Source organism: Scardovia wiggsiae (genome assembly GCF_051045985.1).
In the GTDB taxonomy this organism is placed as follows: domain Bacteria; phylum Actinomycetota; class Actinomycetes; order Actinomycetales; family Bifidobacteriaceae; genus Scardovia; species Scardovia wiggsiae.
The window spans coordinates 1,440,682-1,498,352 of sequence record NZ_CP157350.1 but is presented as its reverse complement, the minus strand read 5'-3'; the positions used below and the strand labels follow the sequence as shown (position 1 = coordinate 1,498,352).

49 protein-coding genes and 2 pseudogenes (2 of these 51 only partly in view) are annotated in these 57,671 nt (G+C 50.5%); 29 read left to right on the top strand and 22 right to left on the bottom strand.

Annotated features, from left to right (window positions below):
* Positions 1-66 carry the final stretch of a CCA tRNA nucleotidyltransferase gene (locus tag ABKA16_RS06380; protein ID WP_381000180.1) on the top strand. Its footprint begins 1,344 nt before the window's first position, so 66 of the gene's 1,410 nt are visible here — the last part of the coding sequence; the start codon falls outside the window, past its left edge; it ends in the stop codon at positions 64-66.
* Between the two features lie 88 nt (positions 67-154).
* On the opposite strand, the gene ABKA16_RS06375 is transcribed toward ABKA16_RS06380, so the two are convergent.
* The 3 genes from ABKA16_RS06375 to ABKA16_RS06365 all read right to left on the bottom strand — a co-directional run bounded on the left by ABKA16_RS06375 (position 155) and on the right by ABKA16_RS06365 (position 3,375).
* Positions 155-808 carry a LytR C-terminal domain-containing protein gene (locus ABKA16_RS06375; RefSeq protein WP_380999887.1) on the bottom strand — a complete coding sequence of 218 codons (654 nt, stop codon included), beginning with the start codon at positions 806-808 and terminating at the stop codon, positions 155-157.
* 130 nt (positions 809-938) lie between these two features.
* Positions 939-1,853: a 16S rRNA (adenine(1518)-N(6)/adenine(1519)-N(6))-dimethyltransferase RsmA gene (gene rsmA / locus ABKA16_RS06370; RefSeq protein ID WP_380999889.1), complete on the bottom strand. Its 915-nt coding sequence runs from the start codon at positions 1,851-1,853 to the stop codon at positions 939-941.
* A 1-nt stretch (position 1,854) separates the two neighbouring features.
* Positions 1,855-3,375 (bottom strand): G5 domain-containing protein, encoded by a 1,521-nt coding sequence (locus ABKA16_RS06365; protein ID WP_380999891.1) that lies wholly within the window; start codon positions 3,373-3,375, stop codon positions 1,855-1,857.
* A gap of 216 nt (positions 3,376-3,591) precedes the next feature.
* Here ABKA16_RS06365 and ABKA16_RS06360 point away from each other — a divergent pair, with 216 nt between their 5' ends.
* Positions 3,592-3,669 (top strand): LacI family DNA-binding transcriptional regulator, encoded by a 78-nt coding sequence (locus ABKA16_RS06360; RefSeq protein WP_394953115.1) that lies wholly within the window; start codon positions 3,592-3,594, stop codon positions 3,667-3,669.
* Entirely contained in the window at positions 3,662-3,931 is a 270-nt protein-coding gene (locus ABKA16_RS06355) for a GH32 C-terminal domain-containing protein (protein ID WP_380999893.1), read from the top strand. Before ABKA16_RS06360 ends, ABKA16_RS06355 begins: the two co-directional genes overlap by 8 nt.
* Here the strand turns inward: ABKA16_RS06355 and ABKA16_RS06350 are convergent.
* The 4 genes from ABKA16_RS06350 to ABKA16_RS06335 form a co-directional block, all read right to left on the bottom strand.
* Positions 3,924-4,256, bottom strand: coding sequence for a hypothetical protein (locus ABKA16_RS06350; RefSeq protein ID WP_380999895.1), 333 nt, complete (start codon positions 4,254-4,256; stop codon positions 3,924-3,926). The genes ABKA16_RS06355 and ABKA16_RS06350 overlap by 8 nt on opposite strands.
* Positions 4,257-4,317: 61 nt before the next feature.
* Positions 4,318-4,698 (bottom strand): hypothetical protein, encoded by a 381-nt coding sequence (locus ABKA16_RS06345; RefSeq protein ID WP_380999896.1) that lies wholly within the window; start codon positions 4,696-4,698, stop codon positions 4,318-4,320.
* Positions 4,698-5,963, bottom strand: coding sequence for a DUF2974 domain-containing protein (locus ABKA16_RS06340; protein ID WP_380999898.1), 1,266 nt, complete (start codon positions 5,961-5,963; stop codon positions 4,698-4,700). Before ABKA16_RS06340 ends, ABKA16_RS06345 begins: the two co-directional genes overlap by 1 nt.
* A 46-nt stretch (positions 5,964-6,009) precedes the next feature.
* Entirely contained in the window at positions 6,010-6,579 is a 570-nt protein-coding gene (locus ABKA16_RS06335) for a DUF1310 family protein (RefSeq protein ID WP_380999900.1), read from the bottom strand.
* A 351-nt stretch (positions 6,580-6,930) separates the two neighbouring features.
* On the opposite strand from ABKA16_RS06335, the gene mvk reads away from it, so the two are divergent.
* From mvk to ABKA16_RS06320, 3 genes are read left to right on the top strand one after another with little or no spacing between them, the layout of a single operon-like run.
* Positions 6,931-7,974 carry a mevalonate kinase gene (mvk, locus tag ABKA16_RS06330; protein ID WP_380999902.1) on the top strand — a complete coding sequence of 348 codons (1,044 nt, stop codon included), beginning with the start codon at positions 6,931-6,933 and terminating at the stop codon, positions 7,972-7,974.
* Positions 7,975-8,007: 33 nt separating this feature from the next.
* The gene (gene mvaD / locus ABKA16_RS06325; protein WP_380999904.1) at positions 8,008-9,075 is read left to right on the top strand and encodes a diphosphomevalonate decarboxylase; all 1,068 of its coding nucleotides are present in this window, start codon (positions 8,008-8,010) and stop codon (positions 9,073-9,075) included.
* Entirely contained in the window at positions 9,065-10,492 is a 1,428-nt protein-coding gene (locus tag ABKA16_RS06320) for a GHMP family kinase ATP-binding protein (RefSeq protein ID WP_434156674.1), read from the top strand. Before mvaD ends, ABKA16_RS06320 begins: the two co-directional genes overlap by 11 nt.
* Before the next feature lie 1,186 nt (positions 10,493-11,678).
* Here the strand turns inward: ABKA16_RS06320 and ABKA16_RS06315 are convergent.
* Complete coding sequence (locus ABKA16_RS06315; protein ID WP_380999907.1) at positions 11,679-12,278, bottom strand: hypothetical protein; 600 nt, start codon at positions 12,276-12,278, stop codon at positions 11,679-11,681.
* Positions 12,275-12,385: a helix-turn-helix transcriptional regulator gene (locus ABKA16_RS06310; RefSeq protein WP_434156720.1), complete on the bottom strand. Its 111-nt coding sequence runs from the start codon at positions 12,383-12,385 to the stop codon at positions 12,275-12,277. Before ABKA16_RS06310 ends, ABKA16_RS06315 begins: the two co-directional genes overlap by 4 nt.
* A gap of 68 nt (positions 12,386-12,453) precedes the next feature.
* On the opposite strand from ABKA16_RS06310, the gene ABKA16_RS06305 reads away from it, so the two are divergent.
* A complete protein-coding gene (locus ABKA16_RS06305; protein WP_380999911.1) occupies positions 12,454-12,651 on the top strand; it encodes a hypothetical protein in 198 nt (65 codons plus the stop codon).
* A gap of 150 nt (positions 12,652-12,801) precedes the next feature.
* A complete protein-coding gene (locus ABKA16_RS06300) occupies positions 12,802-14,079 on the top strand; it encodes an isopentenyl-diphosphate delta-isomerase (RefSeq protein WP_380999912.1) in 1,278 nt (425 codons plus the stop codon).
* A gap of 178 nt (positions 14,080-14,257) precedes the next feature.
* Here ABKA16_RS06300 and ABKA16_RS06295 read toward each other — a convergent pair whose 3' ends face one another.
* The 3 genes from ABKA16_RS06295 to ABKA16_RS06285 form a co-directional block, all read right to left on the bottom strand.
* On the bottom strand, positions 14,258-15,013 hold the full coding sequence (locus tag ABKA16_RS06295) for a hypothetical protein (RefSeq protein ID WP_380999913.1): 756 nt from the start codon (positions 15,011-15,013) through the stop codon (positions 14,258-14,260).
* A gap of 61 nt (positions 15,014-15,074) precedes the next feature.
* Positions 15,075-15,290, bottom strand: a complete 216-nt coding sequence (locus ABKA16_RS06290; protein ID WP_380999914.1) for an integrase core domain-containing protein — start codon at positions 15,288-15,290, stop codon at positions 15,075-15,077.
* A gap of 143 nt (positions 15,291-15,433) precedes the next feature.
* Positions 15,434-15,547 carry a hypothetical protein gene (locus tag ABKA16_RS06285; protein ID WP_434156672.1) on the bottom strand — a complete coding sequence of 38 codons (114 nt, stop codon included), beginning with the start codon at positions 15,545-15,547 and terminating at the stop codon, positions 15,434-15,436.
* A 642-nt stretch (positions 15,548-16,189) separates the two neighbouring features.
* On the opposite strand from ABKA16_RS06285, the pseudogene ABKA16_RS06280 reads away from it, so the two are divergent.
* The 3 genes and pseudogenes from ABKA16_RS06280 to ABKA16_RS06270 all read left to right on the top strand — a co-directional run.
* A pseudogene (locus ABKA16_RS06280) lies at positions 16,190-16,462 on the top strand (substrate-binding domain-containing protein); the annotation flags it as partial.
* Between the two features lie 110 nt (positions 16,463-16,572).
* Positions 16,573-16,833 carry a type II toxin-antitoxin system Phd/YefM family antitoxin gene (locus tag ABKA16_RS06275; RefSeq protein WP_007147905.1) on the top strand — a complete coding sequence of 87 codons (261 nt, stop codon included), beginning with the start codon at positions 16,573-16,575 and terminating at the stop codon, positions 16,831-16,833.
* Positions 16,834-16,871: 38 nt separating this feature from the next.
* Positions 16,872-17,126 (top strand): Txe/YoeB family addiction module toxin, encoded by a 255-nt coding sequence (locus tag ABKA16_RS06270; RefSeq protein WP_380999917.1) that lies wholly within the window; start codon positions 16,872-16,874, stop codon positions 17,124-17,126.
* A 137-nt stretch (positions 17,127-17,263) separates the two neighbouring features.
* Here the strand turns inward: ABKA16_RS06270 and ABKA16_RS06265 are convergent, their stop codons facing one another.
* Positions 17,264-17,956, bottom strand: a complete 693-nt coding sequence (locus ABKA16_RS06265; RefSeq protein ID WP_380999918.1) for a nitroreductase family protein — start codon at positions 17,954-17,956, stop codon at positions 17,264-17,266.
* Positions 17,957-18,474: 518 nt separating this feature from the next.
* On the opposite strand from ABKA16_RS06265, the gene ABKA16_RS06260 reads away from it, so the two are divergent.
* The 5 genes from ABKA16_RS06260 to ABKA16_RS06240 all read left to right on the top strand — a co-directional run bounded on the left by ABKA16_RS06260 (position 18,475) and on the right by ABKA16_RS06240 (position 26,419).
* Positions 18,475-21,615 (top strand): type I restriction endonuclease subunit R, encoded by a 3,141-nt coding sequence (locus tag ABKA16_RS06260; protein ID WP_380999920.1) that lies wholly within the window; start codon positions 18,475-18,477, stop codon positions 21,613-21,615.
* A gap of 9 nt (positions 21,616-21,624) precedes the next feature.
* Complete coding sequence (locus ABKA16_RS06255) at positions 21,625-22,254, top strand: helix-turn-helix domain-containing protein (protein WP_380999922.1); 630 nt, start codon at positions 21,625-21,627, stop codon at positions 22,252-22,254.
* Positions 22,255-22,599: 345 nt separating this feature from the next.
* Entirely contained in the window at positions 22,600-24,204 is a 1,605-nt protein-coding gene (locus tag ABKA16_RS06250) for a type I restriction-modification system subunit M (RefSeq protein ID WP_434156671.1), read from the top strand.
* Entirely contained in the window at positions 24,197-25,435 is a 1,239-nt protein-coding gene (locus ABKA16_RS06245) for a hypothetical protein (protein WP_380999926.1), read from the top strand. Before ABKA16_RS06250 ends, ABKA16_RS06245 begins: the two co-directional genes overlap by 8 nt.
* Before the next feature lie 66 nt (positions 25,436-25,501).
* A complete protein-coding gene (locus ABKA16_RS06240; protein WP_380999928.1) occupies positions 25,502-26,419 on the top strand; it encodes a site-specific integrase in 918 nt (305 codons plus the stop codon).
* Positions 26,420-26,468: 49 nt separating this feature from the next.
* Here ABKA16_RS06240 and ABKA16_RS06235 read toward each other — a convergent pair whose 3' ends face one another.
* A complete protein-coding gene (locus ABKA16_RS06235; RefSeq protein ID WP_380999930.1) occupies positions 26,469-27,326 on the bottom strand; it encodes a restriction endonuclease subunit S in 858 nt (285 codons plus the stop codon).
* 759 nt (positions 27,327-28,085) lie between these two features.
* Positions 28,086-29,180 (bottom strand): Cys-Gln thioester bond-forming surface protein, encoded by a 1,095-nt coding sequence (locus tag ABKA16_RS06230; protein WP_380999932.1) that lies wholly within the window; start codon positions 29,178-29,180, stop codon positions 28,086-28,088.
* Positions 29,181-29,834: 654 nt separating this feature from the next.
* On the opposite strand from ABKA16_RS06230, the gene ABKA16_RS06225 reads away from it, so the two are divergent.
* The 3 genes from ABKA16_RS06225 (at position 29,835) to rho (ending at position 35,062) form a co-directional block, all read left to right on the top strand.
* Positions 29,835-31,127, top strand: a complete 1,293-nt coding sequence (locus ABKA16_RS06225; protein ID WP_380999934.1) for a mannose-1-phosphate guanylyltransferase — start codon at positions 29,835-29,837, stop codon at positions 31,125-31,127.
* 106 nt (positions 31,128-31,233) lie between these two features.
* Entirely contained in the window at positions 31,234-32,925 is a 1,692-nt protein-coding gene (gene pgi, locus ABKA16_RS06220) for a glucose-6-phosphate isomerase (RefSeq protein ID WP_380999935.1), read from the top strand.
* 343 nt (positions 32,926-33,268) lie between these two features.
* Positions 33,269-35,062, top strand: a complete 1,794-nt coding sequence (rho, locus tag ABKA16_RS06215) for a transcription termination factor Rho (RefSeq protein ID WP_434156719.1) — start codon at positions 33,269-33,271, stop codon at positions 35,060-35,062.
* 158 nt (positions 35,063-35,220) lie between these two features.
* Here rho and ABKA16_RS06210 read toward each other — a convergent pair whose 3' ends face one another.
* The 6 genes from ABKA16_RS06210 to nth form a co-directional block, all read right to left on the bottom strand.
* Positions 35,221-35,985 carry a hypothetical protein gene (locus ABKA16_RS06210; RefSeq protein ID WP_380999938.1) on the bottom strand — a complete coding sequence of 255 codons (765 nt, stop codon included), beginning with the start codon at positions 35,983-35,985 and terminating at the stop codon, positions 35,221-35,223.
* 104 nt (positions 35,986-36,089) lie between these two features.
* Positions 36,090-36,506, bottom strand: coding sequence for a hypothetical protein (locus ABKA16_RS06205; RefSeq protein WP_380999940.1), 417 nt, complete (start codon positions 36,504-36,506; stop codon positions 36,090-36,092).
* 63 nt (positions 36,507-36,569) lie between these two features.
* The gene (locus ABKA16_RS06200; protein WP_380999942.1) at positions 36,570-37,124 is read right to left on the bottom strand and encodes a DUF1310 family protein; all 555 of its coding nucleotides are present in this window, start codon (positions 37,122-37,124) and stop codon (positions 36,570-36,572) included.
* 360 nt (positions 37,125-37,484) lie between these two features.
* Complete coding sequence (gene valS, locus ABKA16_RS06195; protein ID WP_380999944.1) at positions 37,485-40,310, bottom strand: valine--tRNA ligase; 2,826 nt, start codon at positions 40,308-40,310, stop codon at positions 37,485-37,487.
* 248 nt (positions 40,311-40,558) lie between these two features.
* A complete protein-coding gene (locus tag ABKA16_RS06190) occupies positions 40,559-42,298 on the bottom strand; it encodes an ABC transporter substrate-binding protein (RefSeq protein ID WP_380999945.1) in 1,740 nt (579 codons plus the stop codon).
* 369 nt (positions 42,299-42,667) lie between these two features.
* Positions 42,668-43,336 carry an endonuclease III gene (gene nth / locus ABKA16_RS06185; RefSeq protein WP_380999947.1) on the bottom strand — a complete coding sequence of 223 codons (669 nt, stop codon included), beginning with the start codon at positions 43,334-43,336 and terminating at the stop codon, positions 42,668-42,670.
* A 552-nt stretch (positions 43,337-43,888) separates the two neighbouring features.
* Here nth and ABKA16_RS06180 point away from each other — a divergent pair.
* Positions 43,889-44,773, top strand: a complete 885-nt coding sequence (locus tag ABKA16_RS06180) for a hypothetical protein (RefSeq protein WP_380999948.1) — start codon at positions 43,889-43,891, stop codon at positions 44,771-44,773.
* Positions 44,774-44,963: 190 nt separating this feature from the next.
* Positions 44,964-46,319 carry an N-acetylglucosamine-6-phosphate deacetylase gene (gene nagA, locus ABKA16_RS06175; protein ID WP_380999950.1) on the top strand — a complete coding sequence of 452 codons (1,356 nt, stop codon included), beginning with the start codon at positions 44,964-44,966 and terminating at the stop codon, positions 46,317-46,319.
* Here nagA and ABKA16_RS06170 read toward each other — a convergent pair.
* Positions 46,316-47,350: a LacI family DNA-binding transcriptional regulator gene (locus ABKA16_RS06170; protein ID WP_380999952.1), complete on the bottom strand. Its 1,035-nt coding sequence runs from the start codon at positions 47,348-47,350 to the stop codon at positions 46,316-46,318. The two genes, nagA and ABKA16_RS06170, sit on opposite strands and share 4 nt — an antisense overlap.
* Positions 47,351-47,641: 291 nt before the next feature.
* Here ABKA16_RS06170 and ABKA16_RS06165 point away from each other — a divergent pair, with 291 nt between their 5' ends.
* The 8 genes and pseudogenes from ABKA16_RS06165 to ABKA16_RS06130 all read left to right on the top strand — a co-directional run.
* Entirely contained in the window at positions 47,642-49,033 is a 1,392-nt protein-coding gene (locus ABKA16_RS06165) for an extracellular solute-binding protein (protein ID WP_380999953.1), read from the top strand.
* Positions 49,034-49,390: 357 nt separating this feature from the next.
* On the top strand, positions 49,391-50,221 hold the full coding sequence (locus ABKA16_RS06160) for a carbohydrate ABC transporter permease (protein WP_381000185.1): 831 nt from the start codon (positions 49,391-49,393) through the stop codon (positions 50,219-50,221).
* Positions 50,218-51,042, top strand: a complete 825-nt coding sequence (locus tag ABKA16_RS06155; RefSeq protein ID WP_380999954.1) for a carbohydrate ABC transporter permease — start codon at positions 50,218-50,220, stop codon at positions 51,040-51,042. Before ABKA16_RS06160 ends, ABKA16_RS06155 begins: the two co-directional genes overlap by 4 nt.
* A gap of 183 nt (positions 51,043-51,225) precedes the next feature.
* Positions 51,226-53,967 carry a TIM-barrel domain-containing protein gene (locus ABKA16_RS06150; RefSeq protein ID WP_381000186.1) on the top strand — a complete coding sequence of 914 codons (2,742 nt, stop codon included), beginning with the start codon at positions 51,226-51,228 and terminating at the stop codon, positions 53,965-53,967.
* Between the two features lie 215 nt (positions 53,968-54,182).
* Positions 54,183-55,091: pseudogene (locus ABKA16_RS06145) on the top strand (DUF4862 family protein); the annotation flags it as partial.
* 170 nt (positions 55,092-55,261) lie between these two features.
* Positions 55,262-56,293, top strand: coding sequence for an ROK family protein (locus tag ABKA16_RS06140; RefSeq protein ID WP_380999956.1), 1,032 nt, complete (start codon positions 55,262-55,264; stop codon positions 56,291-56,293).
* A gap of 41 nt (positions 56,294-56,334) precedes the next feature.
* Positions 56,335-57,018, top strand: coding sequence for an N-acetylmannosamine-6-phosphate 2-epimerase (locus ABKA16_RS06135; protein WP_380999958.1), 684 nt, complete (start codon positions 56,335-56,337; stop codon positions 57,016-57,018).
* 225 nt (positions 57,019-57,243) lie between these two features.
* Positions 57,244-57,671 carry the beginning of an ABC transporter substrate-binding protein gene (locus ABKA16_RS06130; RefSeq protein ID WP_380999959.1) on the top strand. 1,138 nt of this gene lie beyond the right edge of the window, so 428 of the gene's 1,566 nt are visible here — the first part of the coding sequence; its start codon is at positions 57,244-57,246; its stop codon lies off the right edge, out of view.

The window sequence follows — 57,671 nt, the reverse complement described above, 5'->3', positions numbered from 1 at the left end:
AACGGTCCGGTGGATGAACAGACAGCAGCTGCGGAACTTAAAAATTGGTGGAACAGCCAGCGCTGACTTCACGAGCAGACTCTAAACCCCGTAATCCCCTTAAAAAAGGATGCCTTAAAAGCCGGCAATCCCTAATCAGAACTGCTGGCCAGCTTTATGAAGCCTGATTGTCGCCCGGCCATACTTCAGTATGTTCCTGCGCTTGAGGGACCTTGGTGAGCTTGTCGGGAGCAACACAGCCTTCTGTGGAAGTAAGCCTTTTCTTCGTTTTTTCTGTAACCTTCTGCGTGGTCTCAAGGTTCCGGAAATCATCCCCGATAACTATGTCCAGAAGGTAATCCTTGCGGTCATCCATACGCAGGATAACATTATTGGGGAATTCAGCCCGCAGCGTGTAGGCTTCAGCAACTGTATTCCTGCCAAAGTAGATAATAGATTTTTTAGAGACTGTTTTGGAATTCCAGTTTCCGGTGCCCTGTACAACGAATCCGCGGTTTGTGAATTCCTGGCCGACAGCTGTGGCAAACCCTGCATGCTTTGTGCCGTTCAGGACCCGAAGCGTAATATGGTTCGCCGCGACTGCGGTATCCTTATCGCTGGCCAGGCAGGCAGTCCGTTCCCCATAGTTATTGGCCTGCGAACCCGAATCGTCCTTTTTGGGGGCGCCGATCCAGCCAAGGGCAAGCGGTACAGCAATAAGTGCTGCCACAATAATGCCGATAACCGCTGTAGTGATAACAAGCCGATGCCGGTCACGCAGATACCGTACACGGGCTTCGCGCTCTTCGCGGGTGGTGGAACTTGGCATTATTGGTCCTCCTGGTTTCTTGTAATACCTATCATAATCACCACTAAGCACAGATGTGCAGGCAGGGATGTGGGGAGCCGCAGGGTACAGGTTCTGTCTGCATATCCCTGCCGGGAATGGTTATAGTGTATTATGGCGTGCCTGTAGATATTTCTGCCCGGGCGAGCGCCTCGAATTCTTCAATCGTCAGTGTTTCACCGCGGCGGGAAGCATCAATACCGGCTTGCCTGTAAGCGTTATCCCCGACGATCCCTTTCAGGGCTGAGCGCAGGGTTTTCCGGCGCTGCCCGAATGCTTTGTCAATAAGCAGGAAAGTGCGGTTTTTAAGGGTATGGTTTTTGCTGCGCTTCGCGGCCTGCGGATCTGTGTGCCGATGGAATTCCACCAGGGCAGAATCAATATGCGGGGCCGGCCAGAAAACATTGCGGTCAATAACTCCTGCAAATTGTGCGGTGCCATACCAGGCCAGTTTTACCGACGGGACGCCGTATACCTTTGAGCCCGGCTGCGCTGCCAGCCTTTCAGCCACTTCTTTCTGTACCATGACTACAAAAGAACTAAGCCCGGGGAACCGCTCAAGGAGCGTGAGGATAATGGGTGTCGCAGCATTGTACGGGAGATTTGAAACGAGCATAAGGGAAGCAGGAGCAGCGCTGATCTGTGACGGTTCAAGTTCCAGCGCGTCCGTCCGGATCACGTGCAGCCTGCCGGCAGCCTGCGGCATATAGGTTTCCACGGTATTTGGGAGCAGCCCGGCAAGCTTAGGGTCTATCTCTACTGCGAATACAGCTGCGCCGGTTTCCAGGAGTGCCAGCGTAAGGGATCCGAGGCCGGGGCCTACTTCTATAACGGTGCTTGAAGGTCCGGGGCCGGCCAGGGCAGTGATCTTCCTCACCGTGCCGGGATCTATAACAAAATTCTGCCCGTATTTTTTGGCAGGTGAGATCCCCGCGCGTGAAGCTATGCTGCGGATATCTGAAGCGCCTAAAAGGGATGAAGCCCCGGATACTGTTCCAGGTGCTGTCCCGCTTGCTGTTTCGGTCATTTTAATACCAGTTGTGTGTCAGATGGAAAGCTTTTGCCTTTGATGGCGTCCCATAGCGGTTTTTGATATAGTTCAGCCCCCAGTTGATCTGGGTTGCCGCATTATCATGCCAGTCTGCACCGGAAGTTGCCATTTTGCTGCCGGGAAGCGCCTGAGGGATCCCATATGCCCCGGAAGACCGGTTACTTGCATCCCAGCGCCAGCCGGACTCTTTATTGAACAGCCATGCGACTGCCTGCCATTCATTCCCGGTCCATCCATACTGTGCTGCCGCAGCCTGCCCGTAGATCCGGGCCTGTGCCGGCGTAGCATGCCATGTTGATCCTGCCTGCTGCTGTGCCTGCTTTTTCTGGGCTTCGGCCGCATCTCTGCGGGCTTTCTCTACAGCTTCCTTTTTCTGCTTTTCTTCCGCAGCCTTCCGCTGTTCTTCAGCTTTTTTCGCAGCTTCAGCCTTCCTGTCAGCTTCGGCTTTTTTAGCTGCGTCCTGGCCTTTCCCGTCAGCAGGCTTGTCAGGTTTACCGGATTGTGAAGGCTGGCTGGGGCCGGAGGAACCGGATGGAGGGGAAGAAGGCTGCGGGCTCTGTGAAGGCCCGGCCGAAGGGGCTGGCTGTGCCCCGGTATTTTTACTGGTACCGTCAGTTTTTGGAGCGGCAGCCCGGGGCTCCTGCTTCTTTTTAGTCCCGATGGTGATAACTTCATTGACTGCGTATGACGTAACTGTCTGTTTTACCATAACGGAGCTTTCCACAACGCCGTCAACAACGACATTACGGAATGTCTGTGTTTCTGAGCCTTCCTTGCCGGCCTGTGATACTGTACGCACCCCCTCATCCAGTGAAGGGTCTTCAACGTACTGTGTAGCGTAAGGGAGGGGGACCTGTTTCGTTGACGTAGTGTAGGAAACGCGCTGCACCCGAAGGATGGTTTCGCCGCTGCTCTGTATCACGTTCACACGGTCGTCTTTGCCGAGCTGGATGCTGTGCGCGTCAAGGACAGCTGCAGCAGTCGTATTCCCATCATCAATTTTGATTTTCTGCCCATCTACCTGCAGATACGCGGATCCGCGGGAGCTGATAGTGAAGCCTCCGGTCAGCGTGTTGTAGATATTATTGATATCAACGGAAACTTTAACGGCATTTTCCTCATTCTGCTTGAAAAAGCTGAGTATCTGTGATGCATCTGTTGCGTATGTCCAGAAATTGACCACCTGGCCGTCAATGGTGATCGTAGACTGATAGGCAGTCCGTACTGTTACCGTAGATCCGTTTGACAGGATATCCCCGCTGTCCGAAGTAATAAAATCATGGGTCTTTGTCCTGATACCCTGTTCCCTGAGCATGCCTTGTGCGGTGACTGCTGCAGTGTGCACGGTAGATACTTTGCCGTTATAGGAAAGCTTCACGGTTTTAACCGAGACGGTGCAGAACGCGATAATGGCTGCAAGCACAGTGACAGAAGCACACACCATAATGCGCAGCCGGCGGTTCCGGATGAACCGCTGCGGTGTCCATCGACGTGCCATATTTCCCCTTATCCGCTGTAAATACTTGCCTTTGCCGGGATCCGAACAATTGTGTGCATACCCCGCATCCCTTCCAGTCTACAGTTTTTCCGCATGTTATAACGGATTTGCAGGGAATAATAACGATTTCATCATATTTTACGGGCGCATCCTGTTATTATGCAGCGTGCTTCTATATGCGCATTGTTTCGGTACTCGTTGTGGTATTAAAGTGGTATGACAACAATGAAGCAGATCGCACAGGAGACCGGGGTGTCGGTATCTACGGTATCGCTGGTGCTGAATAGTGGTTGACCGGCAGGCAGCCGCTGAAGGCGGACGGGGATACCGTGCGGCTCCGCTGAGCAGCGAAAGCCTTTCCAGCGGGAGAGTTGCCCTGCGGATCTTTATTGATCGGGGCTGTGTTGAAGCCTATATCAATAACGGGGAACAGGTAATGAGTTCCTTCAGCTATCCTGTGGAAGGTCCGGGGAAATCCATCCTGCTGGCAGAACGCGGGACAATGGAAATTGAATCCCTTACGGTCCACCGCCTGAGGGGGATAGGCCTCAGCTAACGGTACTGTTTATTTTACCCGCGGAAGGTATGCCCCTGCCAAGCGCCCGAAGGCCTGATATCCGCCGTGTGTAGTCCTCCTGGGCTGCTTTGCTGAATGCCCCTTTGAGGCTGTTTTCCATGCTGTTCACATATGATGTGGAATCAGCCGCTGCACTGTTAAGGAGGCTCTTTATCCCATTCCGGTATTCAGTAAGATATTTCTTCATAGCGGATTCTGAAACTGATGGGCCGATATCGCTCACCATACCGTACTGGATTCCTTTAGCGTAACTTTGAGTATTCCCTTCAACAGCAGATGTCCCCTGTGTCATACTTATACTCATAGTGATCCTTTATGTTTTACTATCCTATCAGGTTGATTCAGTTTATTACAGTGTTAACTTTTTATTGCCGATCCTCACGGCTGTATTTTTTCTCTTCCTCGATATGCTCCTCCATTTTCCTTATCTCAGTGATAATCTCGTCCCGCTGCCTTTCTGCAAGCGCCGTCTCCCTCAGATTTTCATCACGCAGCCACTGTAGACGGGGAATTGCCCGTGCTTTGATATCAGAAGCTGATTCAGGGTATCGTAGGGCAAGCTCATGGATCCCCTCTTCCCACTTATCAATAATCTTGTTCTTGCGGTATATGAGCTCTCCAAGCCGTGTGTAACTGTTCTGCACATCATACAGTGTATGCTCCAGATGTTCATCAGGCGAAGAACAATCCGGACAGGCCCTGTAGTCAACAATATCCTCGATCGGGGAATGCATAAAGTCATCCATTATTTCCTGTTAGCCTTCCACGAGAGAATGTCGCTGTCAATACCGCCGGAATTGTAATTGTTGAACTGCCGCGCAAGGTCTTCATCTTCATCAACCAGCCTGGTGATGCCGGATTCCACCTGGCTGCCGATGTTATATATCTCCTGGCACTCATGTTCCATGGACTCTTCCAGCTTTTCAATTTCTGCCCTGATCCCTCCTATAAGGGATTCTTTAGTGCACCCGGCAGAGGCCAGTCCCTGCTCAATTTCATCATGCGACAGGTATCCTCCTAAGGTTTCGCTCAAAGATTTTATGACGTTATCCCATTCACGGTCCATCTCGGCCAGCACCTTTTTCTTCAGAGCCTGTGCCTTGAACTCCAGCGAATCCATTCGGGAGTCAATCGCCCGGACGACTGCGCTAGCCTGCATGCTGTCTACATATATGGACTGGCTTTCAGAAAGTGCCTTCCGTGTTTTTATCCAATGGGAAGCATCCTGTTTCAGCATGTCCAGGATATTTTCTTCACCTTCTTTGATTGACAGGGTAGTTAGTATGAGTTTGCCGTCTTTCGTGAACTGGTATCCGCCCCACATGTGCTGATTAACAATACGGTCTTTAGTGTTCTTTCCGCCTGTCCTGATACTGTCGACCCAAAACACGCTGCCAACGGCATACTGCCGTGTGGAGTAGCCGAATGATGCAAGGTCTCTGGGGTCAAGATAGTTATTGATTTTATTTCTGCACATATTCACTTGCTCTTTTTCTGCCCGGTTCAATATCCGGTACATGTTTGGCCCTTCGTACAGCCATGCACCTTTTAAACGTGTAGTCTGTTCTGCATCCAAAGAGGCTATGGCATACTGCCCATCCATAGACCCTAAGGAATGGCCGTAAATCTCTATGCTGTATCCTTTATTCTCGTCAAATACCTTTTTTGTAAAACCGGCAGCAGCTCTCAACTGGCCTGTAGGGCCTTTAATTTTTGCAGCAGCTTTGAGAACTAACAATATATCATTATCTCTCCAGTCCTTCCGGCCCTTCGAGCCCTGAAAAATTATTCGGATAGTCTTCGTTTTCTCATCTTTGATGGCAACAGCATCCAGGCCATTAGGGTCATCGCCCTTGACATCGTCGCGTCCGCGGACAACCTTGGCGACTGTGCCTACATAAGTCTTGCGATTGTCAATTTTGACTAGATTCCCCTTCTTCCAAATATCAGAAGCATAGCCTTTATCAGCGATTTGTTTACGTTGATAGTCAGTGAATTCCTGTGTTTCCATAACATATATCCCTTCAATAGTGCAATAAAAAAATTAAATTACGTTCTTATCTTTCTAGGTACCCTTTTCCATATCGTTTTTCTAGCAGAGTGACGAGCTCTTTACTTGTGACACCACCCTCATCTGTAAGTTTTCCATCCGGGTGCTCCTCATCGAAAGTAAAAGATGGTTTATTTACGCTATAGCTGGTTGTTAGTTTCTCATTGCCGTTAATTACAACGCGAAATTCAATCCCTCCCATAGGATTATGCTTGATTGACGACTCATCAATCTTATACGTTTTAATAACACCTTTGTCAGTTAATGCATCGGGGTCAAACGTTTTTAAACCGTCCTCAATCAGTTTTCTACATTCAGAAGAATGCACGATGTTTACCATCTCCTGCTGGAATGCATCCTGCTCCTGCTGCTGAAGTTTGTTACGGATCATGATAAAACCTCCAATACCAGTGACTGCTAGAACAGACACAACAATAATGGCCACATGCCACCATCTCAAACGCGGACGCCCTGCATCAGCTGCAGCTGCCGAGGGGCTGTCGGATACCCAAGAGGCGTCGGCACTTGACGAAGAGTTCGTATTATTCGTATTATCTGTATTATTAATGCCAGTCATAAACTGTGCCCTCCATTACCCCATAGCTTAGCACTGTCTTTGACAGCGATGCAGGGAAGGCATAAAAATGGGGGCGGGGATCAAGGGGAATAGAGGAACCCGCCCCCACCGCGAGAGCTTTTACTATCTGCCTACACTCCCGCGTATAGCCCAGAGTTCAACCGGAACTCAATGGGCTTATCCTAGATACGTTTATACTTCTATAGTACACCACAATACGCAATTTTGCGAGGGATCGCCAAAATTAATTCAGGCGCAGATTCTGCAGAGGTATAAGCGGAAATGGGCAGGAAAGGGTAATGCGGTGTAGGGTGGATCATGAGTGATATTTGTTGTATATGAAAGTCGGGTATGGGCAAGGAAACAAAGCACAGTGGTACCGCGCACGGAAAGATCATCCTTATAGGGGAGCATTCCGTTGTACATTTCAAGCCGGCTATTGCGCTGCCTCTGATGAGTACTGAGATCCGTGCCGAAGTAAGCGGAAATGGTTCGTCTGCTGATGATCCCAGGTTCGCCGTTGACTGCGAGTATTTTACAGGCAGTCTTGTGGATGCGCCCGGAAACTTGGGCAACCTCCAGAAACTCGTGACGACGCTGTTTAACAGCCTGTGCGTCCCGCAGGGATGCGGGGGGTTTGATATAAAGATCATTTCTTCGATCCCGCGCGAACGGGGGATGGGGTCCTCTGCGGCGGTGGCTATTGCCGTTATCCGCGCAGTAGCAGATTATGCGGGTGTGGTCCTTGGCAGCCAGGAAGTTTTCGACTACGCGCAGATCAGCGAAAATATAGCTCATGAAAATGCTTCAGGCCTTGATACTATTGCAACCGCAAGCAATCAGGCAGTATGGTTTGAGAGAGGGGAAACGGCGGAGGCCTTTGACTGCGAGTGCCCGGGCACGCTTATTGTCGCAGATTCAGGTGTGAAAGGCGGTACACGGGAAGCTGTCGCGGCGGTCCGGTCTATGCTGTACAGCAGGGAACGGGGGAAGGCACGCGAGGCAGCACAGCAGATAGACAGGCTGGGCGAGCTGGCTTATGCGTGTCTGCAGGCATTGCGCAAAGGTGATACTGCCAGCCTGGGATTCATTATGGATGAGGCGCATGAGATCCTTACAAGCCTTACGGTGTCAGACAGGAAACTGGATACACTTGTAGCCGCTGCCCGTAAAGCCGGCGCAATAGGGGCAAAGCTGACCGGCGGCGGCCGTGGAGGCTGCATGATTGCTCTGGTCGCCGATGACCTTCGCAGCGGTGCTCCTGCAGCCATAAAATCTGTAGAATCAGCATTAAAGGCTGCAGGGGCAGTGAATACATGGCGTCTCCCTCTGCACACAGACCCGGGTACGGATGCGGGGCGGGCAGTAACGGTAAAACAGGAGAGGGTAGAATAAGAGTGTATCAACGGAAAAGTGATCGGGGCTGAAATGACAGATTTTGCTGCTGCGCGCGCCCATGCCAATATTGCGCTTATCAAGTACTGGGGCAAGCGCGATACTTCGCTTATCCTTCCTACAAGCGAAAGCCTGTCGCTGACGCTTGATCCGTTATATACAGACACGGCGGTTTCTTTTATTGACGGCACTGAAGACCAGTTTATCCTTGACGGTGCTGAGCAGGGAGGCACCCCGCTTGAACGTGTCCGCGCATTTATTGGCCTGTTCCGGCAATACATGAGCAAGCATGGTAAAGCGGGCAGCACTACTGGCAGTGAAGTATCCGGTAGGGATTGCACCAGTTTATATACCAGGACTGTGCGCGTAGAAAGCCATAACCATGTACCAACAGCGGCAGGTATGGCAAGCTCAGCGTCAGCTTTCGCCGCGCTTGCGTGGGCTTTGCGTGACCTGTACGGCCTGTACGGCATAAGCGATTGTCAGTTATCTACTTTTGCACGGCGCGGTTCCGGTTCAGCATTGCGCAGTATATTTGGCGGGTTCGTCAAGTGGAGGTATGGTACCGGGGATGATGATTCGTATGCGGTCCAGGTAGATGATGCCCAGTGGGATGTTGGTGCTGTTATTATTGCGCTCAGCACTAAACAGAAAAAAACAGGGAGCCGTTCAGGTATGGCGCATACGATGAATACTTCAGCTTTTTATCCCTTGTGGCGTGAGGCTTCCGAGGCTGACCTTAAACTGGTCGAAGAAGGCATCCGTGAGCGGGATATCGACAAAATCGGCAAGGCTATGGAGGCCAATGTAATGAAATTCCATGCTGTGATGTTTGCTGCCGATCCCCCTCTGACATATATGACTGCTGAGAGCTGGAAAGTGATCGAACATATCTGGTCTCTTCGTGAGCAGGGGATACCCTGTTATTTCACAATGGATGCCGGACCTAATGTGACTGTCCTCTGCCCCAGGAGCCATATGGACCAGGTAGCTGCAGATATGCGCAGCGCTTTCCCGCAGGCAGCAGTCATCCCCGCAGCGAGCGGGCCTGCGCCGGAGGGCATCCCGGCACATGAGTGGAGACGGCTTTATGGAAAATAATAAGGCTGGGATCGGCGGTGTGCCCGCCACTGCTCCTATTGGTGCCGGCCCTTATACTTCCTGCTCGGTTTCAGATACGGCCTCTTATACGACCCATACCCGGACAGTAAAAGTTCCCGGCAAACTGTACATCCTTGGGGAGTATGCGGTAGTTGACGGGTATCCTGCCATTATTGCCCCCGTGGACCGGTACCTTACAGTTACTGTAAGAGGCTGTACTGTAACCAGCTACGGCAGGGAGGATAGCCGTGACGATGCTATGGCTGATGCTTCTGTTCGCGGGGGCAGCGAGGCTTTTGCCCGCGGAAGTGACACCCTTTCTGCATCTGCCAACGCATCCGCCGAGGCTGTTATTTCGTCGTCATTATTTCCCGATGAGGAATGCCGGATCCCGCTAAACAGGTTTATCCAAGGCGCTTCATTTTACGGAGAGGTCTCCAGCAGTATCCGCACCCATACCGACCGGGGGCATATGGCGAAAGTAGGAACTGCAGCCTGTGTCGCGCTGGAGTACCTCAGCGAGAAAAGTATCCCTCTGCAGCCGTGCACTATTGCTGTTGATTCCCAGCTTGACGATAAAAACAGCGGGCGGAAATACGGCCTCGGCTCGTCAGGGGCAGCTGTTGTTGGCGTTATTAAAGGTATCCTTGAGTTTTATGCAGATCTGTATCCCGCTGTTTCACGTGAAACATTTGTGAACGGATTAGTGGTCTATAAGTTGGCTGCGCTGGCCCTTCTTGCTTTGGGGGACAACGGGTCTTACGGCGATGTTGCCTGCTGCTCATACTGTAGGCCGGTTTATTATGTCAGGCCCGATATGCAGTGGCTGGAGGACCACGCGAATCTTCCGGTTGCAGCCGTACTCAATTCAGAGTGGTCGAAGCTTCAGATCCGGCCTCTGACAATTTCACAAAATATCACTTTTATTATTGGCTGGACGGGGGATCCTGCATCTTCGGCAGAGCTTGTAGAGGCAGTGGGGTCATATAAGCGGGTGTGCCCCGATGACTTTGAGAAGTACTGCAGGGGTGTTGCCCAGTGTGCAGATATTTTTGCGCGCTGCTGCACCGGCCTCCGTACTGCCGATGTACAGCATGCCCTGGCAGCAATTTCTGATGCTTCGCAGCTGATGCATGGCCTGTCAGATGCGGTGGAAAAATATTACTATAGCAGTGATGGCAGCGCAGGGCTTTCCAGCACTCAGGAAACCAGCATAAAAATCGAGACAGATACCCTGAAAGAACTTATTGATATAGCGGAACGTTACGGTTTAGCCGGCAAAGTTTCGGGCGCCGGGGGTGGTGATTGCGGTATCGCAGCGGGGGCAGATCTTACACGGGATATTATTGAGGACGTGCAGGAAAGCTGGGAAGCTGCAGAGATAACCCCTGCTGATTTTACTGTGATGCGCGGCTGATCAGGACAGGGGAAACGTGCAGTAAGTACTGCCGGGATCTGCCTTCCCCGTACTGCAGGAAGCTCCCAGCCCGCTGGACTTTTCGGTTTGCGTAGCCTATAGGGCCACGAGATCCTGCGAGGTTGTGTATTTTGTGGTGCTGCAGGTCCCTCTTAATAAATATAGATTTGAGCGGGCATATGTACATCAAAAAATGTGGGGAGGCTGGCGAGAGGAGTAGAATTGATATCCTCGCATATGGTATGTGCATAATTTATCATAAGATTTTTTACGGTTCCTTTTGTAGCAAGGGGTTAGCTCCTATGTGTAAATTTTTATTGCTTTAATTTACCTTATTGTTAAAAATTATCAAAGGCATCAGCAATTTCTTTTGTTGGGTTGGAAATAAGTGAGAGTGCACATTTATTGTAGTATTTATGGAGCTATACCCTAAACGCTTCATCAGTGTAAAGAAAATATAATCTCTTCCCTTGCCATTCCTTAAACCTGTGTACATGAGTAGACGGTACGGTAGCTGATATTGATATTCTTCCCTAGTAAACGGTGCATCAAATTGCTTGAACTGCTCAGATGTGTAATATGACATTTCCTTATGTTGTTGCGGTAAGCGACGTAAGCCATTACAAGGGTTATCCTGTCTAAGTTCATTTGTGATTGCACCCTCAAATAGCTTATGAACAAATATCATTTGCTGGTTGGCTTCATTACTTGATCTTCTTCATTTATGAGTTGGTTTCGATTCTTGGTAAGTTATTAGTAGAGAATAACTCCTGAATATTCTTTTGTTTTAAAATAACAGATACTGAAAATCAATGAGCTAATTTAGCAGGTTTTATGATGGGCAAAAACGTTGAGTTCATAGATTTTTTTGAGTGCAGGAACAATCACGATGTGAAACAAGTCACTTACAACTTCTTAACATCTTTCATAAAACTTCTATGGACTGTGCCATAGTTTTTGCAGATTTCGTGGTAGAGAGCAATGCCTCCTGAAATGAATTTTGCCTCTTCTTTTACTAAACCTGCGTAGCTTTTTAATTGTTGCTTAACAATAAATTGATCAGCACCACAGTAAATACAGATTTAAGTTTTCACCACTTATACCTCCTCGTTTAGTGGATAAACTGTCTGTTTTAACGAGTGTAATGGTGGGTGATCATTGGGGTTTGAAAAAATGGTACAAACGTTTAATAGTCTACTTGATATTTTTGAACCAATTTCTTATAACTAACAATCATATAGACAGCATAGCTGATTGTTGCAATTGAACCACCAATACCTGAAATGGCGTAAAGAGTTTGCCAGTTTAAGTCTGAGGTGAAAGCCAGCCAAATAGAGATAAAAGCAAAGGTAATGGGAATCGGTGCGATAAAATAGTCAATTTTTCGACTCATAATACTTGCCTGAGGAAGAAAATGAATACCGATAATCAAAGTGACGATTGGCATTATGAATTTTACCTTGCCTAGTAGTGCCAAAATGATGACAGCCAACCATAGACTAGAATAACTGATAATTGAAAGTATCTTCATCTTTTTCTCTATCGCTCGTGAATCATCTGTTGAGACAGCATGAAACTTTTTAGAATGCTGAATATTGTCTATGCTCATTTTGACAATGAACATGCAGAATATCGCAAGCATGATAAATATCAGCCAGCCAGCTAATCCCCAAGCAAAACCAAACCAGATGGCATAAATTAAGGTAAAGAATGACATGACAATGCCAATCGGTGCAATACTTTGAGCCTTTGTACCAAACTCTTCTAGTTTAATAAAATCTCTCACGATGATACCTCCTCATTTAAGCGAAAAATATCTTCAACGGGCATGTCAAGGACACGAACGATTTTGAGTACTATTTTAATCGATGGGTTATATCGATTATTCTCCAAGTGGAGAACGGTCTCTTGTCGGGCACTAATCTTATCTGCCAACTCTTGCTGAATCAACGTATAAGACTATGGAACGCAGATACCGTAAGGCTGAAAAACAATGTGCCCGGGCGTGGGCAGCTGAAGGCAGGGACAGCATGGGGCGGGACAGCCTTTCGCGTACAGGTACCGGGGCAATTGCTGTTATCCAAACCTCAGCCCTTCTTGCCGTTTTTGCTGTACTGGGGTTTGCTGTTAAGCGGTTCAGTAGGTATCACAACAGATAGTGTGTGGACGGGTAGCAAGGGGCTGCTGATATTTGCAGCCACCTGAGACCCTCCAGCTTCATGGGTATTGCTGTTGTATGTGTACAATAGGTGCAGCGGCAATACATGTAATGGCGTGCGGATAGCATGGGCAGGAAGGCGAAAGGCTTTATGGCAATGGATGATCTTGAAGAGGCTGATACTGAGGCGGGCGGTATCGTGGATGACCGGGCAACTATCTCAAGCCGTAAAGATGACCATATCCGCCTTGCACAGAAATTTGCGCGGGAATACCCTGCCGGGTACCAGAAGGAAGTCTACAGGGAACTTGATGGATGCGAATTCATCCATCGCGCGCTTCCTGAAACATCTATTGACGAGGTTGACATCAATACCTGTGTTGCCGGCATTGCACAGCCGTCCCCGTTTTTTATCAATGCCATGACCGGCGGTACGGAGGCAACGAATAAAATCAATATGGCACTGGCTCAGGCTGCTTCCAGGACAGGGATAGCTATGGCACTGGGGTCAATGAGCATCCTGGTCAAGAAGCCTGAAGTCCGCGATTACTATAGTGAACTGCGCGAGGCGAATCCCCGGGCAAAGTTTATTGCTAATCTGGGTGCTGAGCATACAGCTGAGTCAGCCCAGCTTGTTGTAGATGCTGTTGGCGCACAGGCGCTGCAAATACATGTGAACGCTGCGCAGGAGATAGTGATGCCCGAGGGGTCGCGCGATTTCCGGGGCTGGCTGGGCAATATCCGTGAGATCACGGCGGCAATGGACGAGCGAAAGGTCCCCGTCCCTGTGATCGTTAAGGAAGTCGGTTTCGGTATGGGCAGGGAAACTGTTGCTGCCCTGCATGAAGCGGGCGTCCGGTACGTTGATGTCGCAGGCAAGGGCGGGACTAATTTTATCAGGATAGAGGATGCCCGTATCCGTGAGGCGGCAAAAGGAAGCCTTGCGGATGCAGCCGGTAAAAGTTGTGAAAATACAGATGATAGCGGCTGCGCAGGTACTTACTGTTTCGGTCAGGGTTTCTCATACCTTCAGGGATGGGGGATATCCGCATTGCGCTCGCTTGTAGAGGCACGGAGCGTTGACGGTATGGATATTATTGCTTCCGGCGGTGTGCGGAATCCGCTTGACGCAGTGAAGTACCTGGCTTTAGGCGCTCAGACGGTTGGGCTGTCGGGGGCTTTCCTGAGTACGGTACAAGGTGGCGGTACGCTCTCCGGTTCCAGCGGGGATAGCGGAATCGGAATATCAGTCAGCGATGATGCTGTGGCCCGGCTTACACAGTTTATTGAAGTCTGGAATTCCCATATTTCCCGTATCTTTACCCTCTTGGGAGCCCGCAGTATTGCCGAGCTGCAGGCTACCGCGCGTATGGTGTATCCTCAGTCGCTTGTGGAGTACTGCCGGCAGCGGGATATTGCCCTGCCTTAGGGCTCCTAACGAGCAGCAAGCCGCTCTTGTTTAGCGGTATTGCCTATGTGTTTGCGCGGTACAATATAGAAAATGACGGAACCTAAGATATCGTACAAGGCTTTTGCAGGGCGGATCCTGCGTTTTTGCGATGAATTAGCTCGCACTTCCCTTTCTGTACCTGCCGGTTTCGTCTTTTTTATAATAAATTACGAATTTTTTCTTTTATAAATGGGTTAAGAGAATAGTGTTTATCCAGATATTCTAGGAGCGCTTGAGCAGACTCAGAAATGCGTTCGTAACCTTGCAAAAAGTGAGGCAATTGCTTGGCTTCCTTTGGATAACCTTCTTCAAATCGTCTGTTGGTATTAAAGATATCTATAAAATTAGATTTAGAAGTTGTTTCCAAACTGATTAGTTCAGTCCAAAGCTTGACGGATCTGTTTTGGATCAAATCATAAGCAGCTAATTTTTCGCCTCGCTGATAGCGACCTAGCCCTAAATATAGATTACATGAAATTTCTCCCAACAGCCATTCACGGTCTCTATTTTCTTTTGATGGCAGTCTTTGTGGCTGACAGATTGTTTCATCAAAACCGACCTCCTTCCAGATAATCTTGCCTTCAGAGAAGGGAATGTTTACTAGTTCATGAGCTTCAAAGACAGCAAATTCACAAAAAACATCATCTTCAAATAGAACTTTATGTCCGTCCACTGTATTTTGGTAGTGAAATGCAATTGGTTCTAGCTTACTTAACCAGGTTAGGTCTTGGATATAGGTCTGCTTGTAGCCATCTTTTACAATAACAAAGAAGTCTAAATCTGAGTACTGATCCAATCGTTCTCTTTCTGTTCCGCAAGAACCAAGTGCCAGCAAAGCTAGTGCTTGGTTCGAATCTTTTAGAGACTGACCAATCTCATCTAGTCTTTGTAACAGTAATTCTGTTTTATTCATATCGTTACCTCATTCTTTCTTGTTTAACAAAAACAATACATTGATATGGATTGTTTTTTGTTCATGCTGTTATTGTTAGTTTACTTGTTTTTTGTTTTTGGTAGGATTCTTGCTTGACTTGGGCTGGTGTTTTATATCCCAGTGCCTTGTGCAAGCGTTTCGTATTCGGCCATGAAACCCATTGTAGTGTTGCTTGTTCCAATGCTTTTACTGTCTGGAACGGGCTGTGTATACGGATAAGCTCGGCTTTATACGCGCTATGAACACTTTCTGTCATGGTATTATCATAATACGACGAGACAACACGTGTGTAACAAACACGTCTATACGCGAAAACCCCAGATGTGAGTCTGACATACGTGAATTTCCGTCACGTGCAGCCGGTGAGGTGCATACGCCGTGAAATCACGGTTCACAAGATCAGGCCTGCCTCCTGTTCCTTTCACACTTGTCGTGGGTGATAGGGTGTTTACCCCCACGCACACCCTGGATACCAAGGTCGCGCATCACGCGAGCTACCTGGTCTGTACCCACTATCCACCCCTGGTTGACTAGTTCATGAAATACTGTCCGTGTGCCCCTCAAGCGCGCATATACTCATCAGCATCACATCTCTCAAATATCTCGTGCACGCGCTTCATGGCGTCCTCGCATCAGTGACACGCTACGCTTCTTGGCTTGATAGTAAGCGCGGGCAGTGATAAACCCACCAGGAAGACTCGCAGATAATACTGTGCAGATAGGCTCGATACCAAACCGTGACGCGTACGCGTCTATGAACTGTATTTTTAACGCCCGTTCTGGTCGAGCCTAGAGAACGCAGAAAAGCTGACGCCGTCTGCACAATCTCATTCGCACGCTTCAACTCTCGATTCTGTCTACGCAAGCCTTTTAACCTCGTCCTGGGCTTGCCGGGCAGACACAGACGGTACAGCAAGCCCGTCCTGGCTTTTACTCCACCGGCGTAGTGTCTCCTGAACTATTGCTAACCAAGAGGCTACTATCTTTACTGCTTCTGACTCAGACCCGGCGTTATGGCCTGCCTCTTCAAGAAACTCTACCACACGTACCTTGAACTCTTCAGAAATACCATATTCCGTGACTCATGGTCCTCATATATCCTTTCACCCACATAAAGCAAGAATTCACTAAAAACAAAAACCAAACCACATCAGTATTGTTGCGCTGAATGACCAGCTGGCTATCGGCGCGCTGTCTGTTTTGCGCGCTTCTGGTCTGCGCGTCCCTGATGACGTCCAGGTGATCGGTTTTGACAACATCGAGGAATCGGCATACCTTCAGATCCCTCTCACTACAATGGATTCACGCCTTGACTGGACCGCCCCCACGGCGGTTGGCTGCATTCTGGGACGCATCCAGGGTGATGCCGCTGAACCGAAGCTCCTCACCACGCCTTCCTCGGTTATCGTCCGCAGCAGTACGCGGTAAACTGCCCGGCACCATGAAACAGCATAAAACAGCATAAATCTTGATCCGGGTTGCTTTCGGACAATATATATTGTACAATATCCGGTACAAAAAAGAAAGGATAGCATTTTATGGTCCAGGCAGTGGCTTACAGCAATTTTCGGAAAGAGTTAAAATCGTATATGCGCAAAGTTAACGATGATGCTGATACGATTTTAGTGACTAATCAGGATCCGGATGAGAATATAATCGTTATGGGGGCAGATGATTATGACTCATTGATGGAAACTTTGCGCATTTATCAAAACAAGTACTTGTATTCTAAGATTTCCCGTGGTTTGGACAGTGTACGCCAAGGGAAAACCGAACACCATAGTTTGATGGGTGAATAGGGTGGTCCATAGCAAGTGCAGCAGCGTGAGTGTGCGTTGTGAATATTGAGTGGACTGAAGATGCATGGCAGGACTATCTGTACTGGCAAACGCAGGATAAGAAAACCGTAAAACGCATTAATATGCTTGTCAAAGATATAGTAAGACAGCCTTTTGGCGGGATTGGCAAGCCGGAACCTTTGAGAGGCGATCTGCAGGGGACGTGGTCTCGCCGGATCGATTTCGCCAACCGTATTATCTACATGATAGTGGATCACAGATTATGTATCCTATCTGTTAAAGACCACTACTAAGATTGCCGCCAGTTCGGAGAGGCCTCTCAGTCTGGCTTTTAGCTGTTTTACATATTTATTGTTGTATTGCCAAGCTCCGGCTATTTCGCCTGATCCCGACCGTTGCGTTTATGCGCCCGGGCGGGCCTGGTTTTTAGCTATGCCCACTCGAAATTGCCTTTTCCGGCGCCCAGCTCGAAATGATACCTGACCAGGCCCAGGTTCGCGCCCGAATAGGGGGTGTTGGCAGCCTTGATATGTACCGTATTGCCTTCCCCTGTGATGAAGAAATCCTGCCTGTTAAGTGCAGTCGGTGCGAGCAGCGCCATCTCAACGCCTTTCGTGAACCATTCCGGCGCAGCGGTCTGGCTGCCTTTACCACTCGCAGAGCCTTCGTACTTCGAGATCTCGGATGCGCTCTTGGACTTATGCGGGACTCCTGCTGTCTGCCCGTAGCCCACGACGACTATGCCGATGGCCTTCTTCCCATTAACATACCGCGATACACCGTGATTGTACGTGGCGCCTATGTACCAGGAATTCAGCCCCAAAGTCTGTGCATACAGCATAAGATCAGCAGCGGAGTACCCCAGGCGCTCGCCGAGGTCGGGCGCGTCATCGCCGGCAAGGATAAAGTAGTTTTTCACCCCTTGTGCACGGAAGATCTTGACGACAGCGGGGATCCCATGCCCGTCATTGGCCATCAGCTTGATAGCCAGGCTATATGCCGCGTTATTCGCATCTGCCCGGGCGCTCAGTTTGCTGATAATGTCATCAGGCAGTGCGGCATCTGTGTATTTGCGGACCAGGTGCCGGTCCCTTGCCGCCTGTGCAAAGCCTTCTGTATCCATATTTCCTCCTTTAGCAGCTGCATTGTCGGTTGGCTGTTAAGCTACTCTGCTCAGCCTATTATGGTCAAACCTAACAAAACGGAGTGACTGTAGCGGTAAATATCAATATCAGCTGCTGTCAATTGAAGGGTTTTTAACTGCTTATCTGAGCACAATCCCTTTAGAATCAGCCTTTTGAGCTCAACTCGCTTGACCGTATCCCGTTTAAGTGTGGCTCGGATATCTGGGGCGGATTTAATAGGGTGGTTCAGCAGGGGGGTGATGTAGCAGGGTGATACGGGGGTGGTAGATCTAACCAGGGAAGGCAGCCCCCAGGCCTCTCTTATAGATAAAATAATTGTAGGAATCATAATGACCTATCTGGAATGATCTGTCCGGCTAAACACGGATGATCCCCTTTATCCGCCGTTAAGAGCACAATCAGTAGTAGCTGCCTGCTGATGCTGAGTATGATTACTGAGTACAAATAGCGGTGGCTACAATAAAACTCATAGAAGTATTGGGAAAGGCAGACCCAGGTGGAGAGCGAAATAGAATTTGAAAATGAATTGATCAATCATCTTGAAATGATTGGCGGGAAGAAACAGTGGCAGTATAAACCGGAAATCAAAACAGAAGAAAAACTTTGGGAAAATTTTAGGACAATTCTTGAACGCAATAATTCGGAAGTGCTTAAAGGCACCCCGCTTACCGACAGCGAATTTGATCAGGTCAAGCGGGTAATAACAGATCTTAAATCTCCATATGATGCCGGTCATTGGCTTTACGGTATGAATGGCGTGACGCAGGTTGAGGTTAAGCGCGATCCTGAAAAGGGTGAAACTCCTCGGACAAGCGATAACCACATATATCTTACTGTATTCGATCAGGATCAGATCGGTTCTGGGAATACAACGTATCAAATTGTCAACCAGGTAAAACGAGATCATGTTAAAGCAGGGCATCTTGACCGTCGATTCGATACAACGCTTCTTATTAATGGCCTCCCCATTATCCATATTGAAGAAAAAGCTTTTCTCCATGAAGCCAACGAGGCCTTAAACCAGATACATCAGTATGTTGATGAAGGGCTGTTTGGAGGAATCTATGCTACAACGCAGATATTTGTGGGCATTACCCCTTATGAAGCGAAATATATGGCGAATGCTGACTCAGGTTCGTTCAGTACAGATTTTGCTTTTCGCTGGCAGCGGGAAGCTGACAGTAAGCCTGTATGGGACTGGCGCGAGTTTTGTGATCTGGTCCTTTCTATCCCCATGGCACATCAGATGTCCACGAATTTTATGATTCTTGACGGATCTATTGATCATAAAAAACTCATAGTTATGCGACCTTACCAGGTGTATGCCACCAGACGTGTGCTTGAAAAACTCAGCAGGCATATTTTTGGTAACGGAGGAAGCCAGAATATAGGATATATCTGGCACACAACAGGGTCAGGCAAGACTATCAGCAGTTTTAAGACCGCATGGCTTGCATCCCGGCTGCCTAATGTGGATAAGGTTGTTTTTGTTGTGGACCGTGTTGCCTTGACACGCCAGACCTACGCAAATTATAGTGCGTACGATCCAGACACAGATAGTAATAATAATGGCGGTATCGTTACTGATACGCAAAATACGAGCGTGCTTGCGAGCAAGCTCAAAAGTAGAAAAGGCCGTAATTCAATTATCGTGACTTCAATCCAGAAGTTGGCGCAATTGTCCAAGCAGGACAGTTTTACCGCTCCGGATCAGAATATTGTGTTTATTGTTGACGAGGCGCATCGTTCTACTAACGGGGATATGTTCGGGCGGATCAAGGATAAATTCTCTAAATCCGCATGGGTCGGGTATACGGGAACCCCAGCTTTCGATAATGACTTAACGTATAAGGCTTTCGGTGATTTACTGCACGCCTACACTATCCGGGAAGCAATATCTGATCACAACGTGCTTGGTTTCAAGGTAGATTTTGAGAATACGCTGAGCAGCGATGTTATTAATGAGAAATTATTGCCTGAACTGCTGAAGGGGAAGTATCCGAAGTGGAATGATGACGAGATCACAGGGTATATCGCTAAAATACCGCCTGAAGAGGTGGATGATCTTATTGACTCCGGTGTATACGATGATAATCCTGAACATGTTAAAGCTGTAGTTGATAATATCGTTTCATTATGGCGAAACCGTTCAAAAGACGGCAAGTACAGTGCGATCCTGACTACACATGTTGGGGGAGGGAAGGCGTCAGCCCCCATGGCACTTATGTATTTTGATGAATTCCAGAGGGCAAACCGAGAGCTTGCGGAGGAAGGTAAGAGACCTCTCAATATTGCTGTTACTTTTTCGTGGGCATCAGATAATTCCGATGGCCAGCTGATGAAGAACAAAGGCCTTCGCCGGGCAATGGAGGTTTATAATGCGGCATTCCAGACAAGTTTTACGGATGAAACGATCGAAGAGTATTTTGAGGATGTGACGGAACGGATCAAAGGTTCCGCACAGGGAGAAAAACTTGATATAGTAATCGTTATTGACCAGCTCCTTACAGGATTCGATGCCCCTATGGTCAATACGTTGTATGTAGACCGTATCCTTTCCGGAGCAAGCCTTATCCAGGCATATTCCCGCACTAACAGGATCGAGAATAATCAGGATAAGCCATTCGGGAAGATAGTCAACTTCCGATATCCGCAGACTTCAAAAAATCTTATGGATAAAGCCTTGAGGGTGTACGCAAACCGAGATTCCGCAGCTATACAGTGTCATTTGGGTGAGAAAGATGATTTGGGTAATGTCGTTGCGCCACCATTCAGCGATGCAGTCCACAAAACTAAAGACGTCATTTCCCAGCTGAGTGAATTAAGCGATAACTTTTCAGGGATCCCTGGGAGCGAGGCGGCAAAGCAGCAGATGATCCATGTGATGCGGGAGTTTAACATGGACCTTTCCAAACTTAAACAGTACGACGAGTTTGATTATGATAATCCCGAGCAGCTTTTTGATGTGTTGGGAGTGACACAGCGCGAAGTGAACTGGCTGCAAGGTCCGGCATACAATGAGCTGCAACGGTGGACAGCTATACATAGGGAGGATGGTGAAGGTTTGATATCTGGCCTTGATTTTGCGGTTGAGCATATCAATGAGGTCAAGATCAATTACGATTATCTTAATGAGCTTCTTGCTAAAGTCTTTAATGATGCATATGAAGGCAAGGAAACGCTTGATAAATCGTATGAGACCTTTATCCATGAAACTGATAAACTTGAGGACCGGCATTATGCTGAGCAGCTGAAAAATACTGCTTCTGCGGCTAAAGATGGTCTTATCCCCGTCAGTTATCCTGTTGAGCCGAGAGATATTGGTAATATTGTGCATAAGCACGTTGCCCAAACGCGGCGTGAAAAAATACTTGAGTTTAGGCAGAAGTGGGGGTTAGTTGATGTTATTTCTGCTGCGGAAATTATTAATTCGATTATCGACAGGCATACTCCGGACCGAGACGATATCAACGATGGCGAGTATCTGTCAGATTTGCTGAGAGCCGCCACAATAGACCGGTTCTATCAGCATGATGCTACTGATCCTGAGATCAGGCAACTTCCTAAGATCCGTTATAGACGGTATCTGAGAGAAGCGATCCGCAAGCTTGCTGATGAGATAGCGCTGTACTTTTAGAGCATTCCAATGGGATGGCGTATTTTTGCCGGACTTGCCGGTATTGCAATTTTCGAATATTTCGAATATGATAATACTGGTTTGAAATCGGAGGTAGTTATGGTGTCTCAAACTTTGCTGAGCGAATCTACGACTGTCTTTCCTAAAGACACAAATCGGGGCGATCTTCGTGATCTGGCAGCCGTGCTTGAGAATTCGCAGAAAAGTATTGATAAAGAATTCGAGGGTATTGCAGGACAAAAGGATTTCCCAGTTTCCACGATTCGGACTCCTGACGGCCGAATACGCCCGCTGACCCCTGAGCTTGCCGATGTCCTTATTAAAGTTGCAGATCAGCTGTCACAGGGGCGGGCGGTGCTTGTAGCTCCGTGCGATACAAAGCTGACAACTCAGGACGCAGCGGATATGATTGGTGTTTCCCGTCCGACTTTAATCAATCTGTTAGAGAACGGTGATATCCCGTTTGAAAAGGTTGGGCGCCACCGCCGGGTCCTCTTATCGGATTTGCAGAAATATGCTGTTAATAAGCATAAAGAAGTTATATCGCGTTTTAACGATTTGGCAAGGGACGCGGATCCTAGTGTTATGTATGATGAAACAGAACCACTTGAACGGATAAGCGCAGCTAAAAAGAGGTAGAGTATTATGAGCTTTCCAGTTTTCTTCGATACCTGCGCGCTTTATGGTGAGCTTATGTGTGATCTGTTTCTTCGTCTGGCCGAGAAAAGGATATATGAACCGTATTAGTCTCAGAAATTTTAATCATGCGCATGGCACGGGGAAGCTGGAAAAGTATTTCATACTGATTAAACTGAAGCTGTAGCACGATAAGGCATATAAGAAAATGTACTTCAATCCTGGCGAAGCAGAGTATCTCATTTTTCTTAAATGATCCGCTTAGCTACTTATTAGGGTAATAAAGGAATATGAGTAATGACAAGTAAAGATGAAAAGGCGAGACAATTAACCTCGCAGTTGTGGAGTATGGCCAACAATCTGCGTGGCAAGATGGATGCGAGTGAGTACCGCGATTACATTCTTGGATTCATTTTCTACAGATACCTTTCGTACCACCAGGAAAGATATTTGGAAGGAGCGGGTGTCCTTACGCCGAATCCAGGGGAATCAGTCAATGATACGTATGTGCGTCAGGCTAAAGAAGAAGGCCTTGAAGACTGGCGTGAGGAGATCGCCCAGGAACTTGGTTATGCTATTGATCCGGACTATACGTGGGAATCGTTGGTGCACAAGGTCAATGAGAATACTATCCGTCCGGAAGATTTCAACAATATGCTTGAACGGTTCAAGGCTAATTCTCGATTAAACGATAAGGCTTCCGCAGATTTCCAGGGAGTATTTGATAATATCAATCTTGGGAATTCTAGCCTGGGAAATTCTACCGCAGATCGGGCCAGAAGCCTTGCAGAGCTTATAAGGAAAATAGATGAAATCGATTTTATGGATGAATCTGGGCGGGATATTCTTGGTAATGTCTACGAATACCTTATTGCGCAATTCGCTGGAAACAGCGGTAAGAAGGCTGGTGAATTCTATACCCCTCATACTGTGTCGAGGATACTGGCAAAACTTGTGACGTATGTAGATCCTGCTACTTCGAAAGAAGATTCCCGGGCAATCACTGACGAGCAAACACAGTTCTCGGCGTATGATCCGACAATGGGATCCGGGTCTTTACTTCTTACTGTAAGCAACGAATTGCCAGGAGCGCGGAACCATCCTGACCGCGTGCATTTCTATGGGCAAGAGCTGAATCGTATCACGTATAATTTAGCGCGTATGAACCTTATGATGCATGGCGTCGGGTATAAGTATATGAATCTGCGTAATGCGGATACTTTGGAATCCGATTGGCCGGATGGTACAGATGCTAATGGGGTGGATCATCCGCTTTTCTTTGATGCTGTTGTGGCGAATCCGCCTTATTCTCAGCAGTGGGAAAATAAGCCCAGTAAAATGAAGGATCCGCGGTTCAAGGACTACGGTAAGCTTGCTCCAAAATCTAAAGCTGATTTTGCTTTTGTGGAGCATAGTTTATATCACTTAAAACCGACTGGCCGGATGGCTATTGTCCTTCCTCATGGTGTACTTTTCCGTGGTGCGGCCGAAGGGACTATACGCAAGGCTATCCTTGAAAAGAACTGGCTTGACGCAGTGATTGGTTTGCCTGCGAATCTGTTTTACTCAACTGGTATCCCAACAACGATCCTGGTATTTACGAAGAATAAGAAAAACAACGATATTCTTTTCATTGATGCTTCACAGCATTTTGAGAAAGGGAAAAATCAGAACAATCTGCGTGATGAAGATATTGATCTGATTTTTAAGACCTATGCCGACAGGAAAGATGTTGACCGCCTTGCGCACGTTGCGACAATAGATGAGATAAGGGAAAACGATTACAATCTCAATATCCCTCGATATGTTGATACATTCGAGGAAGAAGAACCCATTGATCTGGATGAAGTCAATCGTGAACTCTCTGAGGTTGACGCTGAAATTGCGCGTCTCCAGGCTGAGTTTGATGATATGGCTAAGGATCTTGTGGAAACGGAGACGGACAATGACTGATATAACTGATAAAAATAGCGGAAATGACAAGAACGGAAAAAGTAATGAGGGCGGTAAAAGCGGTAAGCTGCAGCCGAAATTGCGTTTCAAAGGTTTCACTGACGCTTGGGAACAGCGAGCGCTTGGGGGACTTTATAAATTGAATACTGAGCGGAATGGGAATCAATTTAAGGCTAATAAAACTATTTCAATTTCAACCATGACTTTTAAACCTAAGGGGAATGGTGCGGATAATAATTCGCTCAAAACATATAAAGTTCTGCGATTAGGCGATGTTGCCTATGAGGGGCATACAAATAACGAGTTTGCATATGGAAGATTCGTGCTTAACGATATTGGCGACGGTATTATGTCCCCGCGCTTTAGTTGTCTACGGCCGTTAAAAGTTCAGAATATCCTTTTCTGGAAAGAATATATACACTCAGAATTAGTTATGCGAAATATTCTAGTTCGTTCAACTAAAAAAGGAACGATGATGAACGAACTAGTACCTGAGGATTTTTTAAGGAATAAAATTAAGGTACCTTCCTCTCGTGAGCAGGAGTGTATTGGTTCTTTGTTTCGGTGTTTTGACTCGCTTATTGCTGCGGCTGAGCGTAAAGTACTCCTACTAAAGAAGAAAAAACACGCCTACCTCAACCACATCTTCACCCAACACCTCAGATTCACCGGACACACCACCCCATGGCAAACCAAAAAAGCATCCACACTCTTTAGCTCGCGAAATCAAAGAGGCCATGCTGATCTTCCGGTACTCTCTGCAACTCAAGATTCTGGAATAATTTATCGTGATAACCTAAATATTGATATTAAGTTTGACTTATCTTCTTTAGAAAGCTATAAGCTTGTGTGCCCCGGAGACTTTATCATTAGCCTTCGCTCTTTTCAAGGAGGTTTTGAATATTCTAATAAACTTGGGATTTGTAGTCCTGCTTATACGATTTTTTACTTTATAAATCAGAAGGAACAAGACGCTAATTATTGGAGACATCTATTTAAAAGTCACAGATTCATTGAATCATTAAAAACAATTACTTTTGGCATCCGGGACGGTAAAACAATTAGTTTTAGTGAATTCCAGACTCTAAAAGTATCATATCCAGAAAAAACAGAGCAAGTAGCAATCAGCTCTTTACTTAATTCGCTTGACTCCCTTATCGCAGCTGCAGAACATAAGGTAAGCCTTCTGAAGAAAAAGAAGCAGGCCTACCTGCAGAAAATGTTTGTATAGTTTTCAAACCTACATGCTGTAATCTTCTTTCTACCCGACTAATAACTTGGGTAGAAAGAAGAAATCATGTATAAAAACCAGAAGTTCCATATCTATTTTAATGAGTGGATGCACGTATATAAGCTCGGCGCTGTTTCCGACGTTACCTATGCAAAATATGTTATCACTCAGAAGCAGATACAAAGGCTTGCTCCGGATCTGACATTAAATAATCTCAATCGTTTACGATATCAGGAGCTTCTTAATAAGTATGCGGAGAGCCACGAGAAACAAACGACTCTTGATTTCCATCATCAGTTAAAGGCTGCTCTCACCGACGCGGTCGATGAAGGTCTCATACGTTGTGATCCCTCTCACCGAGTCGTCATAAAAGGTACAACACAGCGTAAACATAAGTCGAAGTTTCTCAGCCAAACTGAGCTGCGAGAGCTTCTAAATCAGTTAGATCTTTCTCAGGGAAGACCTATGGACTATCTGATCTTACTGATTGCAAAAACCGGTTTGCGCTTTGCGGAGGCGCTCGGTCTTACGAAAGAGGATATTGATTTTCAGAAACATCTGCTTAACATTGACAAAACATGGAATTATAAGACCGATGAAGGAGGGTTCGCTCCCACTAAGAACGTGTCTTCAAAGCGGAAGATCCAGATTGACTGGCAAACGTGCATGTACTTGAGAGACCTAGTGGCAGACCTTAAGAATGATGACCTAGTTTTCATACGCGGGAAACGGCTTCATAATGCAACACTTAACGACTACCTGGAACGGCTGTGTAATCAAGCCGGTATCCCGGTGATCTCAATGCATGGCTTAAGGCATACCCATGCTTCAATGCTTTTATATGCGGGAGTGTCAGTAGCATCTGTCGCAAGGCGGCTGGGACACTCTAGCATAACAACGACTCAGAGAACGTACCTTCATATCATCAAAGAGCTGGAAAACCAGGATAATGATCGGATAATGCAGTTCCTCGGGGCGCTTTGAATACTTTAATGGTTGCGTGGCAGGATTTAAGCTTCTGTCACGCAACCCCTCAAATAAACATCCTTTGCAAGTAGGCCTGCTTCTTTTTCTTCAGAAGGCTTACCTTGCGTTCTGCAGCTGCGATAAGGAAGTCAAGTGTTTGGAAGAAACGGGCGATCTGTTTTTGTTCGTTGCATTCTGGGATTTGAATAACAAGGTTTTGAATCTTGCCTGCATTCAAATTTCGTTGAGTTCCTGTTGATACTAAGCCTTCCCATTTTCTTTGTAAATCCATTTCCTCTAAGTAAGTAAAAATAAAATTGCGTGTACTATCGTTTGTAAAGACCATATTGTAAAAAGCCTGACTCGTCGCCATGGGTCTTGAAAGGATTCCTACTTTTCCTACGCTAGCATACATCGCTAGTGCAATTGATCCTTGTGGAACAATCCATGTAGCGCTATGGAGCAATCCGTCTTCTGTAATCATTTTCTGCGTTGTTTTAATCAATCTTCCATGCAGGTCTGCAATACTTAAAAAGGGGATATTCCCATTGTAATATTTAGCGATACTAGTACTTGGAGTTCCTCCAGAACCTGCTTTAGTATAGATGTCTCCTAGTTTTTTGGTTTGCCATGGGGTGGTGTGTCCGGTGAATCTGAGGTGTTGGGTGAAGATGTGGTTGAGGTAGGCGTGTTTTTTCTTCTTTAGTAGGAGTACTTTACGCTCAGCCGCAGCAATAAGCGAGTCAAAACACCGAAACAAAGAACCAATACACTCCTGCTCACGAGAACCTAATGAAATACTGACATTAGTTTTTTTCAATATACCTAAATGCCTTTTGTATCCTTCGCTCTGTGGTTTATATCGTTCAAGGACAAAATACAGATAAGTACTTCTGAAATTTGCTTTTGCACCGATAATCTTCATTCCGTCTGTAGCTATAAAAAATGGACCCTGTGGTCTATAAAGTGAAACAGTATGATCGCCGAAAAGTATGACCTCTGTGTACCTTTTAAACGGCTCACCGTTTGCATAACCAGCAACAGGATTATTCCCTTGCTGTATTACTTCATATTCGCCAACACGATCAGGATCTTTAATATAGTCTTTCGATGAGTGAATAACTAATATATCCCCAAGCGCTCGCTGTTCCCAATTTACAGTGTTTCCTGAAAAGCTTGAAAATATTAGAATTGAGAGAGGTAAAAGATAGAGAAAATTACATGAATTGGAAAATGAGAGGCAGGAATTTAATCAATTCACCCGGCTAACCGGCAGTATCTCGCTGGCAGCCTATCCTTGGTGGTAAAACACGCAGATACAAAAATAAGAAATGCGGGAAACCGCCAAAACAGATTTGTATCTGCGTGTTTTACCACTAGAGGTTTGTTATAGGAACAAAAACATTTATGGAATAGGGGAAAAAAGAGAAATACAAAAATACAAGAAGATCAGGCTATTGTTTCTGCCATTATCTGCGATGAGCTGTCTTTTATATCGCTTGTGTCATTGCCGCAGCCTTTATCAAAACTAAATCTTGCCCCCGCTGTTGCGATTATATTGCAAGTATAAAACAGTCCCTCCGCAGTGTGATACTGCAGAGGGACTGTCCATCAGTGCTACAGAGTAGCGCTGATCATTCGTTGACTGAACCCAGTAGTCAAACGAAGCGTCTTCTACCTCAACCTATTTCGTTACACGGCGACGCAGTACAAGAGCACCGCCCGCAAGAAGAAGAACAATGCCGCCGGCCACGATTGCCCATACGCCGGCACCGGTCTTTGCCAGATGCTTCTGTGGAGCTGGCGCAGGAGCAGCCTCAGGGGTCTGCGGTGGGGCTGATGGGGTAACGGGAGGCGTCGGAGGTACAACAGTCTTAGTATTGACCATTGTTACGTTTACCGGGTCGGAAGCCTTATGGAAATGTGTTGTCAGCAGGTTCTGGATCGTTTCATCTTTTGAACGGTACAGATCCAGTGTCATATTTGCCGGTGCTGGGGTCTCCGAGTTAATAAGCGCTTCAATAGCGTCAAGATGCCCGCGCGTAAAATCGCCGACATTCTTGTCGTGCAAATCAAAGGAATCAGTGTAATACCAGAGTGCCCGCTGGGTTGCCTTGTAGAAGTCCTCGTTGCTCAGGCTGAATTTCTCTTTGATCTTTGAAGCGTTATTCGGATATCCGTTGTTAATAACACGCAGAACGTTGGAATACAGATCTACACCTGTGCGCTTCTCCTGTGCCATCTTCTCGAAAAGGTCCTTGGTGCCTTCGGACTTCGTGTATGAATTCCCCTCGCGAGGCTGATGTTTACCATAGTTGAAGCAGTACCAGGGGCCTACAGTTTCTGAACCGTTGTCAGCTATCAGCGATGAATCTATCCGCATCGAATGCTCGCCTACAGTATAAGATCCGCCGTTATTGGTGACTTCAGGAGCAACTGCTTTGACCTCAAAAGTCTGATCAGGAGCCTTATTGTAACCTGCAGGAGCCTGGACTTCAGTAAGTGTGTATGTTCCGGCTGCAAGGCTCAGGGTATGGGCTGATGTTTCGCTGGTCCACTCAGCGTCGGTAACAACGGTTCCGTCAGCTGCTTTGTGGGTGACTTTCAGCTGTGCGCCTGCAAGTGCTTTCCCGGTATTATCGGTCTTTGAGATGTTTACTACACGTGTCGCTTCTTCTGCGTGGCTCATTGTTGGGGTCGCAAGAGCAAAAGCGACAAGTCCGAACAATGCGGCTACAGCTGTAATAGCAGCAAGGGTGCGGCGTTTTAATATACGCATATTATCCTTAATCCTTACTTTATAAATACTATTTATTACTATCTGCGTAGAAAGATTCAAATCAATCATGGAATAGAGAAACTTATCCCAAAACTAAATAAGTACATGAAAGATCTGACCCCAACTCGCGGTTTTTAGTCTACCGCAAGGGGTGACAAAGCTGTGAGCATAAAGGTGGCAGCGAATGCGGCTTCGCTTGCGGCACAACGAATCCCTCGGCGCGTCACGTCGGAGGCATTGATACAGAAGGAGTCTAGCAGTTTTGGAGACGGTATTAAGATTGTGCCAAGAAATAAATGAGTTCGCGATTAGAAGGTAATAAGCATTCTATAAAAATACAGTAAGTATGTAATTCCGGCGTATTAAAATTACATAAACTGGTTAAGTAAGGTACAGCAGCATGCCGGTACCTTGAGCGTATATGTTCAGATCTGCACGGATTCGCTACAACCATCGGTGCGGGTTTGCCGCGGTCCGGGCTGTGTACGCAGGGGAGAGGTGAATACCAGGTCTGAGGGGAAGGGCGAGGGGTCGGAGCTGTGGATTAGGAAATTAGAAACGGGGCAACGTGAGCGTCAGGCTTGCCGGTATCCGTGCTGTCCACGAGGCCGCATCCTCGCCTGCTTGGAACGCGGCTATGAGATAATACAGGGTATGCATACAGACCCGGATTTTTACGCCGTCATACCCGCGGGAGGGGCAGGGTCGCGCCTGTGGCCGCTGAGCCGTGCAGCAAAGCCCAAGTTCCTTCTTGACCTTATATCAGACGGCCGCACCCTGATCCAAAGTACGTGGGACAGGCTTCTGGGCGTATGCCGGAGCAGCCATATTGCAGTGAGCACTGGAGTGCGTTATGCAGACGCAGTCCTCAGCCAGCTGCCCGGGCTTGCGGAAAATAATATATTCGCTGAGCCTGTTGGGCGGGACTCTATGGCGGCGATCGCACTCGCAGCTGCTGTGCTGGCGAAGCGGCACGGGCGCTCCATTATTGTAGGGTCTTTCGCCGCTGACCATGTGATAACAGATAACGGCAGGTTCAGTTCGGCAGTCAGCCAGGCGATTGCTGCCGCACGCGCAGGCTTTATAACGACTATCGGCATAACCCCCAACAGCCCTTCTACAGCGTTCGGGTATATCCGCGGAGGGGAGCCCCTCCCTGATATCGGCAGACCTGGGGATCCCGAGGATCCTGAAGATCCTGAAAATTCTGAAGATACGGAGCGCGCGTGGGCGGCTTCAGCAGCTGCCGGCATCGCAGCGGACCGCCCCAAAGTTTTTAAGGTGGAGAGCTTCGTTGAAAAGCCAGATCATGATACGGCCAAAGCTTACGTAGCTTCCGGAAAATACCGATGGAATGCCGGGATATTCATCATGCAGGCCGGCATCCTCCTGGATGCCCTTGAGAGGCTCCACCCGCACATGTACTCGCAGATCATGGAAATAGCAGGCGCATGGGATACACCGGAGCAGGAAAGCACGATGCTTAAGGTGTGGCCGGAAATCGAAAAGACTGCATTCGATTATGCTATCGCCGAACCCGTTGCTCAAAAAGGCGGGGTTGCTATGGTCCCGGGGGATTTTGGGTGGGAAGACATTGGCGATTTTGCGTCGTTGTCATCTTTCGCTCCTGTAGCAGACAGCCACGGGAACAGGGTACTTCTGGCGTCTGCGGATAACGATAACACTGCAGATAACAGCAGTATGGCGAACAGCAATGGTATGGCAGACGGCAGCAGGCCGGCAGACGGCCCGCGGCTGGTTTCTGTCGGTTCGTCCGGCAATCTTGTGGTATCGACCCAAGCCCCTTCAGGTAAAGTCGTTGCCCTTGTAGGCCTTGAAGATACAGTCGTGGTAGACACGCCCGATGCGCTTCTTGTTATGCCCAAATCCAGGGCGCAGGATGTCAGGGCAGTATCAAAAATTCTTGAAAATAAGCCCGAAAACTAGAATACGGGGGAGCCCGGGTGTCCTTCAAATCTTATAGAATACTGTAAGTAAATTGCAGTCCATATCGCGTAATTAACGTAACAGAAAACAGGAAAGGGGAAGCCAGATGGCTATCAATCCTCCAGTAGACGCAACACGCACCCAGGCATGGGCGCAGCTCCAGCAGCATTTCAACCAGCTCCAGCAGCAGGGGATCAGCCTGCGGCAGTGGTTTGCGCAGGATCCTCAGCGGGTACAGCGGATGAGTTTTGATGCAGGCGACCTGCATTTTGATCTTTCCAAAAACCTGATCACTCCGGAGACCCTTCAGCTGCTGGCAAACCTTGGACGCCAGGTAGGCCTTGAACAGCGTATCCAGGACCAGTATCACGGTGTGCACATCAACAACACAGAGGACCGTGCTGTGCTCCACACTGCCCTGCGCCGTCCGGAATCAGACGAAGGTAAGTTCGTAGTAGACGGCCAGGATACCGTTAAAGATGTCCGCGAAGTGCTGAACAGGATCTACGATTTCGCGCGCAAAGTGCGTTCAGGCGAGTGGACAGGAATTACCGGCCGGCGTATCACCACTGTTGTCAACATTGGCATCGGCGGGTCAGACCTGGGCCCCAGTATGGCGTACGAGGCGCTGAAGCCCTATGCGGACGCGGGCATCACAGCACGGTACGTCTCTAATATTGACCCTAACGACCTGGCAGAAAAAACCAGGGACCTTGATCCTGAAACAACGCTTTTCATTATTGTCTCCAAGACTTTCACTACTCTGGAGACCCTGACGAATGCACGCTGCGCCCGTACATGGTTGCTCGATTCGCTGCGCGCGAAAGGTGCGATTTTTGGTGACGGACAGGATGCTGATGCTGTCCGCAGGCATTTCGTTGCAGTCTCTACTGCGCTGGATAAGGTCGAAGCTTTCGGCATTGACCCGGCGAATGCTTTCGGCTTCTGGAACTGGGTCGGCGGGCGATACTCAGTCGATTCTGCGGTAGGTACCTCGCTTGCTGTAGTCCTTGGCCCTGATAATTTTGAGAACTTCCTCCAGGGGTTCCATGCAATCGACGAATATTTCGCCAGCACCCCTCTGGAACAGAACGTTGTAGCGCTTCTCGGCCTCATGAATGTATGGTATGTGAACTTCTTCGGTGCAGCATCGCATGCAGTACTTCCGTATGACCAGTATCTGCACCGTTTCCCTGCATACCTGCAGCAGCTGACCATGGAGTCGAACGGTAAGTCGGTACGCTGGGACGGTACCCCGGTCACATATCAGACCGGTGAAATTTTCTGGGGCGAACCGGGCACGAATGGCCAGCATGCTTTCTATCAGCTGATCCATCAGGGTACCCGGCTGATCCCGGCTGATTTTATAGCATTTGCAAACACGCCTCATCCGGTGAAGGACAGCGGGCAGGATGTCCACGAGCTGTTCCTCGCTAATTATCTGGCACAGACCCGCGCGCTTGCCTTTGGCAAGACGGCGGACGAAGTGCGTGCAGAGGGGACTCCGGAAGCCATAGTCCCGGCCCGTATCTTCTCCGGTAACCGCCCGACTACATCTATTTTCGGCGATACCCTCACCCCGTATGCGCTTGGTGAGCTGATTGCCCTTTACGAGCACATCACCCTTGTGGAAGGCACCGTATGGGGCCTCGACTCCTATGATCAGTGGGGTGTCGAGCTTGGCAAGGTACTCGCGAAGGAGATCACTCCGGCAATCTCCCAGGATGACAGCGCGCTGGCACAGCAGGATGCTTCGACCCAGTCGCTTATCCAGTTCTACCGCGCACACAGGCGGTAGCAGCTATGCGCATGTAGGTATATCATATAACGCGCGTTAGCACGCAGAGCGAGCTATTGCAAGGCTGATTAGAGTGCCCCGGATGTCTGGATCCGGGGCATTTCTATTATCGGCAATAAAGATATGCCGCGGAACACGCCGTGCGTTTGAGCCCGATTTAGTCCCAGGGCAGTTTTATAGTTTAAGTATTCAGCCAAGTTCGGCATGGATTCATCAGATTACCTTCAATGATGAGTCTCCCATACGAAAAGTCCGATGTGCGCTAAGCGCTGCATTAGTATGGTTGTATATATCAGAACAAAGAAAGGTTGGTCCAGTGGCAGAGAGCCAGGATCTTTCTAAGATGAAGCTCCCGGAGCTTCGTGAACTCGCAAAAAAAGTAGGATTGAAGAGTATAACGGCATTGCGCAAACCGCAGCTTATAGCAGCAATCGAAAATGTGCGCAGCGAGGCTGTTGCGTCTATCCAGGCTGAGAATGAACACCAGTCTGACCAGCAGCGTGTACCAGGACAGGGGCCTCAGGCTCCGCGGAACACGCGCCAGACACGCGGCCATAAACGTAAGAATGCTAATGAAAACATTCCTCGCGTCCGTGTATCCCACCCCGTACCTGAAGAGGGGCCTGCGGATCTGCTTGAAGATCTGGGTATTGAGCTCCCGGATTCACGGTCCCGCAGCCTTGAAGATGAGGGTACCGACAAGCTCGCACAGCTTAATGCTGATCTCAATAACCTCCTTGCAGCTATCCCGGACCGTTCGGGGCAGAACGGAGGTGATACCGCCCGCACAGCTTCGCCGCAAAGCGCAGAACATGCAGATCGCCGCGGCCGCGGAGAAGACCGTCAGGCGGTACGCCGTGACCGCACCGACCAGCAAGAATACCGCGGGGGTAAAGCCTACGATGGCAGCCGTGATGATTCTGCTGCTGATACGCGCGGCAGCCGCGACAACCGGACTCCACGCGCAGCCCGGCGCGAGGCAGACAACCAGCAGCCTTCTGAATCTATGGTCCCTGTTGCCGGGATCGTTGATATCCTGGATTCCTATGCTTTCGTCCGTACAAGCGGATACCTTCCAGGGCCGAGCGATGTGTATGTGTCAATGGGGCAGGTCAAGAAATATGGCCTGCGCAAGGGTGATGCGGTGCGCGGATTCATCAGGCCCCAGCGCGAAGGCGAAAAGCCGAACAAGCGCCAGAAGTTTGTACCGCTGCAGGTCCTTGATTCCATCAACGGTATGACGGTAGAAGAGGCTTCCCGCCGCCCGCAGTTTTCAAAGCTGACTCCGTTGTATCCTCAGGAACGCCTGAAGATGGAAACCGCACAGAACAAGCTTACCGGGCGCGTTATGGATATTTTCGCGCCGATCGGCAAAGGCCAGCGCGGCCTTATCGTATCCCCTCCTAAAGCAGGCAAGACTATTACCCTTCAGGATATTGCGAATGCGATTTCGGCGAATAACCCTGAAGTGCATCTCATGGTCGTGCTTGTTGATGAGCGTCCGGAAGAAGTCACCGACATGCAGCGTACGGTCCAGGGCGAAGTGATCTCCTCGACTTTCGACCGTCCTGCTACTGACCATACGACAGTTGCCGAGCTTGCTATCGAACGTGCTAAGCGTCTGGTAGAGCTTGGCCAGGATGTAGTTGTTCTGCTTGATTCCATGACGCGCCTTGCACGTGCATACAATATTGCCCAGCCGGCTTCCGGCCGTATCCTTTCCGGCGGCGTGGACGCCCAGGCGCTGTATCCGCCGAAGAAGTTCTTCGGTGCTGCCCGCAATATCGAAGACGGCGGCTCGCTGACGATCATCTCCTCGGCCCTTGTGGAAACAGGCTCCAAGATGGATGAAGTCATCTTTGAGGAATTCAAGGGAACCGGCAACATGGAGCTGCGGCTGTCCCGCGAACTGTCCGAGAAACGCATGTTCCCGGCTATCGATATCAATGCATCGGGTACCCGCCGCGAGGAGCTTATCACCCCTCCGCAGGAGCTTGCGATCGTATACCGCCTGCGCCGCGCATTGGGCGGCCTTGAGCCGGAAGCCGCTTATCAGCAAGTGGTCACGCGCCTGAAGCAGACTAAGTCTAATCATGATTTCCTTGCCCTGATGGCTCAGGGTACTGCTTCAAACTGATGTGTCAGGCTGCGATGGCTTATAATGCCAGCTTGAAGCTGTGCCAGCTGCATTGACAGCTGTACAGTGTTACTACAGTACATTGCAGCACACGAATATTGCAGTATATGAATGCCCCCGTATTTTACGCGGGGGCATTCTGCTATTTTATTTTTTGTTTAAGAATGTTGGCTGAAGCTGCCTCCGTAATCGTCAAAAGTACGGGCCAGATCGGCATCGGCATCAACCATTTTCTGGATGCCTTCTCTGGTCTGCTGTCCTGTTTCTTCAATCCCTTTATGTATATCCATAACTGAATCTTCTATAGGCTTTATTTCGGCCTCAATCATTTCAATGAACTTCTGCCGTGTAAATCCGGTACTTGCCAGGGCCTGCTCCAGCTCTTCCTGTGACATCCCCATCCCGATAGTCTCATTCAGCGACTTCACGATATCATCCCAACCTTTTTTGGCTTTGGCTATCGTCTTTTTATGGAGGGCTTCCATATCGAACTCAAGCAGATCCATCCGTTCTTCTACTGCCTGGGTAACGGCTACTGCCTGTTCTGCATCTAAAAATATATTCTGCGAAGGGGAGAGGGAAAAATTGGAATCTGTAAGCATCCGGGGGATGACCGTGTCCTTCAGATATTTCATAGTCTGGTTCTTGGCATTTGAGATCCATGTTTTACCAAGCACGATACTGCCATCTTCCGTAAACTGGTATCCGCCCCACATGTGCTGGTTTATAAAATGGTTATTATCGGTATTATTGCCGTCGTCCGGCGGCATCGCCGGATTTACTCCGGGCATGGCCCATTTGGATTGTATATGGTATACCTTGCCGACGTGTTCGCCGAGCACCCCATATCCCTGGGCAATGGGATCCTTGTCATCAACGTAGTTTGATACCCTGCTCCCGTACGAACGGGCACGGCTGCGCATACTGTCAGGCAAGACCCAATAAATGTTCGGGCCTTCATACAGCCACGCGCCTTTGATGCGGGCTGACTGTTCTTTATTAAGGGAGGCAAGGGCGTACTGTCCATCTATTGACCCGAGGGATGCCCATAGAGTTCTATGCCATAGCCAGCATACTCCTTATTATTTATTACCTGTTTCACGAAGCTGGCAGATTCTTTAAGCTGAGGAGGGATTTGAGATGTATCTTTAGGCGCATTTTTGCTTGCCATACCTTTGGCAAGCTCGCCGAGAAGGGGAAGGTTGTTTTTGCCCCAATCGTTGCTGTCCTTTGACCCCTGGAATAATATGCAGACGGTTTTTGTCCTTTCATCTTTGACAACAAGTGCATCCAGCCCCGAATCCCTATCCCCGTTAACGCCGGTCCTGCCGCGGACAAAACTGTCAACCGTGCCGACGTAAGTTTTACTGGCCCCTTCGCCAATTGTGGCATCGCGATTGACCATATAATTCATGCCGTTGAATTCTTTCCGCGCAAGTTGCATACGTTGTTTGTCGGTAAACATTCCTTCATATATAATACTTATGCCCCTTATCAATATGTTGTGTTACTTGCTTAAATAATCGTTGCCATACTTTGCCTTCAGTAATGCGCTAAGTTCGCCGGATACAGAACTCGATGATTCTTCGAGTCGTCCTGCTGAAGGGTCGGCAGATGATGATGTATCTTTATCAATGGTAAAACTCACATCCAGTTTTTTGTCTTTATTGATGATGGTATCAAAGCTAATCCCACCCATAGGATTTGATTTGATTGAAGTGTCATCAATTTCGTAAGAATTGATGACACCCTGGCCGCTCAAGGCTTGTGGATCTAACCATTTCAGTCCGGCTTCAATAATTTTCCGGCATTCCTCAGAGTGTACGATCCGCTTCATTTCCTGATAGAGCTCCAGCTCGCGCTGGGCATGCATCTGCTCCTGATAGTGTATCTCATTTTTGACCACTATGGCGCCTCCTGTTCCTACTATGAGTATTGCAGCAATAAAAGCAATGACTGCCTGCCACCACGTAATGTTTATACGGCGATGGTTTCTGGCAGCACTTTCACTTTCGGTGAGCCTTGAGGAAAAGGGCAGATAGCGGAGACTGATCGGAAGCATCAGATGCTGTATCGAATGCTGTATCAGGAACTGCGGCTGAAGAAGGATCCCCCTTCCCAGGCAGGGATGCAGTGCCTGATAATGTACCGTTTCCGTCAGAATTATAAGAATTATCTTCTGAAGAGCCTGGCATAAACTGACCTCCTAAAGTTTCTTCATCACTATAGTATCACCAGTTATTACTGGCTACCATTAACTATGCGCAGACCGGGTACAGCAGCGTGGCCGTCTGCGCGCAGAAGCACAGGTTCACGGAATAGGTCCCTTGATTGCAGACGCCTACGTAGCCTTTATAACTTCTATAACTTCGCCGGCAAAACAGCAGAAGAAAACGGCCGGGGGCGAGGTAAGCACTTACTTTTACTGCTTACCTCTCGCCGGAGCTTCCCCGAGGGTGCTTGCGGTAACAACTACCGCGTCTGTATCCTGGGCTTCTTCCGAAGGGCTTGCCGGTGCTGCTGTGGCTGTTGCAAGAGTAATAGGCCCCGTAACGCGGCCTGCTTCCGCAATATCAGTCAGTGCCTCGCGTATAAAAGCTGCCCCGGCTTCAGCAAGCTCAAGAGTAGCATCCAAAATCGGGGTCTTCATGGAGACTTTGTTCTCAGATTTGATCTTGCGAAGGGCAGCGAGCGCATTTCCGCTCCATTCCAGCATTGCAGAGTCAACCCCATGCGCGGCATTGCGGAACATACCGGCATCCGGCCATGGCGCGCGGTGTACCGAACCGCTGTCCTCATGCATCCAGCTCCATACTTCCTCGGAAGCGTAAGGCAGATAGGGGGCGAACAGGCGCGCGAATGTATCCAGCGCTATACCCAGCGTAGTGCGAGCTGACAGGATCCCGGCCTCATCGGGTATGCGGCCTGTTGCGTTAGCCGTACCGTATGCGCGGTTCTTGGCAAGTTCAATGTAGTCATCGCAGAATTGCCAGAAGAAGGCCTCTACAGTTTCCAACGCACGCGCATGGTCATAACTGTCCAGTGCCTGCGTGGCAGTATCAATCACGTTTGCCAGTGCGGCCATAACCGACCGGTCCAGAGGCACGGTAATATTAGAGAATTTCCACTCAGCCTGTGCGGAATCGGCAACATGGTGGCTGTCGTCTTCGCGCCCAATGGATAACGCAAATTTTGTGGCGTTCAGCAGTTTGATCGCGAGACGGCGGCCGATTTTCATCTGCCCGATCTCATAAGCCGCATCGGTCCCGAGCCTTGCGCATGCCGCCCAGTAGCGGACTGCATCGGCGCCGAACTTTTCTATCGGCTCGCTGGGGACAACAACATTGCCTTTGGATTTGCTCATCTTTTTATGGTCAGGGTCAAGGATCCAGCCTGACAGTGCAGTATGTTTCCAGGGGAGGCAGCCATTTTCAAGGTGTGCGCGATCAACGGAGCTGAAAAGCCAGGTGCGGATAATATCCTGTCCCTGCGGGCGCAGATCCATAGGGAATGTAGCATTGAACAGCGCCAGGTCCCCTTCGCCCTGCTCGCCCCAGTGTGTCACTATCTGCGGAGTCAGGGAGCTGGTTGCCCAGGTGTCCATAATATCCTTTTCAGCGGTGAAGCCGCCCGGCTGGTCGCGCTGGCTTTCGGTGTATCCGTCCGGCACATCTGATGCCGGATCTACAGGAAGCCTTGATTCATCTGGAGTCAGCGGATGGCTGTAGTCTGCAGTGCCGTCTTCCCTGACCGGGTACCATAGCGGGAAGGGGACCCCGAAGAACCTCTGGCGCGAGATCAGCCAGTCCCCATTCAGGCCATTGACCCAGTTCTCATAGCGCACGCGCATGAAGTCCGGATGGAAATCAAGCTCTGTGCCGCGTCCGATAAGTTCGCTGCGGAGCACTTCGTCGGTACCGCCGTTCTTCAGGTACCACTGGCGTGATGTGACGATTTCCAGCGGCTTATCGCCTTTCTCATAGAAATTGGCCATACGCCGTGTAGGCGTCGGCTCGCCTTCCATATCTCCGGACTCCCGCAGGGCTTCGACAATTTCCTTACGCGCTGAGAATGCTGTTTTCCCCGCAAGCCGTGCAAAGGTCCCGCGCCCGGCTTTATCGGTTATCCAGTCCGGGGTATCCATAATAATACGCCCATTGCGCTGGATAATAGAGCGTAGAGGCAGTTTGAGGTCACGCCACCACTGCACATCGGTCACATCGCCGAAGGTGCAGCACATGGCTATACCCGCGCCTTTGTCCATTTCAGCAGCCGGATGGGCGACAACAGGGACTTTAACGTGGAAAAGTGGGGAATATACATGCTGTCCAAAGTATCCCTGGTAGCGCGGATCGTCTGGATGGGCAATAAGCGCTACGCACGCCGGGAGCAGTTCGGGGCGGGTGGTCTCAATATAGAGCGGTGCCCCGTCTTCAAAGCGGAAAGCTATCTTATGATAAAAACCGTCGTATTCGCGGCTTTCCAGCTCCGCCTGGGCAACTGCAGTCTGGAATGTGACATCCCACAGACCGGGGGCCTCCTGCTGATACGCTTCCCCACGTGCCAGATTGTGCAGGAAAGCGCGCTGGGCCACGCGCCGCGGATGTTCGCCAATCGTGTGGTATGTCTGCGACCAGTCAACAGATAGGCCAAGGGTCCTCCACAGGTTCTCGAACAGCTTTTCGTCTTTTGCGGTGAGTTTCTCGCATAACTCAATAAAATTTCGGCGGGAAACAGGGACCTGGTCTTTGGCCTGGATCTTTTTGCCTTCAGTGCCTTCAAAAGGGGGCTTGAAATCGGGATCGTACTTGAGGGAAGCATCTACGCGCACACCGTAATAGTTCTGGACACGCCGTTCTGTAGGGAGGCCGTTGTCATCCCATCCCATCGGATAATATACGTCGAATCCGCGCATGCGTTTGTAACGCGCAATAATATCGGTGTGCGTATATGAGAATACATGCCCGACATGCAGGGAACCCGAAACGGTAGGCGGTGGGGTATCAATAGAGTAAACACTGCTGCGGTCGCTGGAATAGCCGAATTTATAAGTCTGGTCGGAATCCCAGCGTGAAGCCCATTTGCTTTCCAGCCCCTCCACGCCTGCACGGTCAGGAAGGGGGCTCAGTGCGGCGCTGATAACATCCTGCCCTGCAGCCGCAGACTTCCCTGCACCGGTGCGGTCAGTGCTGCCGGCAATATTACCGGAATCTTCAGTATTTTCAAAGTATTCACTCATGTCAGCCATAATGTGAATTTTACGGTTTTGGCCTGACATGGGGACGTACGCGGGAAGTATGTAAAAGCATACAAGGGTGTACGCGGGGGCCGCATAGGGAAAGGGGTAAGGGAGTACGCAGGAAGGGAGCGGGGTACAGGGAGGGAAGGATCTAAAGTTATATGGGTACGTGCAGTGCTGAGGGAAGCGCACGGACGGGCGCCGCGGCGGTCGGCGAAGCGAATGGCTGCCCTGCTTTCGGGATCCTGCTTGCTCCCCTATTTTTTCTTTTGCAATCCGGCAGATAGGGGCAGATAGGACGCGGGGGATGTCGTCTTAACCGCACTGATCGTGTTGCGCCGGATAACAGCCGCATTCTCCTGATACAGCCATGCAAGCGCAGCCTTGTCTGTGATCCGTTCGGCAGTTTTTGTAATGTTCGCGTAGTACTGGCTCAAAGTCCGCGAGGATTGTGCCGCTGCCCAGTCCGCCTCAGTCTGTGCGTCGGTAAAGCCAATGAAATAGTTAGGATCGACTATCGTCCCCAGATCCTGGCCTGAGGTATACCGCACAAGGGTTATATCGAATTTCTTTTTGACTTCGACCTGGGTATGGTATTCTGCATCGTCCAGCATTTTAACGGTGATTTTCTGCCCTGCTGCGGCAAACTGCGCTTTAAGCAGCTCGCCAATCTTCGGCCCCATGCTCCTGGGGTAGACGAGCGTGCTTGAGGTAAAATTGAAATACCGGAGTTTCTGGCGTGCACTGCTGATATCTTGTGGATACCTGATACTGAGGTCTTCGTATCCCGGATCAACAGTCGGTATAGGGCCGGTTATCGGGGAAGCGGAGTATCCCAGGCCATTAATGAGCGTAGGTTTGCTGACGATATCCCTGTAGGCCTCGCGAGCGTGCTGCTCAGAGAATTTGGAATCCGCGCTCCCGTTGAATGCCAGCGCTACCCGCGTGCTGGTATCGGAAGTATCTGCTACGAGGCTGCTATCTTTCTGGGCCTGCGATACTGCTGACGCGGCTACTGGCTGCGGGGGGATGTACACATCAATTTTCCCGCTCCTGATATCTTTCAGCGCAGCATCAGCATCTGAATAGTAGGCGAAATTGACATCATTCGTGTTCGCTGCGCGGTACTGATGGTCTATCCGGGCTTTCAGCTGCAGTTTCCTGCCCTGCTCAAAAGATTTGACGGTGTAAGGGCCGGTTCCGACGGCACTGGAATCCTTGGCCCCTCCTTCTGCCCTGCTGTATACGGCCCCTACGCGCCCGGTAAGGAGCCATGCCAGATGCGGCTTGGGGGAGCTGAGCGTGATCTTGACGGTGTTATCCCCCGAAACAGAGATGGACTGCGCATCTTTCAGCTCATCGTATCCAGGGTACTTTTTCCGGATCCCGTTGCGGAGCGACCATACTACATCGTTCGCATCCATCTTCCTCTCGTTGGAGAAATATACATTGTCTTTAAGGGTGAAAGTATATTCGAGGCCGTTGCTGCTTATTGACCATGATTTCAGCAGGGGGGATGTCTGCGCAGGGATATTTTTAGTCTGCTCACGTTGCAGGAGAGGCTGATATACGTTCCCGAGAAGCGCCTGGCTCGTTGGATCACTGGAAGAAGCAGCAAGATTAAGATTTTTGGGTGCCACGCCTACTCCGACAGTTACTGTTGGAGTGTTGTCCTGCCAGGGGAGCAGGACTTTCCCGTAAATAATGAATCCGTAAGCAATATAGGCAATAAGGCTGAATACAACAGTGAGGGCCACGAAGATAAGCCACTGGCGGGGCGTTGTGGGAGAAAGCGCAGCAGATGCAGAGGAAGCTGCGCTGGAATTGGGGACTGCGTTTGAAGCTGTATCGGAAGCCGGACCGCCCGTAAACTGCTGGTTTTCTGCAGGCCTTGCGTGGGCTGCGCGAACGGCCCCTTTGGCCCTGCGATCGCGCCTTAGGGTTGCGGTGCCTTGGGACGGGCGCCTGTGCGAATCATCCGGATCAATAGTTCCCACAGGTTCAATGGTACTCTGGGGAGCGGGAGAAGAGGTTACTGTATCCTCAATATTTTCTGAATGTTCTAATATTGTTTTCTCGGCATCTGCCGGTTTATTAATATTCCCTGGGTTGTGAGACTTTCTTCCCATAGTAAGTCTTTCCGCGTCTTCAGCCTTTATACCGTGGCTGTGGCGCGTCGGCTCACCGAAATCAAATCTCATAATGTATAAGTTTACTGATACATGCCGAAACATATCAAACGTAACGGGATTTTACGCGGTCGGCGTGCCGGCCTGCTGCCGCGGGCTGATTCCTCGGAGAGTATAAGAATCCTGAAAATATGCGGTTTTTATGCATCAAACAGCCTGCGCTCCGGCCAAATATGATTAAATATACAATCCAAAACTCGGGCATGTCTCACGTAGGGGGCATATCAGGCACTCCGGTTTGCGTGCGTGACAGGTATCGCGTCCGAAATTGATGAGGCGATGGCTCAGATCTTTCCACTCTTGCGGCGGGAATGCTGCTGTGACTTCCTTTTCGATCTTGACGGGATCGCTCTTTGCAGAACGCCAGTCGCTGCGCCAGTGCAGGCGTTTAGTCACGCGAATAACATGCGTATCGACCGGGAACCCGGGAAGGTTAAAAGCATTGCCGAGCACGACATTTGCGGTTTTGCGGCCTACCCCAGGTAGCGTCGTAAGCTCTTCCATGGTGTGAGGTACTTCACTATTGAAACGCTGAACAAGCTCGTTTGCGATGATGATTGCCCGCTGCGCTTTGGTGTGGTAGAAGCCGATAGTCCGTATGATCTGTTCGACATCCTGGACAGGGGCGTCTGCAAGGCTTTCAGGTGTGGGGTAGCGGCTGAAAAGTTCCGGCGTTACTTTATTGACCTGTACGTCGGTAGTCTGTGCGCTCATCATAGTGGCGATAAGGAGCTCGAATGGGTTGCGGAAGGTTAGTGCCGAGGCGGGGTTTTTATAGATTGAGCACAGGATGCTGTATTCGCCGTGCATGCGCCTGTATCGTTCCGCTTTGGATTCCCTCGACATAGTGCAATGGTATCGCAGAATCGATGGCAGCACAATGTGATATAGCCCAATACGATGAGCGGAGGGTGAACACGAGCGAGGATAAGCAAGGGTTTTATAATGGTGGGGCGAACGTGAGCGAAGGCGCGACGTGAACCGAAGCTCTGGAGCCACATGCGGGATCGGGCGCATATGCGCTCGCCCAACATGCAGGTACATGGGAGATGTCCCGGCTGATCCCGTACGGTGTCTCCGCGTGGGGGGATACCTGCTGTCCGGCCTGTCCATGTACTCAACGTTCCCATTCGATGGGCTCACCCAACTCAAAGAAACGCAGTCCTGTATCAGTTGTCCGCATGGAACGTACGGGCCGTATCCGCATGCCGGATGAGCTTCGTAAGTTATCTGACGGCAGTACGATATGCATGTTGGGTGAGCCTGACGGGACAGATAGTATCGCTGAGTTGGGTGAGCCTGGAGAATGCGCGCTTCGGCTATGCAATGCATTAAACTTACGGATAGGTACGTGAAAACTGCAAAAGCTCAGGGCATGAGCAGGGAGGCATACACTCTATGGCTGCCAATACTTCTCAGGGATCTCCGTTTGACGGGCCTTCCTCCAGCAGGCCTTCTCCCGATGGGCCCCTTTCCGGTGCTGAAACGCCTGGAGTTCCGCAACAGAAGCCAAATGCGCGCAAAAGTATCGGGCGTACCCACAGCATAGCATCTGCGATAATGCTGTGCATGGTTATCCTGAGGTACCTTACCCCGGGACGCGGGCCTTTCAGCATCTATACCGCTGCAGCAGCGTGCTTTATAGTTATCGTTTATGCATATTTTTATCCGTTCGGGCGCGTGTCGCCCACTATGCTGGTCCCGAGGATAGCTGCTATATGGGAAGCCTGCGCGGGACTATGCATGGCAATCATTGCTGCAGATATTAAAACATGGCTCACTGGGATAGGCACCGCAACAGCTGTTATGGTCGTGGGTGCATTCCTCGTTGAACTTCTCCGCAGGGAACGCAGGCATCTGATTGCATCGCTGTCATCGACACTTGCAGCAGGTGCAATGGGGCTGTTTGCTGCAGGGTGGGGTGTTTTCCCCTCGCCGAGAGGCCTGGGCGGCATTTTTTCCGCACATCCCGCTTTTGCCTGGGCTGTGACAGCTGTAGTAGCGCTGTCTGTGATCATCCTTATGGGAGTCAGCGCGCTCTGGGTCAAAAATGAGATAGAGGCCGGCAGCGGGGAAAGCATCCGGGATACTGCCGGGGGCAATGCCAATGGTAATCTGCGCAATAATAATGATCTGCACGATCACGATAATGGCCCGGACAATTCAGCAGCATACTCCTATGCAAACAGATATACATGGTCGGGCATTGCCATGATCCCCGTAATGGCCACGGGCATTTTCCCGCTGCTTATCAGTGCCGCTCAGGTGCTGTTCCTGAAGTGATAAGGCAGCTGATGATGACCGGGTATGCCCGTATGATAAAGGCAGTACTTGCAGTGCTGGTCTGGCTATGGTGCCGGTACCCGCACAATGGCAGCTGTGGAGGCGCAGCATATTGCAGCCCGCATAGCCGCCAGCCGTTCAGCTGGCAATGGGCGGCAGATTAACAGTTAACAGTCCGCAAGGGGGAGCTATGGACCAGGCACATGCAACTTATCGGCATGGCGTTTCTCTTTCCGGGGATACCGCAAATAGTGGCTCCGGCAGAGTTTCGGGTGTACAGGCGCGTACCGCGGGGCAGGTTTCACAGGCTTTCGGCAAAAAGCCCGGCCGTTTTGCGGTCAGGAATGCCCGTAAAATTGATGCGCGTGGTATCCAGGAAAACTTCTGGCTTATTTCGGAGGACGGTGTTATAGCTGCTGCCGGTACGCGCAACGGCGATTTCGAGGCTGCTCTCCGCAGGTTTTCAGCTGAAAATGCAGATGGGGACGATTCCGGTATGGCTGTTATTGATGCCGCAGGAAGCACGCTTACCCCCGGATATATAGATATCCATGCGCATGGAGCGTGGGCACACGCATATGATGATGGTGCTGAAGCGATTTCGCTGGCAAGAGCGGGACATATGGTGCATGGGACTACCCGCCAGGTACTTTCGCTGATCACAAACCCGATAGATGTGATGTGCAGGAATGTGGCGGCAGTCAGGCGGGTAATGGCGGACCGCCCTGATGTCCTGGGTGCGCATCTTGAGGGTCCGTTCCTTGCGCTTGCACGCAAGGGCGCCCATGATCCGCAGTGCCTTAAAGACCCTGTGCCGCAGCTTGTTGACCGTCTGCTGGAAAGTGCCGGCGGCTGTATGCGCCAGATCACCATAGCTCCCGAACTCCCTCACGGCATCAGCGCTGTCAGGCAGTTTGCCGGGGCCGGTGTGATCCCGGCTGTAGGACACTGTGATGCCGATTATGAAACAGCTCAACGGGCATTCGATGCTGGTGCAGGCATTATGACCCATATCTTTAATGCCATGAATGGCATCCATCACCGCGATCCCGGGCCCATCCCGGCGGCTGTTGAAGACCCGCGCATCACGATTGAGATGATCAACGACGGGTTCCATGTGCAGGATCCGGTCATTAAGCTCGCTTTTGCAATGGCTCCGCATCGCATTGCGCTCATAACTGATGCCATGGCTGCAACAGGATGCCTGGATGGGGCGTATAAGCTTGGATCGCTTGATGTCAATGTTGTTGACGGGCATGCGCGTTTAGTGAGTAACGGGGCGATAGCAGGCTCCACCCTGCTCCTGGAAACTGCGGTGCAGCGTGCCGTTATTGAGCAGGGTATCGCACCGGCTGATGCCGTGGAAGCTGCAACCCTTACTCCAGCAAAAGCTTTCGGTTTTGACCGGCCAAATGATGTTACAGGAGCTCCTCTTGGCCTGGCCGCTCCGGGGTATGCGGCAGATATACTTCTCAGCAACCGTGATACATGGGAAGTCCAGTCTGTATGGTGTGCAGGCCGTCCGATGCCCGCTTCCCGATTTTAGTTTCGCGGCTTAAGCAGCTTCCCCGTTTTGCGTGGACGGGCAGTTGAATTTCTTATGATCAGCTGCGTAGGGAATATCCCATGCAGGTCTTCGACAGGCTGTTTCTCAATAAGTGACAGTGTTTTGTGCGCAGCGCTGGCAGCCATTTCGCGCGGAAGCTGCCTTATTGTCGTCAGGCCGATATCCCTGGCAAATGTGCTGTCGTCGAATCCGATAATGGAAATATCCTCAGGGACTGATATCCCTGTTTCCCTGAGCCTGAAAAAGAAGGGGACCGCTATCGAATCCTGATGGAAGCATATAGCAGTAGGAGGGTTTTTCTCTCCAAGGATCCCTGATATAGCTGTGTCGAAGGCTGTATCTGCCGGCGACACAGGGATGAGTTTCCCTTTCATGCCTGCAATCTCTGCGCAGGCATGGGTGAAACCAGTTATGCGTTTACCTGAGCTGAACTTCAGTCCCGGTGAAAACTCTTTGTAAACGTATGCGATATTACGATGCCCGAGAGCAGCAAGATGCCGTACCGCTAATCGGATACCGTATGCATCGTCAATGCCGACAGACGCTGATAAAACCCGGGAAGTCGCACAGTTTATCCCGATTATGGGAACATGGGCAGTACCCAGCCTTTCGGCCTCTGCCTGGCTGATGTCAAAAGATGAAACGATCACAGCATCAGCATTCCCCCGGACTGGCAAATCGTCAAAGAATTCAGCCCGCGCAGCGACCCCTGCAATAGGATAGATGACCAGATCGTACCCTGCCTCCCGGAATATAGCGTTCAGCCCCTCAATGATTGACGCGGTGAACCATTCTATCCGGCTGTTCCCCACAAGCAGGGCTATCCGGTATGACTTCCCTGATTTCAGGACCCCTGCGCTGCGTGAGATGGAAAAATCAAGCTGTTCAGCGGCTTTAAGCACTTTATCCCGTGTCTTTGGCGAGACTTTTTCAGGGTGGGAAAATGCGCGGGAGACTGTTGCAGTAGATACTCCGGCTTTAGCGGCTACATCGTCAATGCTTGCTTTCATCCTTAACCTTCCGTTGCTGCCTGCTTCCCTGTGTGTAGCGCAGGGTACCGGCGCATGCCTGTATGCTATATTCAACCATAGCGGCAGTATCTTCCGGGTATCCGGAGGAAGTGCAAAGGTTTCCCTATAACGACACGCCGGTAATAAAAATATTTCTTACCCGGATACATTGAATGTAAAGGGTTTCAAATGTAACCCTTTACATTATTGATTTGAAAAATAGGACATACTCTCAGCAAAGAGGTATCATAGTAGTGCAACCTAATACTTACAAAGTAGTAAGGAGGATCTATGAAGATCAGAAAGATAGTATCATCGGTTATTGCAACCGTTGGCATTTTTGCGTGTGTTGCAGCGTGCGGAAGCGGGAACGGGTCTTCCGGCACCACTGATACGAAAAAAGACAAAGGCCTGCCAACCATGGGGCAAGCGATCAGGTATAACCCGAACCATCTGGTCAACGGCGGCAAACCGATCTCCCTTGAGTACTGGAGCTGGGGCGACAACGGCACAGACCCTGTATACGACATGGTCAAGGATTATCAGCGCATATATCCCAATGTAAAGATCAAAACTGTCAAAGTATCGTGGACTGACTACTGGACCAAGCTCCCGCTGGCGCTTAAAGGTTCCCGCGGGCCTGCGATCTTTAATATCCATAATTCGTACGATTCGCTGATCCGCCCCTATGCGGCAAACTATGATATAGACAAGTCAGCGCTGGAATCTGATTATGCGACTGCATCAGTGCACGAAGATAAGGATGGGAAGGTCAAGTATATTGATTCCGTTATCAATACAGGCAATATCTACTACAACAGGAAGCTGTGGAAAGAAGCGGGGCTTACCGACGCTGATATACCAACGACCTGGGATGAGCTCCGTGCAGTTGCAAAGAAGCTCGCTAAATGGAACGGCAGCAAAATGACCCAGGCCGGATTCAATTTCAACGGGGATGCGTACAGTGCCATTTACCAGGGCCTGAATTATCAGAAAGGGCAGCTTCTGTTTGACCCCAGCGGGAAGAAAGCCAACTATGATAACCCTGCGACCAGGGAAAACCTGCAGTTCCTGAAAGACCTGTACGACAAAGATAAAGTCGGTTCTATCAATTTTGGCAACGATTACATCCAGAGCTTCGGCAACGGCCAGTCGGCAATGGTGTATGCCTGGGGCCACATGGAGGGGACGCTGAAAGAAAAATACCCTAAGATAGAGTATGGCATTTTCCCCACCCCAACCTTCAGCAAAGGGACGCCGTTCGCTTATGACCGGTACAACGGGGAGTCCACACCCGGCATCAATGCCCGTCAGAGCAAGGAACAGCAGGCGGTCGCCCAGGACTTCATCAAGTTCATACTTGCTAATGACGCCTATATCCGCAGCGCTGTTAAAGTCCTGAACTCATTCCCCGCCAAGAAAAGCCTGCAGAATGATGCAGAGATACTCAAGCAGCCGGTGATGGCAGCTATCAAACCTCGGGTAGACCGCCTTATCTGGCCGGGGCCCGCACCTGCAACGGTTGAAACAAGCGGTAAGGAGGCTTTCCAGAATGTGTTCCAGAATGGAAGGCCGATTGGTGAGGCTGTTAAAGATGCCCAGAAAACGATGGACAAAGATATGAAGAATTCAGGTTTCATGTCGATGGAATCCAAGTACGGGTTCTACAGCGAACACAAGTAAACGGAGTATCACATTATAGGCAGGTAATATCAGGTAATATGAGGCCATAGGGCAGGGGTGTACAGGACGGGGCTAACCCCCTCATCCGGCATCCCTGCAGCCTCCCGGCCCCTGTGATCACCGGGCCCCTATGCCTCTGAAATGCCTGCTGCGGCACTCCTGTTCTATACGTGCATATTTTTCCGATTGGGAATATCCCATATACCTCCTTAAACCCGCGTAACACCCTTATATCCGCTTATTATCTGTAAAAGGAGCAGCGCAATGAAACGCAGCGATACCAGGCCTGCCGGCAGTCCGGCCCGCCGGAAGCGTTCCGCAGGCCCGGTACTGTCCCGGATCATTACCTTCCGGACGATGGCCGTCACTTTCCTTATCGTATATTTTGCAATATTCCTTGTATATCCAATCTATAAAGCATTCGCAGGGAGCCTCCATGACTGGAACCCGCTGTCGGGCACATATACATGGGCAGGCCTGGATAATTTCAGGCAGATCCTGACGGACGGGCTGTTCTGGAACGCTATGTGGAATACGGCAGTTTTCACATCAATAAGCACAGTCTGCAGGATCGTCCTCGGCCTGGGGCTTGCGCTGCTTCTGAGCTCACGGCTGGTGCGATGCAAGGATACCCTTCGCGGGCTTTTCTATATGCCAACGATTACACCGCTGGTAGCAGTGAGCTTTGTATGGATGTGGATGTTCGACCCGCAGTTTGGGATGATAGATAAGGTCACAGGGCTCAACGTCAACTGGCTGCATGATGCTGCCTGGGCGATGCCGGCTATTATCATCATGACGGTCTGGAAAGATTTCGGGTATGCCACGGTGCTGTATCTGGCCGGGCTTATGAACCTTCCCCGTGATGTGTATGAAGCCGCGGCAATCGACGGGGCCGGTCCGGTGCAGATATTCTTCAGGATCACCCTGCCGCTGCTCAAGCCCACAACGCTGTTTATCGTCATCACTTCAATGATCAGCTATCTGCAGGCATATGTGCAGATACTGGTTATGACAGAGGGAGGCCCGGGGACATCGACCTATACCATCAGCTACCTGATATTCGACCAGGCCTTCCAGAAATACAATTTCGGCGTTGCTTCGGCCATGAGCGTTGTCCTGTTTGTTTTTACGGGGGCGCTTACTCTGCTTATGTTCAAGGTTTCGGGGGAGTCAGACCTGTCATGAAACGTCAGCATATTATTACGCAGATCATCTTAACGTCCGTGCTGTTTATACTGGCGCTGGTTACGGTCATCCCGTTCATCTGGATGTTTGTTTCCTCGTTCGCCCCTAACAGCGATATCGTCAGTGTGAACGGCGGCCTTTTCCCCGCACCCAGCACACTGGGCAACTATACAGGGATACAGGAGAAGTTTGATTTCTTCCGCCTGTTTGCCAATTCGCTGTTCATTGCCGGCATCAAAACTGCTATTGCCATATACACCAGTGCTGCGCTGGGGTTCGTTTTTGCAAAGATGCGCTTCAGGGGCAGGAACCTGCTGTTTGCAGTTGTGATGGGGACTATGATGGTCCCATGGGCCGTTACTATTATCCCGCAGTACGACATGATGGTACGGTTCGGCTGGCAGGATACGTATCGGGCGCTTATCGTGCCCGGGCTTATCAGCGCTTTCGGCATTTTCCTTTTCCGCCAGTCGATTTCCGGGATCCCCGATGAGCTTATTGAGGCGGCAAAGATCGACGGCGCATCCGATACCCGGATCTTCCACAGGATCATTCTGCCGATGAGCCGCAATACCGTGGCAGCCCTGGCGATCTTTACGTTCCTGTGGAACTGGGAAGATTACCTGTGGCCGTTCCTTATGATCACTGATGATAAAAAACAGCTGCTTGCGGTTGGGCTCAAAGCGTTCAACGGGCAGTACGGTACGGACTACGGCGGCCTTTTCGCTGCGACTTCCCTGGCTATTGTCCCAGTGATCGTTGTGTATGTGATTTTCCAGAAACAGTTTATTGCCGGTATCGCTTCAGGGAGCGGAAAGTAGCTGCTGCCGCTGCTGCTCCGTACGGCATTAGCTCCGTACGGTATTATCCAGCTTTCCGCGGCAGTCTGCCTCTCCCGCCGCTTACCGGGATGGCATGAAACCTGAAAGTACAGTAACATATTGATAAAAGGATACTGATAAAAAGTTCCCTAACTGGGTAAAGATTAAGGAGTAATGGAGCTCATGACGCAGTCTGCGGTTTTCTTTTCCTATGCGCATCAGGAGCATCTTTCTGTGCCTCCTGAAAGGGTAATCCAGGGTGACCGATGGCGCATCAGCGTCCTCGGCGAAGCGCTGATAAGGCTTGAATGGTCAGACGATAACATATTTGAAGATGCTGCCACCCAGACGGCAGTGTGCCGTGATTTCGGTGAAGAAGTACAGTTTGATGCGTCTGAGCAGGACGGGCGGCTGGTCATTGATACCCCGAGCCTTCATCTGGTGTATGACCGCCAGCCGTTCAGTAAAGAGGGGCTGAGCATTGTTGTTAAAGGGGTCCCGGGTTCCCAGTTCAATACATGGCATTATGGCGATGCGCAGAGGGGGAACCTTGGCGGGACTGCCCGCACGCTGGATTTTGCCGACGGCCCGGTCAGGCTGGATATGGGGGTGGCGTCGCGCGACGGCTGGGCTGTGATTGATGATTCGGCGTCGAATATTGTTGTTGATGCCGATACGGTGAATGGCATCACGAACCCTTATAAAGCATGGGTCATGCCGCGCAGCCACAGGGAAACTGACATATATTTCTTCGGATACGGGCATCGTTATATTGAAGCTGTACAGGATTTCTGCCGGCTGGCCGGCCCGATTCCCCTGCTGCCGCGGTATGCGCTCGGCAACTGGTGGAGCCGTTTTTACAGGTATACCCAGAACAGCTATCTTGAGCTGATGGACCGTTTCGAAGAGGAAGGCGTGCCGTTTACAGCGGCAGTCATCGATATGGACTGGCATCTTGTGGATATCGATCCTGTGTACGGTTCCGGCTGGACGGGCTATACGTGGAATACCGGCCTGTTCCCTGACCATAAAGGGTTCCTGCGGGAGCTTCACCGCCGCGGCCTGGCGGCGACGCTTAACCTCCATCCCAGGGATGGGATCAGGGCTTTTGAGAAGGAATATGTGAGGGTGGCGCAGGAAGCAGGGCAGGATCCCCGGAAGGGGAAGGCTGTTGAGTTTGATCTGACAGACCCCAGATTCGTCCGTGCGTATCTGGATATGCATCACCGTATGGAAGATGATGGCGTTGATTTCTGGTGGATAGACTGGCAGCAGGGAGGCGTTACGCGGCAGCGGGGGCTGGATCCTCTATGGATGCTGAACCATATCCATTATTATGATTCAGGGCGTGACGGGAAACGTCCGCTGATTTTTTCACGCTATGCCGGTCCGGGTTCGCACAGGTATTCCATAGGGTTTTCAGGCGATACGATAGTTTCGTGGAAATCACTGGAATTCCAGCCATACTTCACCTCAACGGCATCAAATATCGGATATGGGTGGTGGAGCCATGATATCGGCGGGCATATGCTGGGGTCATGCGATGATGAGCTTGAAGCCCGATGGTACCAGTTCGGGGTTTTCAGCCCTGTAAACAGGCTGCATTCAAGCAATTCACCGTTTTCCGGCAAAGAACCGTGGAATTTCAGGGCTGAAGTCCGCGAGTCAATGGACAGTTCGCTGCGCCTGCGTCACGCATTGATCCCTTATCTGTATACGATGTGCTGCCGTGCGGCTGACACTGCGCGGCCTCTGATAGAGCCGATGTACTGGCAGTCGCCTGAAAACCTTGAGGCCTATTCAGTCCCGCATGAATACCGGTTCGGCACGGAACTGATTGCTGCGCCCATCGTTTCCCCAAATGACCCGCAGGCACAGCGCGGGCATACAGATGTCTGGTTCCCGCAGGGGCAATGGTTCGATTTCTTTGACGGCAGGCGGTACAGTGCTGCTCCGGAAACCGGGCGCTGTATGGAAGTTTGGAGAGGGATCGGCAGGATCCCTGTATTCGCAAGGGCTGGAGGCATTGTCCCGATGCAGGATATGGACGCCGGCAGCGCGCACCATGGGGCAGGGAACCCCCGCAGTATGGAAGTCCTTGTTTTCCCGGGTTCTGACGGTTCTTTCACAATGCGCGAGGATTCCGGGCGGGCCGGCAGCGTGCCTGCCGATACGGCTTTGAGGCTGGTATGGCGCAGCAGTGAAGGAGGGGATGGCGGGCAGAATGGCGGGACTGCTGACGGGAGTAACGGCGCTGTCGAGAGCGGCGGCGGCAATGAAGATACGGTATTTACGATAGGCCTCGTTGCCGGCAGTACGCAGGGTATCCCGCGGCAGCGTGACTGGAGGGTCATTTTCAGAGGCGTGTCTGATGTGCCGGGCAGGGCTGCCGGCTGCAGGCCGGCTGGCAGTGATGCTGCTGGCCATAGGCCAGTTGACAGCGATACTGCTGCTTCGTCAATGGCCGGCGGGGACGCAGGGAGCCGGGCTGATGCGGATACGGCCGCTGCTGATAATAAGAACGCGGGTAACGGCAGTGATATCTGCGTGTTTGTTGGTGGCAGGCAGGCCGACGCAGAAATATCGTATGATAAGCAGACGCTTAGCCTGGAAATCAAGATACTGAACGTCAGCATCGCTGATCAGGTCCATGTGGTGGTGCGAGGCGGGCTGCATATTGCCGATGACCCGGTTGACAGGGATGTATTTGAGCTGCTGCTCCGCGCGCAGATCCCCTACATCGCCAAAGACAAGGCTTTTGATGCCGTGCGTACCCATGGGATCGGCGCTGTGGGTACTCTCAGTTCGCTCAGTTATGACCATAGCGGGCGGAACGGTGTATGGCAGGATATCCCGGTGTCGGATACAGCCATGCCTGCTGCTGTTATTCAGGCGGTCGAAGAGATTCTGTCCCGCGGCGTGTAACGCCAGTGCTGACGTGGGCAGTGAGAGTCCTATGTTGTCAGATATCTGTTATGTTATATATAATATAGTGTGTACAGCCAATGAGGATACAGGCAAAAGTGTGCTCCCCAGTCTGCACTGACCCATCAGGCTGCCTGATCGGTACGTGTACGGGGGAGTACTTCGGGGACATCCCCGCAGAAGCACAATCGTCGAAGATGACGAAAGGAGTTATGATGTCTGGAATGCCATTCGTAGTTGGCGCTTATGCGTCTATGCCGCCGGACGCTCAGGAACAGGAAGAATATTACAGGCTTTTAGGGGAGCAGGATTGGATATCCGGGGCAGAACTGCCGTTCCCGGGAGACCTCGCCGATCTGGCGATGCTGAAAAAGCTGTCGTATATGCTTCCGGACCATTGGACGCATAATACAGTCACAGCGATACCGGGTACTATGAAACGGGTGTGGGTAGACCCGGCTGTGGGGCTTGCCAGCCGCGACGCCGGCGGACGTGCTGCTGCACTGGAATTTATCCGAAGCATACGTGACGCTGTTGACCGGCTTGCGCAGCTCAAAGGGGAAAATACAGTTTCGTATATTGAGCTCCATTCCGCACCTACAGCAGGTGCCTGCGCTGATTCGATGAGAGCATCGCTGGAAGAGGTCCTCCAGTGGCAGTGGAACGGATCGCGGCTGGCCATAGAACACTGCGACCGCTATATTGAGGGGCAGAAGCCGGAAAAGGGTTTCCTGCCCGTAGAAGATGAGATAACTGCTGCAAAGGAACTTGGCATTGGTATTATTATTAACTGGGGCCGCAGTGCTGTTGAAGGCCGCGATGCCGTCACTCCGTACAGCCATATAACGCAGGCCGGGGATTCCGGCATGCTTGCAGGAGTTATGTTTTCCGGCGCCGGCCCGGCTGAGACGCAATATGGGTACAGCTGGATTGACGGGCATCTGCCCATGGCCCCTGATGAACCTGCATCGCTGATGGATGCTGAACAGATACGCCGGTGTGCTGACCGTGCGCGTAAAGCGGGCACAGTGAAGTATCTCGGGGCGAAAGTATGCGTCCCCTCCGGCAGCAGCTTGCTTGAGCGTCTTTTGTTCCTCAGGCATATTTATGAAGCCGCGTGCGGAGCCGGTGCCGGTGATGCGGGCAGCGATGAGGCCGGCGCCGGCGGTTATGCTGGAACCGGCAGCAACACCGGAGCCGGGCTCGGGGCATCGGGTGATGCCGGGGCTGCAGCACCGCCGAAGCTGCATGCTGCACAGACAGCAGGAAGTATGGATGAGTAAAGGGGGCGCACATGGATGCACGGCAGCTGAGTTCGCCAGTCGAGTCATACCTGGCATTCGATATTGGCGGCACCAAAATTGCTTCAGGGCTGGTTACTTTCAGGCAGAATGATACCCCTCTCGTTGAAGGGGCTGCGCGCATCGATACTGATGCGATGCAGGGCGGCGATGATGTCCTCAGGCGGTTAACGGGATTCGTGCGGGAACGGCTTGAGTTCTGGCAGTCGCAGGGAAGGGCTGTCCGCGGCATTGGCATCGGTTCTGCCGGGGTAGTAGACAGCGGTGAAGGGGTGATAGTAACTGCGACCAGTACCATGCCGGGATGGGGAGGCCAGCGTATTTATGCTGCGCTCAGTACTGTGACTGGTCTCCCCGTATATATGATCGGGGATGTAGGCGCGCACGGCCTTGGCGAAGCCCTGTATGGTGCAGGCCGGGGAAGTGGTACTGTACTGTCCCTGGGCATAGGCACCGGCATCGGCGGGGCGTATATAGACCACGGCCGGCTGCAGACCGGGGCCCATGGCGTTGCCGGCCACGCCGGACATGTTGCCCACGGGCTTGGCGAAGGTTTTTTGTGCTCCTGCGGCACTGTGAGCGGGCATATTGAACCGGTAGCTTCGGGCACCGGCCTGGCTTCCCTGTATAACCGCAGGCTGGCTGAAGCAGCCGAGGGCACTTTCCCCGGCGATAATACCGGTGCATCATCACAGTTCGCAGATACCTCCCCGGTGGCTTCCGGCCGTGAGGTAGCCCTACGTGCAGAGTCCGGTGAAGCTTTTGCCCGGAATATACTGGGCCTGAGTGCCCGTGCGCTCGGGCAATGCATCGCCGGTATGGGCAATCTGCTTGACCCCTCAATTATTATCTGCTCGGGATCAGTGGCCAACGCAGGCGACCTGTGGTGGCAGCCTTTGGAACAGGGGTTCCGGGAAGCTGCGCTGCCTTTAGTGGAAGCTACGCCGCTCGTCAAAGGCGCGCTTGGGGATAACGCCCCTCTGATCGGTGCCGCATCAGCAGCCAGGCAGGCTTTTGAAAGTTAAGGAATAAAAGACTATAGAAAAATATCAGGAAAGGACACAGTATGGATCCTCTTATCAGGCAGATCAAAGGCGGGCTTATCGTCAGCTGCCAGGCATACCCGGGCGAACCGCTCCGCCATCCGGAAACTATGGCCCAGATGGCGCTTGCCGCACAGGCAGGCGGGGCACGGGCTATCCGCTGCCAGGGGCTTGCCGATATTTCAGCGATCAAAGGCCAGGTCGATATCCCTGTTATAGGCATCTGGAAAGAAGGCCATGAAGGGGTATTCATTACACCGACGTTAAGGCATGCACGCTGCTGTATTGCAGCCGGTGCAGATATTGTAGCGATCGATGCTACACGCCGTCCCCGTCCGGACGGGCTGACTTATGCGCAGACAGTTAAAGCGCTGCATGAGGAAGGTGCTCTTGTTATGGCGGACTGCGGCAGCTTTAAGGACGCCCGGCAGGCTGCTGATGCCGGTACGGATATCCTTTCTACAACGCTTGCAGGCTACACCGGTGAACGTGAAAAGACTGACGGCCCTGATTTCGAGCTCCTGCACAGTATGGCCAGTGCTTTCCCTGATACCCCTGTTATCTGTGAAGGGCGTATCCACACACCGGCGCAGCTTGCTGAGGTTATGGAAACAGGTGCGTGGGCTGCTGTGGTCGGGACGGCGATCACGCATCCGACAACGATAACATCATGGTTTGCCGCGGCATTGCCTGCCGGCAGCAGATAGCTATCAGGGTACAGGAATCAAAACAGCCTATGGCCCCCTGTCCAGGCCGCGCCGGGCAGGGACAGGGGAAAAGCAATTTCTCGTTGGGAAATCAACGAAAACCATCAATTATTCTGGTTGACGGCATGCTCAACTTGCGTCTGATGTCAGATGTCATATAATTGAAAATGATGAGATGCTAAAAGCAGTCGAATCTGGATACTCAATGATAAAAGGAGACCATCGATGAAGATATCATCCAAAGCGTCCAAAGTGCTCGCGGCAGTATTGTCGGGCGCACTGCTGATGGGCCTGAGCGCGTGTGGCGGCGGCGCGAAAAAGTCTGCTACTGCTGCAAAAAGCACATCGGTAGCAAATACCATTACAGCTCAGGTAGCATATTCAGGGCGTGACTTCTCACCGGCAACTACATCAGGCGCGCTTCCGCTATCTGCCAACTGGCATGTTATAGAGCCTCTCTACGCCCTTGACTATTCGATTTACAAAGTGTTCAATGCCCTTGCAAAAGGCGATCCGGAGAAAGTATCGGATACCGAATATACCGTTACTCTGCGTGACGGTGCTAAGTTCTCCGACGGCAAAGATGTGACGGCTGATGATGTCGTCAAATCTTACCAGCGCACTACTGCTGAAGGAAGCCTTTACATTTCAAT

What these genes read in the sequence shown, in the direction of transcription:
- ABKA16_RS06150 (WP_381000186.1), top strand. Translation starts at nt 51,226, where the DNA reads ATGACGCAGTCTGCGGTTTTCTTTTCCTATGCGCATCAGGAGCATCTT.
- ABKA16_RS06300 (WP_380999912.1), top strand. Translation starts at nt 12,802, where the DNA reads ATGGCAATGGATGATCTTGAAGAGGCTGATACTGAGGCGGGCGGTATC.
- rsmA (WP_380999889.1), bottom strand. Translation starts at nt 1,853, where the DNA reads ATGACCGAAACAGCAAGCGGGACAGCACCTGGAACAGTATCCGGGGCT.
- ABKA16_RS06365 (WP_380999891.1), bottom strand. Translation starts at nt 3,375, where the DNA reads ATGGCACGTCGATGGACACCGCAGCGGTTCATCCGGAACCGCCGGCTG.
- ABKA16_RS06320 (WP_434156674.1), top strand. Translation starts at nt 9,065, where the DNA reads ATGGAAAATAATAAGGCTGGGATCGGCGGTGTGCCCGCCACTGCTCCT.
- ABKA16_RS06340 (WP_380999898.1), bottom strand. Translation starts at nt 5,963, where the DNA reads ATGGAAACACAGGAATTCACTGACTATCAACGTAAACAAATCGCTGAT.
- ABKA16_RS06140 (WP_380999956.1), top strand. Translation starts at nt 55,262, where the DNA reads ATGGATGCACGGCAGCTGAGTTCGCCAGTCGAGTCATACCTGGCATTC.
- ABKA16_RS06170 (WP_380999952.1), bottom strand. Translation starts at nt 47,350, where the DNA reads ATGAAAGCAAGCATTGACGATGTAGCCGCTAAAGCCGGAGTATCTACT.
- mvaD (WP_380999904.1), top strand. Translation starts at nt 8,008, where the DNA reads ATGACAGATTTTGCTGCTGCGCGCGCCCATGCCAATATTGCGCTTATC.
- ABKA16_RS06335 (WP_380999900.1), bottom strand. Translation starts at nt 6,579, where the DNA reads ATGACTGGCATTAATAATACAGATAATACGAATAATACGAACTCTTCG.
- ABKA16_RS06180 (WP_380999948.1), top strand. Translation starts at nt 43,889, where the DNA reads ATGGCTGCCAATACTTCTCAGGGATCTCCGTTTGACGGGCCTTCCTCC.
- rho (WP_434156719.1), top strand. Translation starts at nt 33,269, where the DNA reads ATGAAGCTCCCGGAGCTTCGTGAACTCGCAAAAAAAGTAGGATTGAAG.
- ABKA16_RS06360 (WP_394953115.1), top strand. Translation starts at nt 3,592, where the DNA reads ATGACAACAATGAAGCAGATCGCACAGGAGACCGGGGTGTCGGTATCT.
- ABKA16_RS06275 (WP_007147905.1), top strand. Translation starts at nt 16,573, where the DNA reads ATGGTCCAGGCAGTGGCTTACAGCAATTTTCGGAAAGAGTTAAAATCG.
- ABKA16_RS06245 (WP_380999926.1), top strand. Translation starts at nt 24,197, where the DNA reads ATGACTGATATAACTGATAAAAATAGCGGAAATGACAAGAACGGAAAA.
- ABKA16_RS06160 (WP_381000185.1), top strand. Translation starts at nt 49,391, where the DNA reads ATGGCCGTCACTTTCCTTATCGTATATTTTGCAATATTCCTTGTATAT.
- ABKA16_RS06290 (WP_380999914.1), bottom strand. Translation starts at nt 15,290, where the DNA reads ATGACAGAAAGTGTTCATAGCGCGTATAAAGCCGAGCTTATCCGTATA.
- ABKA16_RS06230 (WP_380999932.1), bottom strand. Translation starts at nt 29,180, where the DNA reads ATGCGTATATTAAAACGCCGCACCCTTGCTGCTATTACAGCTGTAGCC.
- ABKA16_RS06250 (WP_434156671.1), top strand. Translation starts at nt 22,600, where the DNA reads ATGGCCAACAATCTGCGTGGCAAGATGGATGCGAGTGAGTACCGCGAT.
- ABKA16_RS06350 (WP_380999895.1), bottom strand. Translation starts at nt 4,256, where the DNA reads ATGAGTATAAGTATGACACAGGGGACATCTGCTGTTGAAGGGAATACT.
- pgi (WP_380999935.1), top strand. Translation starts at nt 31,234, where the DNA reads ATGGCTATCAATCCTCCAGTAGACGCAACACGCACCCAGGCATGGGCG.
- nth (WP_380999947.1), bottom strand. Translation starts at nt 43,336, where the DNA reads ATGTCGAGGGAATCCAAAGCGGAACGATACAGGCGCATGCACGGCGAA.
- ABKA16_RS06155 (WP_380999954.1), top strand. Translation starts at nt 50,218, where the DNA reads ATGAAACGTCAGCATATTATTACGCAGATCATCTTAACGTCCGTGCTG.
- ABKA16_RS06375 (WP_380999887.1), bottom strand. Translation starts at nt 808, where the DNA reads ATGCCAAGTTCCACCACCCGCGAAGAGCGCGAAGCCCGTGTACGGTAT.
- ABKA16_RS06255 (WP_380999922.1), top strand. Translation starts at nt 21,625, where the DNA reads ATGGGATGGCGTATTTTTGCCGGACTTGCCGGTATTGCAATTTTCGAA.
- ABKA16_RS06265 (WP_380999918.1), bottom strand. Translation starts at nt 17,956, where the DNA reads ATGGATACAGAAGGCTTTGCACAGGCGGCAAGGGACCGGCACCTGGTC.
- ABKA16_RS06240 (WP_380999928.1), top strand. Translation starts at nt 25,502, where the DNA reads ATGTATAAAAACCAGAAGTTCCATATCTATTTTAATGAGTGGATGCAC.
- ABKA16_RS06165 (WP_380999953.1), top strand. Translation starts at nt 47,642, where the DNA reads ATGAAGATCAGAAAGATAGTATCATCGGTTATTGCAACCGTTGGCATT.
- ABKA16_RS06205 (WP_380999940.1), bottom strand. Translation starts at nt 36,506, where the DNA reads ATGCAACTTGCGCGGAAAGAATTCAACGGCATGAATTATATGGTCAAT.
- ABKA16_RS06345 (WP_380999896.1), bottom strand. Translation starts at nt 4,698, where the DNA reads ATGGATGACTTTATGCATTCCCCGATCGAGGATATTGTTGACTACAGG.
- ABKA16_RS06295 (WP_380999913.1), bottom strand. Translation starts at nt 15,013, where the DNA reads ATGAATAAAACAGAATTACTGTTACAAAGACTAGATGAGATTGGTCAG.
- ABKA16_RS06210 (WP_380999938.1), bottom strand. Translation starts at nt 35,985, where the DNA reads ATGCGCAGCCGTGCCCGTTCGTACGGGAGCAGGGTATCAAACTACGTT.
- ABKA16_RS06235 (WP_380999930.1), bottom strand. Translation starts at nt 27,326, where the DNA reads ATGAAGATTATCGGTGCAAAAGCAAATTTCAGAAGTACTTATCTGTAT.
- nagA (WP_380999950.1), top strand. Translation starts at nt 44,964, where the DNA reads ATGGACCAGGCACATGCAACTTATCGGCATGGCGTTTCTCTTTCCGGG.
- mvk (WP_380999902.1), top strand. Translation starts at nt 6,931, where the DNA reads ATGGGCAAGGAAACAAAGCACAGTGGTACCGCGCACGGAAAGATCATC.
- valS (WP_380999944.1), bottom strand. Translation starts at nt 40,310, where the DNA reads ATGGCTGACATGAGTGAATACTTTGAAAATACTGAAGATTCCGGTAAT.
- ABKA16_RS06200 (WP_380999942.1), bottom strand. Translation starts at nt 37,124, where the DNA reads ATGCTTCCGATCAGTCTCCGCTATCTGCCCTTTTCCTCAAGGCTCACC.
- ABKA16_RS06305 (WP_380999911.1), top strand. Translation starts at nt 12,454, where the DNA reads ATGGAACGCAGATACCGTAAGGCTGAAAAACAATGTGCCCGGGCGTGG.
- ABKA16_RS06225 (WP_380999934.1), top strand. Translation starts at nt 29,835, where the DNA reads ATGCATACAGACCCGGATTTTTACGCCGTCATACCCGCGGGAGGGGCA.
- ABKA16_RS06135 (WP_380999958.1), top strand. Translation starts at nt 56,335, where the DNA reads ATGGATCCTCTTATCAGGCAGATCAAAGGCGGGCTTATCGTCAGCTGC.